Source organism: Clostridium sp. UBA1056, assembly GCA_002316385.1.
GTDB lineage: Bacteria > Bacillota > Clostridia > Clostridiales > Clostridiaceae > Clostridium_J.
Window position 1 is genome coordinate 1 of the sequence record DCDL01000025.1, and the last position, 44,376, is coordinate 44,376.

Sequence of the window (44,376 nt, forward strand, 5' to 3'; positions counted from 1 at the left end):
TTTATTATTTTTATAAAATAAAATAAAAAAAAAAAAAAAAAAAAAATAAACAGGGGGGATTTTTAGCGCGGGTAGTCATCAGATAACACAAAACAGACGAGCATTCTGACTTATTTATTTTTTGAAGATGCCTAAGCTATACTGCTACATACATTTAAAATAATAGCTACTTATTTATACTGTGTATAGCCTCTTTGTTCAAGCCTAAAACTGCTTCATGTAATGCCTCTCCTAGAGTTGGATGACTATGAACTACTTCTTTCAAATCTGAAACTGTCATTTTCTTTTCTACCATTATTGTACCTTCTAATATTAAATCTGAAGCATGAGGGCCAAGAATGTGTACACCTAAAATCACGTTGTTTTCATCACTTATAACTTTTACTAAACCTTCACCCTCACCTAAAGCTAAAGCTTTTCCATTAGCACCAAATAAAAATTTATTCTTTTTATAACTTATTCCTTTATCTTTTGCTTCTTCCTCTGTGAGTCCTACTACTGCTATTTCAGGGAAAGTAAAAATACAGGAAGGAATCACTGCCTTATGACAAGTCTTATTTAATAATATATGTTCTACGGTTTCTACTCCTTGATGGGAAGCTGCGTGAGCAAGAAGTGAAATCCCATTTACATCACCTATAGCATACACGCCCTTCAAAGAAGTTTCATAATTATCATCAACCACTATGCCTTTTTTATATATGTCTATTCCTAATTTTTCTACATCAATGCCTTCATAATTAGGTTTTCTTCCTTTTGCAAGAAGTACTTGTTCTCCTTTTACTTCAAATTCACCTTTTTTACCTTGACATTTTATAATGACTTCTTCTTCACCGCTAAAGCTCATTACTTTAGTTGAAGTAAGAATTTCTATTCCAGTCTTTTTTGCCATAGCGGCATATCTCTTTGAAATATCCTTATCTATATCATACAGTATAGAATTTCTTGCAACTATAACAGTCACTTTACTTCCCATAGCATTAAAGATGCTGGCAAATTCCATTCCAATTACTCCACCACCTATAACTACTAAAGATTTTGGTATATGGTTAAAATCCAAAAGTTCAGTACTTGTTATAATATTTTTATTACTATATACTCCTTCAATAGATGGAATTTCAGACTCAGAACCTGTAGCTATAATTATATTTTTAGCTTCAATAGTCATTTCTTTGCCTTCGGTATATACTATTACAGTATTTTTATCAATTAATGTAGCTTCACCTCTTATAAGCTCTACGTTGTTTCCTTTTAAAATAGATTCTATACCACTTACTAAAGTTTTTATAATATTTCTCTTTCTTTCCTGAATTTTAGCTACATCTATTTCAGGATTATATGCTTTAATACCAAAATCTTCAATATGATTTAAATTACTAAAAAGCTCTGCAGTTCTATATATAGTTTTAGTTGGAATACATCCATAATTTAAGCATGTTCCTCCTAAACTTTCTTTTTCTATAAGACATACTTTTGCTCCTAATTGAGCTGCTCTAATGGCCGCTACGTAACCTCCCGGTCCTCCACCTATTATAATTATATCTTTCATAATTATGCCTCCTAATACATTCTGGATGTTTTATTATAGTAACTATTTAGATATAAACCTAGTTTTAGTTAAAAGTTTAACACATCTGTACCTAAAGGCACTACATATAACTTTTGATCCTATTATATTAATGCCTTTAGGACAGTTAACTTTACTTCTTAATTCTCTATTTACTCCACTTCAAAATTGGTGTTCTAGCTGCTTTAACTTGATCTAATCGTCTTACTAAAGCATTTTTAGGTGCTTCATGCAAAACTTCCGGATTCTCTTTAGCCTCTATAGCTATTGTTTTCATAACTTCAACAAACTCATTGATAGACTCTAAACTTTCGCTTTCAGTTGGTTCTATCATAAGAGCCTCTTCAACTATTAGAGGGAAGTAAACTGTTGGTGGATGTACTCCATAATCAATTAATCTTTTAGCTACATCAAGAGTTGATACATGATTTGGATTGTCTTTTAATCCAGCAAAAATAACTTCATGTTTACATACATTGTCTATAGCTACCTTATAATAATCTTTTAATGCTTCTTTTATATAATTGGCATTTAACACAGCATTCTCTGAAGCAGCTTTTAAGCCTTCTCTTCCCATAGTTAGTATATAGGTATACGCTCTAACTAATACACCGAAATTACCATAAAAACTTCTTACTTTTCCGATAGAATCAGGTCTATTGTAATCAAATACAAACTTTTCTTCTTCCTTTTTTATAGTTGGCACTGGAAGAAACTTAGAAAGTTTTCCGCACACACCTACAGGACCTGCTCCTGGACCACCACCACCATGTGGTGTTGAAAAAGTCTTATGAAGATTTAAATGACACACATCAAATCCCATATCTCCAGGACGTGCTTTTCCCATAATAGCATTTAAATTTGCTCCATCATAATATAAGAGACCACCAGCTTCATGAACTAACTTGCTTATACTCTCTATATTTTTTTCAAATAGACCTAAAGTATTAGGATTAGTAAGCATCAGACCTGCAATTTCATCATTTAAAACTTTTTTAAGCTCTTCTATTGAAACTAAACCTTCATTATCAGATTTAATTTCAACTACTTCAAATCCTGCTACTTTAGCACTTGCTGGATTTGTTCCATGAGCTGAGTCAGGAACTATTATTTTTTTACGCTTAAAATCATTTCTACTTTCATGATATGCTTTCATTAATAAAAGCCCTGTAAATTCTCCGTGAGCTCCTGCAGCAGGTTGCAATGTAAAATCATCCATGCCTGTAATTTCACATAATCTTAATGAAAGGTCATGCATAAGTTCTAAAGCACCTTGCACATTTTCAGCAGATTCTTTAGGGTGAATTTTACTAAAACCAGGAAGTATAGCCATATCTTCATTAATTTTAGGATTATATTTCATAGTACAAGACCCCAGAGGATAGAAACCCTTGTCTACACAATAGTTTTTATTAGAAAGTGCAGTGTAATGTCTAACCACATCAACTTCACTTACTTGTGGAAGAAAAGCTTCTTCTTCTCTTAACATATTTTTAGGTATAACAGAATCTATATTTATATCCTCTACATCTAATTCTGGAAGTTTATATCCTACTTTACCCTCACATGATAGTTCAAAGATAACTTTATTATAACTTTTCATTATATCTCCTCCATCACTTTAACTAATTTATCAATTTCATCTTTTGATCTTTTTTCTGTTACACAAAGTAAAGTAGAATTTTTATACTGAGGGTAATCTTGTTCTAAAATATATCCACCTAAAATACTATTTTCTAATAATTTGTTATTTATTTCATATGGGCAAGCATCTGATTTAATTGCAAACTCTTTGAAAAATGGCTTATTAAATAAAGGCTTATATTTTCCACTTTCTATTAATTTTTTAAAAGCATAGTGAGATTTCTTAATACATTGAATTCCTATTTCTCTTATACCTTCTTTTCCAATAGTCGCCATGTACGTAGCAGCTCCGACAGCCAATAATGTTTGGTCTGAACATATATTAGAGGTAGCTTTTTCTCTTCTTATATGTTGCTCTCTTGCTTGAAGAGTTAATACATAACCTTTATTGCCATGACCATCATCAGTTTCTCCTACTATTCTTCCTGGCATTTTTCTCATAAGCTTTTTAGTAGTATTTAAAAATCCAAGACCTGGTCCACCAAAGTTAATATTAGCACCAAGACTTTGACCATCACCTATAGCTATATCTGCACCTAGTTCTCCTGGGCTTTTTAAAATGCCTAGAGATAATGGGTCTACACTCATAATAAATAAAGATTTATTTAAATGAATAATTTTTTCTAACTCCTCTACTTCTTCTATAATTCCAAAGAAGTTGGGACTTTGTATAATAACACCTGCTATATCTTTGTTTAATGCTGCTTTTACCTTTTCAATATCTGTAACTCCGTCATTTTCATCAATTTCTAGTAAATTGTATCCTTTATATTTTAGATAAGTCTTTAAAACTTGTCTTGTATCTGGATGTACTGTTTTAGAAACCATTATTGTATTTCTTTTTGTATTTTCTATAGCCATTACAGATGCTTCTGTTGCTGCTGTAGCTCCATCATACATAGATGAGTTTGAAACCTCCATACCTGTTAAGTTACAAATCATAGTTTGATATTCAAAAATTGCTTGTAAAGTTCCTTGACTAATTTCTGGTTGATATGGAGTATACGCTGTATAAAATTCTGCTCTTCCAGTTAAATGTTTACATACAGAAGGAATATAATGATCGTATATGCCTGCACCTAAAAAACAAGTTAAATCCTCTGTAGATTTATTCTTATTAGCTAAGGTAGTCATAATTTTCTGAACTTCTAATTCTGATAAACCTGCAGCAATATTTAATTCTCTATTTAATTTTAAACTGTCAGGAATATCTTTAAATAAATCCTCTATTGATTTTGCAGAAATATAATCAAGCATTTGATTTTTTTCTCTTTCTGTAATAGGGATATATGGAAACATATTATTCACCTTCTTCACATAGATCTTTACATAATTCTTGATATTCTTCAGCCTTTAATAGGTCTTTTAATTCATCTTTATTAGATAATTCTACACAAATCATCCAAGCCTCATAAGCATTTTCATTTATTAAAACTGGATTGTCAGTTAAATCTTCATTAATCTCTAAAACGTTTCCACTAGCAGGCATAAAAATCTCTTCAGCAGCTTTAACAGATTCAATTGTTGAAAAAGCTTCACCTTTAGATAGTTCATCATCTTCTGCTGGTAAATCTACGAAAACTATATCTCCTAATAATCTTTGTGCACAATCTGTAACACCTATATAAGCTTTATCCCCTTCTACTCTTATCCATTCATGATTTTTTGTGTACAATAAATTTTCTAATACTAACATACTTAATCCCCCTTATTTTTGTGTTTTCTTACTATAAAACTTTTTGTTAACAACTATTGATTTTAATTCTTTGTTTCTAACTTTTATGAAAATTTCAGTACCTAAAGCTGCATATTTAGCATCAATTAAAGCAAATCCTATAGTTTTCTTTAAAGTAGGAGACATATAACCAGTAGTAACATGCCCTATTTCCTTACCATCCTTAATTACTGTATAACCATGTCTACCTATACCTCTATCTAATAATTCATAACCTACTAGTTTTCTAGTTAAACCATTTTCTTTTTGTTTTATTAAAGCATCCCTACCAATAAAGCTTTCTTTATTAAGTTTAACAAAGAATCCAAAGCCCATTTCTAAAGGAGTTATAGTTGCATCCATTTCATTTCCATACAGTGGAAGAGTAGCTTCAAATCTTAACGTATCTCTAGCACCAAGACCAATCGGCTCAACGCCTTGATTCTCTCCCGCTTTAAGTATCTCTCTCCACAAAAGTACTACATCTTCAGGTTTTGCGTATATTTCAAAACCATCCTCACCTGTATATCCTGTTCTCGAAATTAAAACCTTTTTACTACATATCTCCACATCATCTTTAAATTTGAAAAATCCTACATCTTCTAAATTTAACTGTGTTAATTTTTGTAATATCTCTTGAGCTTTAGGGCCTTGAAGCGCTAATTGAGCTACATTTTCTGAAATATCGTCAATAGTTACTTCAAATTTGCCCTTATTATCTAACATCCATTGAAAATCTTTTTCTTTATTGCTAGCATTCACAACCAAATAGTAATAATGTTCTGAGAATTTATAAGCCAATAAATCGTCCACCACACCACCATTAGGATAGCACATAAAACTATATATAACCTCTCCACTTTTAAGTGCTTTTACATCATTAGTTAAAAGATAACTAACAAAATTTTCGGCATCCTTTCCTTTTATGACTATTTCGCCCATGTGAGAAACATCAAATAAACCTGCTCTTTCCCTTACTGCTTCATGTTCATATAAAATTCCTTTGAATTGAGTCGGTAATTCATATCCAGCAAACTCTACAATCTTTCCACCACATTTTTCATACTCTCCTCTTAAAGGAGTGACCTTTAAATTGTTCAATTAACTCCCCCCTAAATTTAAAAATAATACATACAAGTATATTATAACGCTATTATATTTTTATTCAATATTTTCCTTAAAATACATTGTTTTAAAAATATGTTAATTATATAATCACTTATGATTATATGTATTGAATCAATACCTTCAAATACATTATATAATTTATTTAAAAATTTTATGAAATATAAATAAAAGACCAACTTTTTAATGATAAAATAAAAAGCCATAACCTAATTATGACTTTTGAAATAAATATTTCAGCAATTTTAACATACTCAGTTGAATTATTTAGATATTTTAATACCGGCTAACCAATTTTTCACTTTATCTCTCTTTTCTTTTTCATCATCATTAGAATCTATAAAATCAATTGTTCCAAGTATAATGTTTCCTGTTAAAACACCTTCTAATTTCTTAAAACATTTTTTTGCACCTCCACCACCATGACAAGCAAAAAAGCAGATTTTCTTTTGCTTTATTTCATTGTCAGAAACAAAAGTATTTACTGGTGGTGCATAAGTACTGGCCCAAATAGGCGTACCAATTAGTATAGTATCATATTCTTTCAAGTTAGGAACTTTGTTTTGCAAAGTTGGTTTTTCCTTAAATATTGCACTCTTACCACCCAAAAAGAATTTTCGAAATCCTGTTTTAGGAATTTCTTTTTCCGGTTTTAATTCAAGTAAATCACATTGTAGTTCTTCTGCAATAATGTTAGCAATAAATTTGGTATGACCTTCTAATGAATAAAAAACTATTAGACTCTTCATTCACTCACCCCTTATTAAAATAATTATTTGTAACTTGTATAAACTAGACTATTTTCTATTTATCATTTTAATTTTAGCATAATATTCATTGTATATATTATTCACTATTAGTTTTTTCTCTATATATACTAAACTTAATGTATAAACCTGAATTATTCACAGATATAATAAAGACTTGAGGAGCATGGCATTATAACCTTAGTTGCTTTGATTTTAATTTTCACTTGAAAAGTGAGAAAAGTATAGAAAAAAGTCTCAAATTTGTTATGTTAATTTGCCGAAAACATCTAACAAAGGAGAGACTTCTATAAATGGTTTAAAAGTGATTGGTGAAAAATCAGTATATTTCACTCATCCTGTTATTGCAATTTACAATCTATATTTTATCATAGCATTTTAAAATATCTTCATAGATTTTCTTTATAAAATCTGAATTCACTTCACTTTCAATTGTAAACCTAATAACTTTCTTATCATTTTTTAGCCCATAACTTTTCCTCTTCTCTGGTAATATATAAATATCTACAACTAACTTCTCTTCTATTAAAACTTCTTGGTTTAAATTATATTTTTCTTCTATAATTCCTATAAAAGAAATATCTCCATTTAGGTAGTTTACTCTATTGTTTAAAATATCATTACATCCTTCCAATCCTAAAAAACTTTCTAATGGTATATATTCTAAACCATAGCATGATCCTATAATGCTATTTGTAAATGAAATAGCATTATATCCATACGCTCTAAAGACTCTTAATAAGTTTATTAGAATTCCTAGAAGTCTTTTTTCATCATTGTCATATATAACTACTATAGGTATTTCATCATAATACTCTAGTTCTATCTCGTTATTAAAAAGAGGATTATAATATATCTTTTCATTTTTCTCTTCTAACATATGAATTACACTATAATCACTTTTATCTCTGTTTATTATTACTAATTCATTATGATATTCTTCCAATAATTTCAATAAAGTTCTTGATGGTAATTCATTGATATCTAAAATTATAGTATCTACCTGTGATAAATCTTTTTTGTGAAGATTTAAATATTGTATTATTTCCTCAAAAATATATATAAGAGAGCTATTGTCTAACTCCATAATATTGTAGATATTAAATATAAAGTTATTATTTAAATACCTATTATAATTAGTAGTAAAAATAATAGCCTTCTTTATCCATTCTAAATTTGTAATTACTTCATAAAAAACAATTTCACTATTATAATTTAAAGAGTTTTTCCAAAGAATTTCTTTAATATTTTCTAATTCCAAATTCTCTTTCTTTATTTCGGCTACCTTTGATGTTATTAACGGTGCTGCATAACTATTACACCTTTTAGAAATTATCCTTTCATCATTATAATTTATTAAAGAATGAGTACTGTTGCAAGTTATCTCAACATTGTCTTTAGCATTAATATTATATATAAACTCGTTTTCTTTAAGACTATGGTTGAAATCACATTTTACTCCAATAACCTGATGAAAAACTGCTGGATACGAAACATATCCCTCATTACAGCTTGCTGCTACTACTATTATATTATTTTCATTTGCTTTAATAATAGATTCTTTTAAATTTCTAATATCTTCATCATATCCTATCGTTCCTATACTCATATTTATTACATCTACTTGATTATTAATACACCACTGTATAGCAGTGCAGAGCTTGTCTACGCTTCCTTCCATATTAGTAAGGATCTTTATGCTGCTCAAAACTACATCCTTAGAGTATTTCATTATAATACCTGCACATATAGTTCCATGACTTTTTGTATTTTTGTCATAATCTACTCTATTTATAATTTCTAAATTTTCTTTAACCTCGACATTTTTTAATAGCTCTAGATTAAAGAATCCTTCATTGACTCCATCATCTATTATAGCTACATGTATTTTTTTCATAATACTGTTAACTTATTTCGGTATATATTATTTCTAATATATTGTTAAAGGTTGAGAATCTTCCCTTTACTACCTCTTCTTCTGGAATTATAATATTAAATTTTTTCTCTACATCTTTAAAAAGATATAATAAATCTAGAGTATTTAGCTTAAGTTTTGCTCCTAAAAGATGTGAATCTAAATATTCTCTATATCTTTCTTTAAAATCTAAATTATATCTTTCCTTGAAAAGTGAAATTAACCCATCTTTTACACAATCCCTCTCATGTATAGGTAAAGTTTCCATATGATTTCCTCCTTAATTTTATACAAAGTTATAAAAACCTTAGTCTATCATATATCCTGTAAATTAGCGGTGAAAAATAATCTAGTTAATATTTGATTCCTATATAATCTCTTCTCCATTAGATAAAATATTTGTAATATATTTTGACATGCTTTTTCCATCTTCTATATTTAATATATTAAATATAGGTTTAGAACTTTTGTACTTGTCCTTCTTGAAATCTATAAAATCTGAATCAATTATAGTATATATGGTACTATTATTATTTTCTGACTCTTGATAATCATAAAATATATTAGAAAGATTATAGCAATCAATATTACAGTCAAACTTATATTTTAGCACCCTCTCAACTTCTTCAAAATATTCCTTATCATAATTTTTTGTGTATAATAAACTAAGTATTGTGGTGTCTGGCTTTACAGCATTACATACCAAATATGGTATAATTCCAAAATTATTATTTAATACTTTTCCTATAGGCATTATTCCTTCTGGCACACCTATTATAATAGCATCAGGATTTTCATTCTTTTCTATCTCCTTTACTAATCTGTTAAACATAAGTATTTTTTTACTTTCTCTAATCTGATCATCAAACATGAAGTTTGGAAAATTATGCATTCCAAAAACTTCACCATGGTTTTTGCTTCCAATGATACTAGTTCTATATCCCATTTCTCCCAAATCTCTTTTTAAAGTAAGCTGTATATCAAACTTATTTGTTCTACTTGCTATAGACATTATAAATATTACTGGTACATTTATATCATATAATTCACCCTTTATAATATTAGAATTATAAGTTTCATTATTGTAATATTTAAATATAACTCCAATACTCTCGCATAACTTTTTCAATGCCATTTTACTTTCATTATCTAAAATTTTCGTACATATCAGGTTCTTTTTTTCCTGTAAAATTTCTTTAACTTTAGGAAATATATAGGTATTGAAGTCTAAATCATTATATGAATCTACTAATATTACAGTATCAAAATCCTCATCTACTTCATTAAAGCTTTTGACTACCTCTATCCCACAGTGTTTTTCTTTACACACGCCTAAAACATCATTCCCATGTAATCCCCATCCTGGTGGAGAAACTGCTCCTACAACTTGAAAATCTTTATTAAAATAATCATATCTAAAAAAGTATGCTGATTCTATATCATATGGATAAACTACGCCCCTCAATCTATTCACTTTTACACACCTCCTACTTTAGTAAGTGAAATAGTTTATATCACTTTCTTCAAAGTCACATCCCATCTCATTGAGAAAACAAAATTCCTTTAAATTTTCCTCTGTAGCATGTCTAACTCTACTACAATTCATTATTTTCTTATCTTTAGATAGTATGTCCATATCATCTGCATAGGCACAACATAAATAGCAATATCTATAACTCCAGCAATCTTTACACTCATCTTCGCTAACTTTACCCACATTTAAAATATTTTGTATTTTATCTATATACAATCCATCAGTTATATTTCCAATCTTCATAATATTAGATAATTCACTAACTCTCTCACATGGATAAAAATTCCCTTCAACATTTAAGAATAGTTTTCTTATACCTGGCATACATGGACCACTTGGATGACCTATATCAGGAATTTCATTATTTAATTCTCTTTTATAAAAGGTATCTTTTAGTCTTAAAAATTCCTTATCAAAGAGTTTAGATACATATTTTTCATCTAATCTACCTACCTTATTTAGTAATACTTTAAACCTCTCGTATCCAGTACTTACCATAACATCTTCATTAACCCTTCTCTCTTCTTTAGAGTAATTCTCTGCCATGGAGCTTAAATTTACCTTAAAATCTTTAACATCATCATATTCACTAAAGAACTTCTTAGTACACTCAAAATCTGAAGTACCATCTAGCACTGCATTAAATCTAATATATTTATCTACATAGCCCTCATATACACTTTTAAACTTTGATATATTCTTCATTATGGTTTTAAATGTTCCATTACCATTGCTTGCAAAGGTTCTATTCCTATCGTGAATTTCTTCTGGTCCATCCAAACTAATCAATAAGCTAAATTTATTTTCTGCAAGGAATTTCATAATTTCATCTGTTAAAATTGTACCATTTGTGGTCATATGGAATTGTAATTTTTTCCCTTCAGCATTTACCTCAGCATATTCTACACACTGTTTTATAAAATCAAACCTTAAAAGAGGTTCTCCTCCATAAAAACCTATATCTATTCTATTAGATTCACTTGAATTATTTATTACATAATCAATGCCCTTCTTTGCAATTTCAAAGGACATGCTTTTTTCATTGTGTATTCTATTATCATAAGTACCAGAATAAGCACAATATGCACATCTTAAATTACATTGTTGAGTCACCTGAAGTGTTAAAACATTCATCCTATTCTTTATATAAAAAGGCATTAACTCCGTAGCTGGATGTTCTATTGTCTTCATTCTTTTACTACTTAAAAATCCATTTTCTCTTAATACATTTAACTTTTCTAAAGTATCAACACTGATATCTTTCTCATTAATTTTATCCTTATTTTTTAAACAATTATATACATCCTCTGAAGTGCTTATAATGCTATTGCTATTTACATCATATATATAGTAATTATCTGCAGTTTTAAAGGTATGTATAAAAGCATCCTTAATACTCATTTTCTCAACTCCTATATTTTTTAATATTTAGCATACAGGCTGCCTAAAAGGCAGCTATATAATTTTAAAATCCTAATAAATCTCTAAAGCATTATTTAAATATAAGATAGAAATAACTTTTCTCTTTATCACATAGCATCCGTTATATTATTATATGTCTTAGCATCAGTTCTTTCAGAAGCAAAATCTTCATAATACCTACACTCACAACCACACCCACAGAAGCAAAATGCCGATATCATAATACTATTAGTTTTATGTGTCTTTTTAATTTTTTCATACTTTAAACCCCCTATTATACTTTAATAATGAACTTATATATTTTTATATTAAGATTTATATAGGATTAGATAACAAGACTTGATTGTTCCTTGATTATTTTCATATAGGTTTTACTCCATCTAACCAGTTCCTCATGTGTACCAATAGATTCAATAATTCCTTTATCTAGTACAATTATTTTATTTAGCTCCTTTAGGACATAAGGTCTATGGGTTATAAAAATAATAGTATTTTCCTTAAACTCATTTAAAAATAATTGATTAAGCTGATTTTCAGATTTTAAATCTATGTTTGAAGTGGCCTCATCCAATATAACGATATTACTTTTCTTAAAAAGAGCTCTTGAAATAATTAACTTTTGCTTCTCTCCACCAGAGAAGTTACTGCCATTATTCCCCAACTCAGCTTCAATCCCATCATCCAGTTCGTCTACAAAATCATAAGCTCCACTTAATTTTAATAATTCATTAATTCTCTCATCAGGTGTACTCTTAAATAGAGCAACATTTTCCCTTATAGAACCATTAAATATATAGCTATTTTGATTTATAACAGAAATATTTTTTCTTAAATCTCTAGTATTTATATTTTTTATATCAATTCCATCTATATATACCTCACCATGAGATGGCTCATAAATCTTAAGTAATATATCTAGAAGCGTTGACTTTCCAGAACCGTTAAGTCCTATAATAGCCACCTTCTCTCCTTTACTTATATTAAAGCTTATATCTTTTAAAACTTCATTCCCTTTAGAGTATGAAAAGTGAATATTTCTAAATTCAATGTTCCCTTGTATTTGATCTTTAGAAACTCTAATACACTTTTTATCACTTGAAGATAATTCTTTTGAAGTTACTTTATCTAAAAAATCAAATAATCTTTTAGATGATAATAAAATTTTAGCCATATCGTATTTTATATTGAATAATGAAGCAGTTTGTTGGATTACTCTAAAACTATAGGTTGAAAAAGCAAATAATCCTCCAAGTGTAAAAGTTTTTCTTAGAATAAGAAATCCTCCAAATATATATATAAATGCCGATATGAATTGTAAAAATATAATATCTGTACACATATTTGAGGAATCTATGATTCTTGACTTTATATCTGTTTTTATTATTTTTCTTTGCCATATAGTAAATTGTTTCATTATAGAGTCTTCAATCCCTAAAAGCTGAATTTCTTTAATTCCAGCTAATTTATCACCATACCATTTAGAATACTCTTTATAATAATCCATATATTTTTTGTAATATGTTTTTCTTATTTCAGTAAAATGTTTTGTAATAATATATTTAAGTGGAATTATGAGTAATATGATAATTGAAAGTCTATAATCTATACTTATAAGTGCAATAAATCCTCCTATAATCTTGAAAATATTAAAAATCCTCATAACAAAACTCTCATCAACTATCTTAGTAATGTTTCTTATATCCATATCTATATTATTCATAATTTCTGTAAAGTTTTTATTATTTATATATCCCATATCTATGTTAATTAATTTTCTAACAGCTATGCTGCTAAGTTTATAGTTAAACATATTACCTACATATGTGCTAAGCTTTACTTCTATTAAACCTAGACATTGATCTATAATAACTAATACTAAAATTAATATAGTAACTTTAATCACCATAGATATATCATTTTTTAATAAACCATCATCTATAGCTTTTTTATTAAGTATAGGTAAGATAAAATTTATCCCCGTTGAAACTATCATAATTATCACAATGAAAATGATTTTTTTCTTATAAACTGATATATATTTTAAAATTCTTTTCAATATTTGCTTATCATCTCCAGAAATAAATATCACTTCCTTTACTTAAGGCTTTGCTTTAAAATCCACCTACACAGAACTTTAAAACAAAGCCTAATGTTATTAAACTATGATCATTTTATTAATATGAATTAAACTTTTTATTATACCTTATTGTTATACTCCCTCTGTGGCTATAGTATATTGTTTTGAATCATATCTTTCTGAAGTATTATCCTCATATGGTCTGCAATAACAACCACACATATAACAACTACAATATGGTCTTAAAGTATTTTCTCGTTTCGTAGATCTTTTAACTAGCTTTTTCATACTTAAAATCTCCTTTTTCACTATACATTATTTATTGAGACGTTGTTGTGTGATAAGTATTAGATTGGAATCTTTCTCTATTAGCGTCCTCATATGGTCTGCAGTAACACCCACAACCACAAGCAAATGCTTTTATAGCCATTTGATTTCTATCATTTCTTTTAACTAACTTTTTCATAAAACTCCTCCTTTTCAATAATATTTAGATATTATTATTATCATTTTTACTTTACATATATATTTTAGTATTTACGTTTTATGCAATAATAGGTTATAAAAGTATTAGTAGATATTTTTACACAATTTTCCTCAATCAAACATATGCTTATATATGTTTATTGCCCTAAATCAAAAATACGTTGTGGAATATTCTTACGTAATATTCACTATTACATCCAATAACTATCGAGAAATATTATTATGAATAAAAAAATAAACCACTTATGGTTTATTATGATTATTATAGTTTTAATAGCTAGTTTAATAATTTGCATGGATATGAATAGCTACTAACTAAAATAGATAACTTTTTATATATTTAAAATTTTAACTTTTTAATTCTATTTCATGAAACTAAATTAAACCACTAATACATTTCAAAATGTATTAGTGGTTTAATCATATCTTCTTAAAACACAACATTCTAAGAAAATCTATAATAAGGCATCTGAAAATAAATAATAAGTCAAAGATGGGAAGTATATTTTNNAAATAGGTTCCGCAGATAGTAGCTACTATCTAAGGGTTCTTTTAATGTAGTATAACACAAAATAGACGAGCATTCTGACTTATTTGTTTTTTGAAGATGCCTAAAGTTAAACTTAATGGTAAATTTATATTAAATACTTTTAAGTGCTTCTTTTATGTCTTTTGTATATATGCCTCCATGATAGCATATAATCCTGTCTATATCATAATTTAGAAGCTTTTTCACAGAATTTCTAGCTTCATTTATATCTAAAGTATACTGTGGCAATGCAACTACTAACTCTTCGTTTTCTATAACTAAAGCATCTCCAGCTATTAATGATTTACTCTCTTTATGATAAATTGATATATGTCCTGGCATATGACCTGGTGTAGATATTACTTCTATACCTCCACAAAAATCAAAATAATCTCTATCCTTTAAACATATATCTACATCACAACTTTCTACTGATTCAAGCATTTTCTGAAAATCTTTGGCCTTCTCCTTCTCTACTTCTGATAAAGAATTATATATACTTTCTGCTTGTTGTAATCTTAATGATTTTTTTTTACCACTAATATAAGGCTCATCTTCTTTTGATGATAATATCTCTATAGTAGGATATTTTCTCTTAAATTCTGCTAGCGATCCCATATGATCAAAATCATGATGAGTTATAATTATTTTAGATAATTTTTTTATGTCAACTCCATTATTTATTGCAACCCCTTCGATTAAACATAAAAAATTAGGATACCCACAATCAATTAAAATCATCTCATCCTCATCTTCTAATATAACTGGATAAATAGTATTAATTTCTTCATCAAGATTAAAATTTAATTCTAATATATTTATTTTACTCATATTAATCCTCCTGATAATAATTTAATTACTTAAATAATATCATGCCCATAAAAATATAGTTAGTTCACAAATAATTATGTCTTATCTGTGACCATATATTAAGATTAAAATATAATTTATCAAATATCATTAATACTTTTTATGTAGTACACATTTTATATTTTCTAATAATTCTTCTAATGCTGTTTTCGGTAAGATAATATTGATTAGCAAGTTCTTTTACAGTTATTCCTTTATTGTATTTATTATAAATTTCAATATTTCTTTTCTTCAACTCACTGTTACATCCACTATCTTCTCCCCAACTCTTTTTATTCTCATCTTTTCTAGGTATATATAAATATTTACCATCAATATATTGTTGAAGTAATTGAACAATTTCCTTTGGTAATACATTTTGTGCATTTTCGTATTTCATAATCTTTGCCCCTATTCAATATTTTTATTTTCAAATATCGAAGCAAAGACTGCACAAAGCTATTTTATAGAATCTCTATTTTAAAATGGCTCCAAACAAAATGTGTTTGTATTTTTACAGTCTTTGCTTGGAGCCTAATCCAATAACTAGCTTTTCTGCTTTATTCATAACCATTTTCTCCTTTTAAGTATCATTTTATACTTCTATACTTATAATTATAAATTAAAGCTCTTCATTTAACTAGTTAACTATTAATGCTAAGTGAGGTTTTTTATTGTATTATAACTTTAACATTACTTGTAATCTTATATTTTACATACACTTTATGGTGTAACAAAATTATAAGGTGCTATTCTTTTACAACTCATATTAAATATATATTAGCTCAATTTGTTATTGCAATTTGTCATTATTTCTTTGTTTTAAATAATGATATAATTAATAATCCACGATAATGTTAAGTAAAATTTATCATCGTGGATTCTTCTTTAATTATTTGTTAATACTTTTAATTTGCTGACTTTGCAGCTGCTGTAGTAGCTGCCATAGTTGCTACAATGGCTGCCATTTGCTGGGCAATAATAATATTAGTAATGTTAGTTGATACGGTTCCTTCTAATAGATTATTCTTCATATCACCAACATATTGAAGTGCTACAAAATTTGCAGAAAACATAGCACGTTGCACTTTGTTAATAGAAAATATTCCAAATCCTTTTTTCTCTTTTAAGTATTCAGCACCATTTACTAATTCTTCTGCTATAACTTGCATACTACTAGACGTCATTGCAAGGACTCCAAGAGTTGACATTGTTCCGTTATAACGTAGTTTATAATTTTTCTCCTTCAAATAAGTATAAAGCTCAAGTACTTTTTTACATAATTCCTCCTCATCATTATCAGCAAGAAGCAACACAAGTGCCAGCGCTTGCATAGCATTTCCACCCCCAAGGGTTGGTTTTAATCTCCCTTCTATAGTTACTATACGCTTGATGGCTGAACTTACGTCAATGTCTGTCATTCCTAGCATTGCAACATAAATATAATCATCTTTACTTGTTAAAAATGGATGTACTTTACGCAATCCATCATAGAATTCTCTCATACGTTTAATAACATCATCATATTCAGCTTCGGTCTTAGTCTTAGCAACTTGAATTGCAGCAATAGTAAGATACTCTGAACTATGAAACCCTTGTTGTTTCATTTTCTCATATAAAATCTGAGTTTTTTCAAATAATCTCTCCGGATTTTCATCTAGAGAAAGTATTGTTGCTATTATAGGAAGAGTTGACCCTTTAAAATTAGAGAATATTGATGTATTCTTTTTAATGTAATCTTTCATTTCTCTTATACGATTTACATCTAATAGCCTCTCCTCATTTGTGTATAGCATTGAGCATAACATATGTGACAGCTTATAATCCCATTTCATCACTTTTCCTAATTGCATTGTATAATCTGCAAATGTATCTAATTTACTTTGAACTCTTATATCCATTGATTTTCTCCTTATATAAATTATTTAACATTCCTATACTATTCTATTCCCTATGGCATGTCTTTCTTTGAATGTAAATATGTACTTAAATCCAAGTTCCTTTATTATTTCTAGTGCTTCTTCACAATATTGTCCAACATCTTCTGCTTTATGGCCATCAGAACCAATAGTTATTATTTCACCACCTAATGCTTTATATAGCTTTATAAGTTTTAAAGAATTATCTCTATTGTCTTCTCTTCCTCTAAAGACGGAAGTATTTATTTCTATGCCCTTTCCTCTCTCAATTATAATTTTAAAGATTTCTTCTATTATATCCATATTATCCTTAAAATCATAAGTTCCTATGGTTTTATAGGCATATCTATTTAACAAGTCTATATGAGCAGCTATATCAAAGTCTGCATTTTTAACCATATCGTAAACTTCTTGAAAATAAAGTTCGTAGGCTTCCTTATAATCATAGTTCTTAATTAAATCTCTAAGCCCCATGTTGTTTATATTATGTACTGAACCTAAAATTACATCTACATCTATATTTTCAAGCACATTCTTGTAATCTTCTTTCATAATGTATGGCTCACAAATTTCTATGCCTTTATATATATTAAGTTCTTTAGAAAATTTAGCTTTAGCTTCTTCAATATCTTTATTGAATTTTTGAAAATTCATATATCCATAGGTTTTTCTTATATTATTTAAACAAAAATGTTCTGTAAATGCTATATGCTTAATCCCCTTTTCTATAGCATAAACGCACATATCCTCTAATGACTCTTTAGAATCAAAGGAATTATTAGAATGAGTATGAAAATCATATATCATGCATTTTTCTCCTATCTCTGGCTTCAATTATCAAATCCATTAAGCCACAATTAAATTGTAATATATTACTATTATCATATACTAGTTTACTGTTATTTTAAATCTTGTACTTACTTGATTTATGTAACTTCAATTATATAAAACTTAAAGGACTATCTCAATGTGAATCTTAATATTCTCCACTTGTAATAGACAGTTAAAATAATAAAACTGCTTATTTCAAGGGAACATATCAATCTTGAGATAGTCCTTTTTAATTGTTATCTAAATTATTTAGATTTTATTTCAATCCATCTTTCATCATAAAGCTTAATGTTATCACCAAGATCTGAGAAAGATTCACATTTATCAAGAATAGCTTTATCTGGATATGCTACTGGACTAGATCTAACTTCTTCTGGTAACATTTCAAGAGCTGCTTTGTTTGGTGTAGAATATCCTATATAATTTATGTTTTGAACAGCATTCTCTGGATCTAGCATAAAGTTTATAAACTGTTCTGCGTAATCTTTATTTTCTGCATCAGTTGGTATACATAATCCATCTACCCATTTATTTGTACCTGCTTTAGGAATTGCATAAGCTAAGTTCTTATTTTGATCCATAAGAGTTACTGCATCTCCGGAATAAATTATTCCCATGGCAGCTTCTTCCCCTAAAAGTCTATCCTTACCTTCGTCGTTAACATAAGCACGAACTAAAGGTCTTTGAGTAATTAATTCAGCTTTAGCTTCATCTAATTCTTTTTCATTGATACTGTTTTGAGAATATCCTAGCTTCATTAATGCAATAGCCATAGTATCTCTAACAGAATCAAGCATTAAAATCTCTCCAGAATATTTTTCATTCCATAAAATATCCCAGCTATCCACAGTATCACTTACCATATTTTTATTGTATAAAATTCCAAAAGTCCCCCAAAAATAAGGCACGCTATATTCATTATTCTCATCATAGCTAGGATTTTTAAAGCTTTCATCTATATTTTTATAGTTAGGAATGTTATCATAACTTATCTTTTGAATTAATCCCTCATTCTTCATCTTTTCAACCATATAATCTGATGGAACTATTAAATCATATTTTGATCCACCACTTTTAATCTTCTGGTACATGATTTCATTTGTATCATAAGTTTCATATACTACTTTTATCCCAGTTTCTTCTTCAAATTTTTTTATTAGAGATTCATCTATGTAATCTCCTACGTTATAAATATTTAAAACTTCGCTAGATGACTTTGTACCACAGCCTGTAAGCATAGTTGCCACCATTATCCCTGTACATACTAGAGCTATAATCTTTTTTAATCTTTTCATATTATTACCCCTTCCTTACCACAGATTGCTTTCTGTTAGCTAATAATAATAGTATTAACACTGTTATAAACATTAATGTAGTCAGTGCATTAATCTCTGGTTTAATACCTCTCTTTGCCATAGAATAAACTTCAATTGATAAGTTAGTTACACCATTCCCAGTATTAAAGAAACTTATAATAAAGTCATCTATAGACATTGTAAAGGCAATCAAAAATCCTGAAACTATACCTGGCTTTATCTGTGGAAGTATTACTTTTCTAAGAGTATATATAGGTTTCGCCCCTAAATCCATAGCTGCTTCTTCCACATTATCTGGAAGCTGTCTTAGCTTCGGTAGTACAGATAGAACTACATAAGGTATATTAAAAGTTATGTGTGCAAGTAACATAGTTAAAAATCCTAACTTCATATTAAAAAATATGAAAAGTATCATAAGCCCAACTGCTGTTACTATATCAGGGTTTAATACAGGTAGATAGTTTATATTAAGAAGCATTGCTTTTTTAGGGCCTCTCATCCTATCTATTCCTATAGCACTTATGGTTCCTATAACAGTAGCTATAAGTGAAGCTAATATAGCTACTACTACAGTGGTTATCAAAGCTGAAATTATTCTGTCATTATGAAATAATTGCTGATACCACTTAAAAGTAAAGCCTTCCCATCTCGCCATAGATTTTGAATCATTAAAAGAAAATAGTGTTAGAGCAAAAATAGGAGCATATAGAAATATAAATATTAAAGCCAAATATATATTTGAAAATAAATTTTTTACTTTTACCATAATACTCTCCCCCCTCCTTTTTCATCACCATCTGAAAACTTAGAGGTTAATCCCATAGCCAATAAAATCAATATCATCATAAGAATAGATATTGCAGAGCCAAAGTTCCAATCTCCAACGGAGGTAAATTGCTGCTCTATCAAGTTCCCTATGAGCATGTGCTTTCCACCACCTAAAAGTTGTGATATTACAAAGGTAGACACAGCTGGCATAAATACCATAGTTATTCCTGAGATAACTCCTGGTATACTTAATGGGAAAATAATCTTCACAAAAGCTGTGATCTTTCCTGCTCCTAAATCATAAGCTGCATTAACTAAATCTTGGTCCATCTTTAATAGAGATGTATATATTGGTAGCACCATAAATGGAAGGAAGTTATACACCATTCCAAGAAGTACTGCTCCATTTGTATATAATATATCTACTGAATTTAATCCAATCATATTAAGTAAGTTATTAAATAAACCATTCTTGCCTAGGATTGCAAGCCATGCATAGGTTCTAAGTAGGAAATTCATCCACATTGGAAGAATAAATAACATTATAAGTATTCCTCGTTTATGTTCTGGTTTTCTTGATATCATATAAGCAATAGGATATCCCATTACTAAGCATAAAACTGTTGATTGTAAGGCTAAGCTAATAGATCTTGTAAATACCTTTATGTATAAAGGGTCCATTAGTCTTTTAAAATTATTTATAGAAAATTGGTAGCTTCCGCCTACCTTTTCTGTAAAGCTAAAAAATACAATTAAAAGAAGAGGTACTATTATAAAAAGAGAACTCCACAATACATAAGGATAAGCTAAATATGATTTCTTTTTCATTCTATGCTTCTCCTGATTTTTTCATTATATGAATATCTTCTGGATAGATATCCATTCCTATTTCTGTGCCTATAATAAAGTTCTTAGTATTGTGAAGAATAAAGGTCATGTTTTCTTCCTCTACTTCTAATTCATAGTGAACTCCCTTAAATACAGATGACTTTACTATCCCATTTAGGTTTCCCTCTTCTTTATGTACTATTTTTATATCCTCTGGTCTTATTACTACATCTATCTCTTCATCTTTTTCAAAGCCTTTATCAACACACTCAAATACATGTCCACAGAATTTAACCTTAAAGTCTTCTAGCATTATACCATCTACAATATTACTTTCTCCTATAAACCTAGCTACAAATTTATTCTCAGGCTCATTATATATATCTTCTGGAGTACCCATTTGCTGAATTACTCCCTTATTCATTACTACAACAGTATCAGACATAGTTAATGCTTCTTCTTGGTCATGAGTTACAAATACAAAGGTTATCCCTAATTGCTTCTGTATTCTCTTAAGCTCTATTTGCATTTCTTTTCTAAGTTTTAAATCAAGAGCTCCTAAAGGCTCATCAAGTAGTAATACTTTTGGCTCATTAACAATAGCTCTTGCTATAGCTATTCTTTGCTGTTGACCACCACTTAAAGATTCTATCTTTCTTTTTTCAAATCCCTTAAGATCTACTAATTTTAAAACTTCATTTACTTTTTTATCTATTTCACTCTTAGGTAGTTTTTTTATCTTTAGTCCAAAAGCTATATTTTCATATACATTCATATGTGGAAATAAAGCATATTTCTGGAACACTGTATTAATTTGTCTTTCATATGGAGGTAAGTCATTGATTTTCTTATCTTCGAATATAACTTCACCTTCGTCACAAGTTTCAAATCCTGCTAAAATTTTTAATGTAGTAGTCTTACCACACCCGCTAGGTCCAAGTAAGGTTACAAACTCATTCTTTTTAATTTCTAAAGTTATATTGTCTAAAACCTTATTATCTTCAAAAGCTTTAGATATTCCTTTAATTTCAATTATATTATCAACCAACATAAACACCTCTTTTTTACATAATGTTACTTATACTATCCTAGATATATAAGCATACTCTATCGGGTAATTATCTAATGCTTTCTTCATGTCAGTATTAAATCTGTCTATTTAAAATGACGGTGGAGTACTTACCCAGATTACTGTTGCCTCTGTCTTTCCTGCATTTGAAATATAGTGATTAGACTTTGGTTTAAAGTAAAAGCTTTCTCCTTTACGTATTTTATATAGTTTATCTCCTAAATGTAGATTTACAATGCCATGAAGTACAAATCCAAATTCCTCACCCTCATGAGGAGCTTCTTCTTTGTATTTTCCATTTGGTTCTAATATGAGCATTATTGGCTCCATCTCATTTTTTTGAGCATCTGGTATAAGCCATTTTAGTCTATATTTTAATTCTTCATCCTCTGTCTCGAACATATCATCATCTGTAAACTTAACTCTTTCATTAACCTTCTCACTAAAAAATTCATTTAAATTTGTACCTAGTATCTGTAGAATGTCCATAAGCGTCGCAATAGATGGGGATGTGAGATCATTCTCAATTTGTGAGATGAATCCTTTAGATAATTCACATCTGTTTGCAAGCTCCTCTTGAGTTAATTGTTTTTCCATTCTAAGACTTTTAATCTTCTCTCCAATTTGCACAATTTCACCTCAATCTTGTGTATTATATATAAACCTTAAGTTTACATTTACTAAACAAACAATATTATTCTATATTTTTTTTATGAATAAATCAATAGATTTATAAAACTTTTTTATATTTTAATGATTTTTTTTTCGTGATGAACCTTTGAATATATCTTGCATTGGTAAAAACATGTTTACATTAATATTCTTTATGTTTAGTAATACTAAGTTTCATATACCTCAAATTTATAATATATTTTTTGAAGCTTTTTTCTTAAATCTTTTATTATCCCTCTACAATTGTGAAAATATCTTGTTGTTGTCCACAATTCTCTACCTTTATACTTTAAACTAATATATAATAAAAACTTCCTAGTATTTAGTTATACTAAATTTTAACTAAATACTAGAAAGTTTTTTAACTGTACTATTTTTTAGTACAGTGTATTTCATAGCTTATAAATAAAAATGTAAACTGCCTCTATGGAAATTAATGTAATTATTAACATTTTCCACACTTTTATCCACAATATAATCAACACTAAGTGGATAAGATGTAAGTTATACACTACTTTTCTGAAAATTTACTTTATTTTATCCACAATTATTATTTTTTTATAAACAGAATTCTTTGCTTCAGAGGAGGTTTTTACTCCCACTAAAGCTTAGAAATCGTTATCCAGGGGCGTAGCCGCTCTTTACTCCCACTTTGAAGAAGATGGGAGTATTAGAGCGGGTAGTCATCGGATAAAATAATAAACAACTAAGCTGTTGATTTCTTAGTTGTTTATTTCTTAACTGTTTATAATTTTTATGTTTTTCAGTACCACTATATAAAATTTATTTTAAATATCTATATATTACTATACTAAATATAGTAATAAAAGAATAATCTAAACTTCTTATAACCATTCCAAAAGCCTATCAAATTCTCTTATCTCAACCCAATCATAAAGATTTATGTTTTCTTTTGAATGATATATTCTAAAGTCTTCTAGAGATACTTTTGCCTGATTTTCTTCATCTGTTGTAAACTCTATATATTCTTCATCACAAGAATTTAATTCTTTTATTTCACTAAAAGGATTAGTATCATCCTCATAATAAAATCTAACTCCACTTTCAGTTAAGCTTATATATAAATCTATTATTCTGTCACTAATCTCTTCCATAAGTTTCCCTTCTTTCTAGGTTATAATGTTTAATTAATATTATAACCTATTTTAGATAGAAGTCTTCTTTCTATTCTCTAGAGCATTCATAGCCATAACATATCCATATTCTCCAAAACCGCATATCTGGCCTATGCAGGCTGAAGCTGTCACAGATTTTTGTCTAAATTCTTCTCTACTATAAATTTGTGATAAGTGTACTTCTACAGTATCTATATTTACACTTTTAATAGCATCATAGATTGCATAACTATAGTGGGTGAAGGCACCTGGATTAATTATTATACCATCACATTTTTCATAATATGCTCTCTGGATAAAGTCAATAATCTCACCCTCTATATTACTTTGGCACATCTCTATATCATGTCCTAATGATATAGCTGATTCTCTTATATAAGTTTCAATCTCCTTGAAACTTATAGAGCCATATATACTTTTTTCTCTTATGCCTAAAAAATTTAGATTAGGTCCATTTATAACCATTAACTTCATAGCCATCACCCCTTACAATTAACTAAACTCTCTATTTAAAATTTCATATATATCCTTAATTGTTTGATCATCAATAGAATTCTTTTGCCATATTTCTTGTGATTTTACTCCTTGTCCTATGAGCATACTTAACCCACCTACAATTTCTTTACCTAGTTCTTTACCCTTTGATAAAAACTTTGTCATTGCTGGATTATATACTATATCTACCACTATTTGAAAATTGTTAATAATATTATCATCAACAGGGATATCATCTTCATTAGGAAACATACCAACTGGAGTGGTGTTAATTATCATATCTCCCTTAATTTCTTTTAGCTGTTCATATCCTATTAATTCAACTCTTTCATGATTTATTCCCTTATCTTTTTCTGGAGTCCTACTCACTATATAAATCTTTTTAATCCCATTATCTAATAAATAACACGCAGTAGCCTTTGTAGCTCCTCCATTACCTAAAATTACGGCTACAGAGTCTTGTATCTTAATATTATGTACCTTTAGCATATATCCAAAACCATAGTAATCTGTATTATAACCACATAACTTATTATTATCTTCTAATGCTATTGTATTAACAGCACCTATCCTTCGTGCTTCTGGTGATATTTCATCTAAATATTCCATAATTTCTTCCTTGTAAGGAATAGTTACACTGGCTCCCTTTATTTTTAAAAGCTTAAATGCATCTATAAACTCTCCTAACTTACCCTTTGGTATCTCAAATAATTTGTATGCGCCTTCTACTTCTATAGCCTGAAATATTATTTTATGTATTCTAGGTGATAAGCTATGTCCTAACTTTTCACCTAATATGCCGTAAAATTCCATAACATTACTCCTTTATATATGATTAATTTGAATAATTTTACTTATGCTTTTTTATAATGGTTTCTTGAAGACTTCTACTTAACTCCATAATACTTAAAAAAAATCTTCTTGCTAATAAATCATAGTGCTTATTTTTTAAATTGTCTACATTCTTTTTAATAATCTTTGATTCTCTTTCCTCATCATATATTGGTAAATTATTTTCTTTTTTATAATTAGCTACTCTTACAGCAACATCCATTCTTCTCTCAAACAAAACTAAAAGTTCCCTATCAATTTCATCAATTTCTTTTCTACATTGCTCTAATTCATTCACTTTAATTCACCTCTTCTCTTAATTACCTATAAATATATATTTAATTAAATTTTACTAAATATATAATAGCACTTATTTATACATAATTTCTACTAAAAATAGATAGACTTCATGAGAAATCTACCTACAAACATTTACATCTTTTTATTTTCCATAATTATTAATTTTAAGTAGATAAATTGGTTAAAATTTTATTTACTCAATATTCTATCCTTTATTTTTCTAGTATTTCTTATTAGCCAATTTTCTCTATTTTTTTCTTCGTCTTTCTTTTCCATAGACCACCTTTCTAGTTCCTCTTTATATTGATATCTTGCCATCTCAAATATAGGTTCTAAAAGATTTTTAGTATCATTATAGCCTCTTTGAATTCTCTTATTTTTAGACTCTTCATCTAAATTTAATAGTCCATCTAATACTCTTATTTCTATATCTGATGGAATTATCTCAATAATCTTTGCATTTGGGAAATCTTCTCTTCTTATCTTAGCTTCCTTAGATAAAAGTACAGCTATTATAATATCACAGCCTTCTTCATATACTGGCTTTATAGGTGTATTATCCACTAATCCCCCATCTAAGTATGTCTTTCCTTCAATCTCTTCACTCTCGTATATCATAGGAAGGCAAGCCGTTGCTAGTAATATACTTTTAGCTTTTTCTTCTTCATAGTCATTTACTCTAAAATATTTAGCAGAGAATTCTGGCATCTCAGTACACGATACATAACATATTTTCTGTAATCTTTTTAACTTATCAATATTTATATACTTTTCTATAATATCCTTTGCTCCATCTCTAGGGACATCTCCTTGCTCCATCTGCTTAGACATATATTTTTTTACTAAATTCATATTTTTACTACCAATAGTCAGAGTTATTCCTTTTCTAATTAGACCTCTATTATTTATAGGTAATAATTTTTCTATGGTGACTTCTTTCCACATTTTCTTTGCTTCTTCAAAATCATCTTGAGCAAACAAAGCTGCATTAATAGCACCTATTGAAGTACCTGAAACTACTTTTATGTACTTATCTATATTTAGCTCCTTTATAGCTTCCCATACTCCGATCTCATAGGCACCTTTTCCGCCTCCTCCAGATAGCACTAATCCTACTTTCATTTTTCTTCATCCCCCATTAAATTATTACTTTATATTAATTTTATATCATTTATTAAATATTTTTAATTATTAAATCATCTTTAAAAAACTTTTTACTTCTTTTTCATATTTTTCTTTATTCGTAGCGTAACAAGTGTTGTGTTTAGCATTTGGAATTATACATAATCTTTTAATTCCTTTTTTGATTTCATACATTTCCATGGACATACAGCATGGTATTAATTCATCCTCATCTCCATGAATAAACATAATTGGGATTTCACTCTTTCTTACCATATCCATTGGACATACTTCTCCTAAAGAAAATCCACATATTTTCTTTATTTTATAATTAGTAAGATTATAGAAAGGGAAAAATGGAATTTTATATTCATTTAATTTTCCTTTTACCACATCCATTACATTTGAATACCCAGCTTCTGATATTATAAAATTTATTTTATTTCTTCCTAAAACTGAGTACATAAGTCCAGTGGCAGCTCCCATAGAATGACCATGTACTCCTACAAAGCATGCTTCTCCAATTTTTTTCTTTATATAACTTACCCATAAATCTAAATCTTCGCATTCATATCTTCCATAGGTTGCATAAGTGCCTTCGCTATTACCATGACCTCTTTGATCTACTAAAAGAATATTAAATCCTTCTTTGATAAAAAAGTTTATATACTGGCAAGACCTATAATGTCCAACTAGATAGCCATGTAACAGTATTATTACCTTATTTGAAGATACATTACAGTTTAAATAATATCCCTTTAAATTGTATCCCTCTTTACTTTTTATAACTAATTCTTCTAATTTTAGTTTTTCATACTCATTTAAAGAGCATAACCCCATAGTAGAAAGATTCTCGAAAGTCTCTACCTTATCACGCTTTTTACCAAGGGTGGCATAATTAAATAAACAATTTATAGTACTTATAATTATTATAAAAATCACTATTATTACAATTAATATATTAATTATTATCATAATTTGCTCCTAGCTCACCTTATAATATTTCAAAATAAAAAAACTTGTATTTTAATACAAGTTTTTTATTTAATATATTGTAATAATTCCCTATTTCTTTATGGTTAATACATTTATAATCACTTTTTATAGTTTCAATTTATTTAGATTAGCTTATTTTGTTAAAGCCCCTTATCTCGTGAAAACTAGCTTAGAGGTACTACTTAGTTCTTCATTATAAGCATATCCTTCATCCTTAAAACTTTTCACATCTTCTATGGAGTTTATATTGCTTTTAACAATATAAGTTACCATTAAACCTCTAGCTCTTTTAGCATAAGTTCCTATAATTTTAAATTTTCCTTCTCTATTTTCTTTAAATTCTACATCATAAACCTTAATATCACCTAACTTATTTCTATTTACTACCTTGGAATATTCTAAAGAAGCTAAGTTTAAAATTATGTTATCCGCTCTATAATTTAGCTCATTAATCAAATTCTCAGTAATCTTTTCTGTCCAAAATTTATATAAGTCTTCTTCTGGTAGACATCTTAATTTTGTAGCCATTTCTAGCCTATATTCTTTTATTTTATCTAAAGGTCTTAGAACGCCAAATAAACCTGATAAAATTCTAATATGCTCTTGGGCAAATTCTATGTCCCATTTCTCATATCCAAAAGGATTTATAGCTTTATACACTTCTCCACTAAAGGCCCAGAAAGCTTGTCTAGTGTTTATATTATCTTCATAAAAGCATTGAAATCTATTATAATTTGTCTCTGCTAGTTTACTGCTAACTTTCATCATCTCTGCTATTTCATCAACGGTATACTCTTTAAGTATATTTACTAATTTCCTTGTCTCATCTACAAACATAGGCTCAGTGCTTTCATCTATAAATATTTCTTTTTCAAAATCCAAGGATTTAGTTGAAGATATTATTGTTATCATCCGTTTTCTCCTAACTTTAATTAATCATTATTATATGAATTTAGCATCTTCTACTCCTAAATCCAAGTGATATACCCGTATAATCAGCTTTTTAAAATTTTAACTACATAACATTTTAAAATTTTAACCATATAACATTTAAAATATATAGCATTTTACCTATTTTAAATTTTAACTTTTTAAATGGTTACCTTATCTAGTTATTTTTAAGAGTTCTACTAACACGCTTTTACTCCTTAATAACAATCCCTAAAATTCTTGAAAGGGATAGTGCTTGCATAGGAGTAACTATAATACCATGTAAATCTCTTATGTCTCCAATTAATCCTTCTATATCACTACTAGTAAAATCGATTCCCTTTACCATAGCTTTTGATATATCAACATGTCTCATATTTACAGTGGTAAAATCCACCTTAGAAAATTTACTATTTTCAAAACTTACACTATTAAAAGATGATTCTATAAAATTAACATTTTTAAGGGTGGAGAAAGATATATTACTATAATCACCATTACACTGATTAAAAGTAACATTTTGAAGATTTGCATCTGCCAAATCTAGTCCTATAAGTTTACAATTTATCATCTCTACTCTATGTAATATTCCATTATTTAAATTTGAATTTGATAAATCACAATTTTCAAATCTCACATCTATTAATTCAATATGAGGAAATTTTACATCTCTAAAATTCATATTTTTAAATATAGCTTCTGAAACTTCAACATGAGATGCACCTTCATTACTCATATCAAAATCAAGAACCATTATATTGCTAAAACAATCCTCATCATTTATATTTCTCTCTAAAAAATAAATTTCTTCATTAATCGATGTAATTTTAGGTGATAATACTTTGTTATCTCTTTGATTTTTTTTATCTTTCATATTTATTCTAGCCTTGTAGCATACAATTAATACACTATCTCCTAGCCTTCACCAACTTTCATGCTTTTTAATTTTACATAGTTTTAGATCTTATTACCATATTTAATTATTCCCCAGGTAATTTCAAAAAACTACATGAGTAGGAATAGTATATGACTATTATACTTTTTATTTTTATAATATGTAAGGAAAGTTTTTACAAATAAATCACATTTTTAGTATATATTTTATATATAAATAAAGCTAAGTAAATATATACTTAATTAAAATTTATTACTTAAATATATAATATTTATAAGCACATACCTATATGATCCTAATACACTAATTATATAAATAATAGTGGAGGTATATAATGTCTACATTTAGAATTATTGTCTTTGATGGTGGTGGAATACGTGGTGCTCTATCTACTCGTATCTTAAAACGCATTTATAACAAATATCCTGATATTTTAAAACATACAAATCTATTTGCTGGAACTTCTACAGGAGCTTTAATAGCTCTAGCTCTAGCCCATGGAAAGGATGGAAACTATGTAGATGATCTATATAACTATGAAACCATAAAAGAAATCTTTTCTCCTGCTCACCTAAATTTTTTTAGACCAAAATTTAATAATAAGAATTTAAAAAAGATGATATTATCTGTTTTCCCAGAAGATCTCACTCTAGGCGATCTTGAAAAATATGTATTCATACCATCCTTTAATGTGAAAGGTTTCTCATCAAATAACTGGGAATCTGTATTCTTCAACAACCTTTCTCATGGCTCAACATATTCATCTAAGGTTGTAGATGCAGCATTAGCTAGCTCTGCTGCCCCTACCTACTTTCCTTCTTACAAGAATTTTATAGATGGTGGCGTAATTGTAAATAATCCTACAACAGCCTCTATGATTTCTGTAATGAAGCTTCTTAAGCCCAAACACGCCCTATCAGATTTTCGTATATTATCTATAGGCACAGGTTCAACCCTTAATCAAATCAGATCAAATACTGCTTCTTGGGGCGCTCTCCAGTGGATGCTTAGCCCTATGTGCAATGTTAAAACCCCTCTAGTTTCTATACTACTAGATAATACTCCTCTAGAGGACTTATATTGCAGGGAACTTATAGGTTCTAATTACTTTAGAATAGATCCTATACTAAAATATAAAATTCCTCTTGATGACTATTCCAAAGTTCCATTACTTAAAAATGCTGTAGATAACCTAGACCTTTCTGAAACCTTTAAATTTATAGAAAATCATTTCTTACGTTAATACAATATTTACTTAAAAATAAGTCAAAGCTCAGAATTTATGAATTTTAATTATTCAACAATTATATTAATAAAACTTAAACTATTGCCTTTAATTATCTATATAAAAAAGTTATTCTACAATGCTAATTTTTATTATAGAATAACTTTTTTATTTTTCCTATTTATAAACCTAAAGTTTAACTAATATTGTTTTATTATATATAATTTAAGAATAGTTCTGGTATTTCACAATCTTATTTTTCCCTTCTGCCTTTGCTATATATAAAGCCTTATCTGCAAAATTAATACATTGATCAATACTACTTTCCTTACCTTTGTATATAAATATCCCTATACTAGCAGTTACTTTTAATTTCTTTTCACAATATATATTGGTACTTCCAATAGCTGCTCTTATATCCTCACAGATTGAATAAACTTTTTTTTCATCTATGTCTTGTAAAACCATTAGGAACTCTTCTCCACCATATCTTCCTGCAAAACCATATTTCCCTATTTTTTCATTAATTATGTTACCAATAGCCTTTAATACATAATCTCCAGTACTATGACCGTATTTATCATTAATTACTTTAAAATCATCAATATCTATCATTATAACTGCTAATTCTTTTCCTTTTTCCCTACATTCATTAAAGGCTTTTTCTCCTTCTACAAAAATCTCCATTCTAGATAGTAGACCTGTTAAAAAATCGCGAGAGGAAATGTATTTAGTCTTATTGTATAGATAAGAATTTTCAAGTGCTATAGCTACATAGGAACCTAGTATTTTTAGTTTATTTAAATCATTTTCTGTATATGCATTCTTCTTATAGCTTTGCACATTTAAAAATCCTTTAACCTTGCCCTCTAAAATTAACGGACAATACATGGCTGATTGAGTACTATCAGGACTTATATCAAATTTAAGTTTGGGTACATATTTTGTATAGTCATTATGTAAATCATTAACTAAAATAGTACATCTATTTCTAACACAATAAGCTCCAAAGCTAGCTTCATCTTCTACATGAACATTTTTTAGATGTAATTTATTCCCTCTATCTATAAACAATGCATAATCCAAAATTCCATCAGATTCTTTAATAGTTGAAATTCCTACTACATCTGCATTCATAATCATAGATATTTCTTTATAAGTATTTTCTAGTATCTTCTCAAAACTAAGATCTGAAGTTATTTTTTGACCTATAGTAGATATTACTTTAATGTCATCGTATAATGATTTAAACATAGCTGCTTCATACTTACTCTTCTCGTTCTCCAAATTTACAAAACTAAAATTATTTCTTTTGCAATTAAGTTCATCATTTATATCAATATATTTTTCATAATATTTTAAGGCTTCTTCATAATTATTATTCTTCTTATTTAAAACATAAAGTTGATTATATATATTCCTACTAATTAAAACACATTTATTTTTCTCAGATATTTCCAAAGCCTTTAATAGCTTGCTGATGCCATTATCATACCTCTCTTTTATTAAATCATATTGAGCCCATGAATCTAATATATTGGCTTGAACCTCATAATAATCTCCTTTAATAGCTATTTTCATTGCTTCTGAATAATCTGCCTCCGCATCATTATAATTGCTTGCTTTAAAATTAATTTTTCCTCTTACTCTTAAGGCTTCACATAACATTACATCACAATTACTCTTCTTAGAAATTTCCATAGACTCATTGATAAATTGCATTGCCTTTGATATGCTTCCAATTTCACATTCAATCTCTGCAATAACTTGATACATACTTACCTTTACATCATCTCTGTTACCATATGGTATATACTGTAATGAGTCTATAATTCTTTTCGCCTCTTCATATTTACCTATTTTTAAATAATTTACACACATATTATTTAATATTATTACAAAAAATTTATCATGTTTTATCTCTTTTGCTATTTTTAAAGCAAGCTTTCCCCACTTAGTACTTAGTTCATATAATCCTAATTGAAAGTACGAAATCATAAGTCCATTAGCAACATATAACCTACCCTCTTCATCCTCAATACTTCGAAACAATGTATTTGCCTTTAAAAAGTTATTTACTCCCTTTTCATATATACCTGAATAGCTAAAATAACATCCTAAAATTCCATTACACCAGGCTACTCCTCTTATGTTTCCATTTTCATTACATATCTTTAAGCCTTCATCTAATATACTTTTAGCATGTTCAGAGTTGATTATTACCTCAACTTTTGCATACTCTGCAAATTTGTCTATGTAACTCGGGTCCTCTTTGAGTCTTTTTAGTGCTTCTTCTTTTGGATCTTTGTACATAGATTCTGCAACCCCCTGTTAGTCTTATATTATAAGTTATAATTATACGCCTTCTTCTATAGCAAAATCTCTAGTTACATCCCTTACCCATTTTCCACTACCTACTCTTATTATACTAACTAAAGATTTTATTATTTCATCAGATCTGATTATAAAGAATACAGCTACAATAGGTAAATTGAATAACTTTACTGCTATAAATCCTCCAGGAATAGCTACGCACCACATAAATACAATATCATTTAGTAATACAAATCTAGCATCTCCTCCGCCCCTTAGAACTCCCATCATCATATTACTTCCTAAAGCTTGGAATATAACAATAATAGAGGTTACACTCATTATTTCCATAGCAATTAATTTTGTATTTTCTGGTACATTATAGAAATTTACGATTATAGGTTTAATAAAATAGATTATCCCACTAGCAATTAATCCCATAATTACACTAAAGACACCTATAGTAAAAGCGTATTCTTTTGCCTTATCCTTTTTTCCCTCTCCTATAGTATTACCAATTATAACAGCTGCTGCATTAGATAATCCGAATATAAATACTGTTACGAATTGTTGTGCAACTCCATTTATGCTATTAGCTGCTACTGTACTTGTTCCCATAGTTGCTACAATGACAGAAATCATAGAAGAGCCTGTAGACCAAAGTAATTCATTGAATAATACTGGTGTACATGTTGATGCATAATCCTTCAATATAACCTTATCTACCTTTAATAGGTGTTTAGGTCTTAGTTTTATTTTCTTCTCAAAATAAGCCATAAATATTATAATTATAACGAATTCAGCAATTCTAGCCATAACGGTAGCTATAGCCGCACCTCTTATCCCTAATGCTGGAACTCCAAATTTTCCAAATATAAATACCCAGTTAAAGAAAGCATTTACTATCAATGACACACTGTACACTAACATTGAAATTTTCACTGTTTTCACAGAACGAAGCATCATTACTGTACAGTTTGTTAACCCATAAAATATATATCCTATACAAACTATCCTAAGATAACTAGCTCCCCCCTCAATAACAGCTACATCATTAGAAAATATACGCATAAACTGTGTTGGTAATATCGCTGCTATTGCTATAAATATAACTATTATAACAGTGCAAACTCTATACACAATTGCAAGTATCTTATGAATAGAATTTACATCCTTCTTCCCCCAATATTGAGATATCATGATATTAGACCCACTAGCAAGTCCAAAAATTAATATCATTAAAATAAAAAATAAGTTGTTTGCTAAAGCTACTGAAGATAATTGGACTTCGCCTAATGATCCAACCATTAATGTATCTACCATACTTACAGCGAAAGTAATTAAATTCTGTATAGCTATAGGTATTGATATACTAAAAAGTAGTTTATAAAATTTCTTGTCTCTAGTTATTCTCATATTTACACTTTCTCCATATTAATCCAATTTAATAAAGTTATTATATCATATTTTACTCATAAAAATAACCATACATACTTATATCCCTATGTATGGTTATTTTAGATATATTATCAATAAAATTTACATATTCTTATATTTCATAATTATATTATCGTCAACAATAATTATCCCTTAATAGAAAATCACTTTACTTTTTTATTCTAGATTTTCGTTCATTTATTCTTTCTTTTGCTTTTCTTCGCTTTTCCTCGTTGGCTATTTCTTTTTTTATCTTTTCATAATTAATAAATCGCTCCTGAGATAGCACCCCTTTTTCAATAGCCTCTTTTATAGCACATTTTGGTTCACTTTTATGCTTGCAATCTGAAAAATGACACTTTAAAGCTAGATCTTCTATATCCTTAAATGTAGCCTCTACATCTCCTTGACTTAGCTGCAACTCTCTCATACCCGGAGTATCTATAATAGCTCCTCCTGTTGGTAATACAAATAATTCTCTATGAGTTGTAGTATGTCTTCCCTTATCATACTCTCCAACCTCCTTAGTTATTTGTACTTCTTCTCCTAGTAATCTATTTATAATAGTGGATTTTCCTACTCCAGAAGACCCTATAAATACTACAGTATCATCGCTGTCTATAAGATTTCTTACAATATCCACACCTTCACCTGTTAAAGAACTTACACTTATTTTATCTATTCCTAATGCCACCTCATCCAATTCTATTAGCTTCTCTTCTAAATCCTCACACAAATCTAGTTTAGTTAGTAAGATAATGGGCCTAGCACCACTATCCCAAGCTATATTAATATATCTCTCTAATCTTCTTAAATTAAAATTATTATTCAGCGACATTGTTATAAAAATTTTATCTATATTAGCAGCTAAAATCTGTTCCTCACTTTTAGCTCCTGCTACCTTCCTACAAATAAGAGTTTTTCTGTTTTGGATCTTATGAATTATTCCTTCTTCATGACCTAAATCTTCAAGTTCAACCCAATCTCCTACCACTGGATAATCCTTTTTATTGATTAATTCATATTGTAGCTTTCCTGATACGGTGGCTGATATCTCTCCCTTTTCAGTGACTACCTTGTATAAAGTCCTATACTGAGCACATACTCTTCCTAATAAATACTGATTTATATTATTTTCCTTCAACTATATAATCCTTCTTTCTAACTTTATATTTTAACTTACTATATTTAAATAATGCATTTGAACTTATGCCTTGAGGCTTTTGTTGTAATAATTATATAGCTCCACATACTTTATCTTTATACAAAAAAGCCTTGGAGTCAGCTACTCCAAGGCATAAGTTCAAATTAAATATAATTATAAATTAGGACTATAATTCATTATATTTCTAAGCTTCTAAACTCAATATAATTATTAATATAAACCCAATAAAACTAAGAATTACATTTAAATCTTAAATCCGGAGTGGCTGTATAAAATTTATCTATTATTAATCTTTCTATATTCATCATAATACAACAACTCCTTTCAAATTTGATTTATATTTATATTATATTAATCTCTACAATAATCATACATCAAATATACATATTTGTAAATATTTAATATTATTTTTCTATGCTATCTCTTTAATAAATAATATACTTTTGTTCAAATCGATTATTATAATCCGTTATTTATATAAGTCTGCAGATAAATTATTAAGCATTTCTTCATCAATAACTTCATATCCATACGTACATTTTTTTAATACTCCTTTATTTATTAGATTATTTATAGTACGCAATAGATGTCTATAACTAGTGCCTAGTAATTCCGCAATTTCTGTTAAGGTCTCATCGAATTGAATTTTATTTCCATTCCCTCTTGTTGCCATCATATAACTTGCTAACCTGTTTTCTAAGGGATATAGTAAATTTATTGTTCCATTTCTAGATGAAGTATCCATTTTATTTCCTAAGGAACTACATATGAACCTTAAAAACTTAGCATCATTTAATAACTCATCTCTTACCTGATTAAAAGGTAATCCAATGCAATAGGCATTTTCTATAACTTCCATGTTAGTGGTTGCCTTTGTAAGATTAATTAATTCTAAGTCTCCTAGTACCATAAAAGGATAATAAAAGTTTATTAAAAGAGATTTACCGTTTTTTAGACTAATATATATCTTTGCTTTTCCTTCTACAAAAAAGAATAAATAGTCTATATTCTCATCTTCTTTGCATATATATTCGTTCCTTTTAAAGTGAAATAACTCCATGTGCTCTTTCATACTAGTACTAAAAATATCATCAATATTATATTTATTTATATATTTGTCTACAAGTTCTGGGTTATTTATTTTCTTCATATTATTCTCCTATTTTTATTAATGTTACAAATTACTTAAGTAAAATCATTTAGGCATTTATTATAACTATTCATTATTTTATATGTTTTCTTAATATGACTATGACATATGTCATAGTCATTCTCAACTACTTTATGCTAAATTCAATATATAAATAAAAGGGGGATTAACATGAATATTTTTATTTCTGTATTTATAGGTGCATTAATCTCGGTAATGCTTGTATTTAATGGAACCTTATCTAATGCTGTAGGGAATTATTCTTCTACTGTAATTATTCATATAATAGGTCTAATTACTATTATTATTGTATTATTTGCTACTAAGTCAAAGTTAAAAATTGAAAAAAACATTCCTATTCTATGGTATAGTGCTGGTGCAGTGGGTGTATTTACAGTTCTTTTTAGCAATATAAGCTTTATAGCTCTTGGTGCTTCCTTAAGCATTTCTCTAGGACTACTCGGCCAAACAATTTCTTCAATTATAATAGATAACTATGGCTTACTTGGAATGAAGAAGATTAAATTCAATGGTAAAAAATTCATAGGATTATCAATTATGATTGTAGGTATCATTGTTATGACTATTTTTAAATAATACTAGGAGGTGAACTTTAATAAAGTTATTTAACGATAGCTTTATTAAGGGCAAATAATGATATATATTATAATTTCTATTTTAGCTGGAGTAACTATTGTTATAGGTAGGACTATAAATTCTAATTTAGCTGAAAGAATTGGCATATTTCAAGGAACTTTTTTTAACTATGTGGTTGGATTACTATTCTCAATAATATTTCTTATATTTAGCAAGGAAACCTTTCCTTCATCCTTTAGTAACTTTCAATCAATACCTTTCTTAGCATATCTAGGTGGTCTTTTAGGGGTTATCACTATAGTTATTTCCAACTATATGACTCCTAGAATATCTTCTTTTTATCTAACACTATTTATATTTATCGGTCAACTATTTACGGGTATAATAATTGACTATATCACCTTAGGTACAGTATCTATTGGAAAGATTATTGGAGGTATCTTAGTTCTTATAGGTTTAACTTATAATCTTATAGTGGATAAAAATGATACTACCTGTAGTGAAGAAGAAATTCTCGAAGCATAAGTAATAAAAATCTAAGATTTTTAACCAACATAATAAGGGGCTTTCGTCAAAGAAAGTCCCTTGAATTATTTTATAGATATCTTTATTTTAAATGTTCAATTCTATAGCCAATTTCTTTATTAGCTAAACGATATCCTTCCTCTATTAACTCTTTCTCTATGGGAGCTGTTCCAAGGAGGTTATCTATAGTAATTTGATTTCTATTACTAAAATATTTATCTAATAAGTTTCTTTCTAACTCCTCTTGAGAAGCTATGGAATAATCATCTAATATATGCCTTACTGTAAATCCATTATCTCTTAAGGCTCTTCCAACTAAAATGCTTCTGTGACATCTTATAGGATCTTGCATAGCTCCTAATAATGCTATTCTATATCCCTTTTCACACCCATCCTTTAACCTTTCAATACCTTTTATAAATCCTTCTTCATATACTACCTTCTCAAAGTCTGAATAACCTTCATCATAGTAGGATATCTTATTTTCTCTTTTAGCAGCTAATTCCTTAGCCATATAGATATAAATAAACCCTTCCTGTGTTAATGTTTCTCTTATAGTTTCCTTATCAAATTGAATATTATACTTTGAATAAGGGGTCCCTCTAATATCTACTACACAGTCAATATTATAATATCTTAGCATATGAATTAACTTCTCTACAGTATAATTAGAATGTCCTATTGTAAATATCTCCATAATTTTTTCTTCCCTCATTAGTATAATTTATTTTATTTCTTATATTTAAATTTTGAATTAGTAATGTTTAGTCTTTATACTTACTATATTATTTATCATCAACATATTTTCATACTTCGTGATAATATTTATTATAACTTATAAACACATATAAATATATTATAGATTAGGTAACCTAATAAATTTACAAGCATAATATATTTTATATACTTATTGGAAGTGATGTTATGACAGGTGTTATTTTATATACTCTAGCCCTAATACTGCTACTTCTTTCTTTAATTAAAGATAAGAAGAAGACTATTAAAGCTTTTAAAATTTCCCTTAAGTCCTTTGAAAACATAATGCCTCAATTTTTAGGTATCATTATCACCGTAGGAATACTCCTTGCTATAGTAGATGCTAATACTATATCTAAATTAATTGGATCAAATTCGGGATTCTTAGGTGTTGTTATTTCTTCTCTTGTAGGCTCTATAACTATTATGCCTACCTTTGTAGCTTTTTCTTTAGGAAATACCCTACTTCAAAGTGGGGCTGGGTATCCTCAAGTAGGAGCTTTAATTTCCACCCTTACTATGGTTGGTATTATGACTTACAGCTTAGAAGCAAAATATATAGGTAAAAAAGCCGCCTTCCTCAGAAATTTTATAGCCTTTCTCTTTGCCTTTGTAGTGGCTTTCTTTATCGGAAAGGTGGTAACCTTATTATGAAAAAATTACTTAAAATTCTAAAAAGATATTCTTTTTTTCTTATAAGTTTATTTATTCTTATCTTAATATTTATTTTTAATTATGATTTGGGACTTAAAAGCTTTATTAGTGCAAAATCTAGCTTTATGCAGATGATATCTGTACTTCCACCCATTATGATTCTTCTTGGGCTCATAGATGTATGGGTTTCTCGAGAAGCTTTAATAAAATATATGGGTAAGAATTCTGGATTTACTGGAGTTTTAATTGCCATTCTTATTGGCTCTGTAGCTGCTGGCCCTATGTATGCGGCCTTCCCTTTTACTGCAATGCTTCTAAAAAAAGGAGTTAAGTTTAGTAACATCATTATCTTTATGAATGCTTGGTGCGTTACTAAAGTTTCTACCTTACTTTTTGAAATTTCAGCCATAGGTTATACATTCACATTAGCCAGATTAATAATTGATGTACCTGGAGTAATTATTATGGGATATCTAGTTGAAAGTTTTATGGGAAAAGAAGATTTAAATAACTTATGTTTACGTTATAATACTGAAGAAGTATAGGCGAAAAATTAAGGAGCTACTAAAACACTTTAAGGTTTAAATTTCATTACATTGAAATTTAGCCTAACTCTGCTGTTTTAGTAACTCCTTTAATATTATGCATCTTCAAAAAATAAATAAGGCAGAATGCTCGTCTATTTTGTGTTATTATTTATTTTCAGATGCCTTATTTAATCTATATATGGTACGAATATAATAATATAATAATGAAAAATTATTGATAAAATAATTAAAAGTGATAGTATATTAATATAGACATATAATTCTAAACCTTTTAAATATTTTAAATAAATATTTTCAATATTAAGAAATGTAAAGGTTTAAAGTAATATAAGTAGGAGGTATTATAATGAAAGAGGAAATCAATTGGGGTGAATTAGGTTTTAATTACCTAAAGGCAGATTTTAATTTTATTTCTCATTATAAAGATGGACAATGGGATGAAGGTAATTTAGTTGAGGATGATAAAATAACAATTAGTCAAGGTTCAACTTGCTTACATTATGGACAACAATGTTTTGAAGGATTAAAAGCATATACTCATAAAGATGGAAAAGTATGCTTATTTAGACCTGATCAAAATGCTAAAAGATTAAATGAAAGCTGCAGAAGACTTTTAATGCCAGAAGTGTCAGTAGAGTTCTTCATAGATGCTTGCAGAAGAGTTGTTAAAGCAAATAAAAGATTTATTCCACCATATGGAAGTGGAGCAACACTATATCTTAGACCTTATGTAATTGGAGTAGGTGATAATGTAGGTGTTCGTCCTGCTAGCGAGTATATATTTGGAATATTCGTTACGCCTGTTGGCCCATACTTTAAAGGCGGAATGACTCCAGTTAATTTTGTAACTTCAGGTTATGATAGAGCAGCTCCTATGGGAACTGGTGCTGCTAAAGTTGGCGGTAACTATGCTGGAAGCTTATTACCTCATGCAGAAGCTGTTAAAGCTGGATTCGCTGATTGTATATATTTAGACCCAGCAACTCATACAAAAATTGAAGAAGTAGGTGCTGCAAACTTCTTTGGAATAACTAAAGACGGTGCCTTTGTTACACCTGAATCTCCATCTATACTACCAAGTATAACTAAAAGATCTTTACTATATATAGCTGAGAATAACTTAGGTTTGAGGGTAGAAGAAAGAGATGTATTAATTGATAAATTAGACGAATTTGCAGAGGCTGGAGCTTGTGGTACAGCAGCAGTAATCTCTCCAATAGGCGCAATATGCCACAACGGTGAAAAACACGTTTTCTACAGTGAAACAGAAGTTGGTCCAGTAACTAAAAAACTTTACAATACTTTACTAGGAATTCAAGCTGGAGATGTAGAAGCACCTGAAGGATGGATATTTGAAGTAGAAATCTAATTATTATAATAAAGGCTATTGGAAAAATTTCCAATAGCCTTTTCTTCTATATTCACTACTATTCATACAAATTATTAACTTTTCCTATATTTTCTATAATAGTAATAACTGTTACTTTCCATATTGGGTTGCCTATGACTTATAGGTGTCTTTGCCAAGGCTAAATATTTATCTATACTGCCATGCATATACTGCTATGTATAATTAAGAAATCTTTAAATTCTCTCTTATCTCTTTCCTAATTTCTATAAACTCATTAAACTCATAAAAAAATCTTATTTTTTGTTCTGGGAGACTATTACCTTTTGGCTTATCTTCTAATACAAATAAAGCAAAGGATTCTGCAATGTCTTCTACTGGTGATGTAGAACAGTATCCACTTGCGAAATCATTTAAATGTCTCAAATAGAAATAGTTTTTAGCTTCTTCTGAATCTTCCAATCTCTCAGCCATAAGTAGATCTTCATAGATATCAGCCCAATATCTTATATAAAATTCATTTAAATAAGAATTTTCTTTAGCTGATAAATATCCATCTTCGTAATAATAATTTGGATCTACATTTTCTGTGTATTCTACCTCTTCTCCATTGGTAGTAAGAACATGTCCAAATTCATGTATTACTGTTACATCAAAATCATCTCTTCCACTTTCCACATCTTTATAATCTATACCTAAATCATATTTTGATAAATTATCCTCTACTATATTCACATAAGCCAATGTATCATATTGCCCATCAGAAAATAAAATAAAATCTTCAAAGTACTTCATTTGACTTTTAGGCAGTATTTCATTAACCTTTTTCCATATCTCGTTAGCTTCTTCTATAACTTCATCTGATGGTTTTTCAGGAGTCAGCACTTTAATTGGTTTATAACTTATAGAAAAGTCTTCATTGATTTTAAATACACCCTTTAGTTCTGAAGGCTGGACAATTTGATTTATAATCATATCAGAATCTAAATCAGTGTATTTCTTAAGGATATTCTTCATATCACATTGGAAATCGAAATCCTCCCCATATTCAAATCTTTCTTTCATAGATATTATACTTTCATAGTCATCTTTACTTACATAATTCTTTAAATCATTTATAACCTTTTCTCCATATTGCTCACTTAATGTTCCTTTTTCTTCATAAACATTTTCTAAATCATCAATTTCTAAATCATCAATTTCTTCTACTTCTTCCATGTTATTTTCCATTAAAAGTCTGTCTTTATACTTCTTAGTTAGCTTATTTAACTTTTCATTAAATTCTAACTTTAAACGTTCCTCTCTCACACTCCTGTCACTTATCCCATCTTCTAGTCTTTGTTCCTCAATGATAAATATCTCTTTATAAAGTTCATATAATCTACTTTTCTCTACAGGATTTATATAATTATTTAGCTCACCTACATTATTATAAAACCCCTGAGCATACTCTTTCTCTACATCTACTTGATAAAAGCTCAAAAAAGTACATAAAATAATTGCAATTAACTCCACTGGAATCAATTTTCTCATCATAAGTATTCCCCCATCTCCAACTGTATGGGGTTATTCCCCATCTAGTATAATCATTTAGAATCATTTAGCTATTTATCCGATGACTACCCGCTCTAATANNGACAACGAATTCTAAGTATCAAAAATACTATACTAAGAATTCTGTTAGTAAGCTTCAGTAGGAGAACCCCCCTCTGAAGCAAAGAATTCTGTTTATTCTAAGTGTAAAATATGTACATCAAAATATCAATATTTAAGATATGCTATTTTTACAGCAAGAAACCAGTGATAATAACTAATATTATCACTGGTTATCACTTTTAGAGAGTCAATTTTAATGGTGAAGTGTGGGCCAGTTCTAAGTATAAATCAACAAAATACATCTTATGTTGAGGTTAATCATAGCTTATATCTCATTTTTCAATGCCTTCATTTCTATTTAAATACATCTCATGTTAAGGTTAATCCATATGTTTTTATAATTAGTTCTCCATTAATTCTATTTAAATACATTCCATGTTAAGGTTAATCGTGCGAGCTAAAAACTCCTATTTTTTTATTAAATAATTTAAATACATCTTATGTTAAAGTTAATCAAAAAAAGGTCTAAAAGCTAAACTTCCAATATTAAGATTTAAATACATCTTATGTTAAAGTTAATCTTCCCCTCTTTTATATTGTAATCTATTATTTTAATTATTTAAATACATTTCATGTCAAAGTTAATCTAATATTGAGAACTTATGTCTAATAAACTTTTGTACAGCACTTCTTACTCTAGATAATGTTAGGAAAAACACATTGTTAATAACAGAGGATTTCATCCATCCCCATAACCCCTCTATCAAATTTAGCTCAGGACTATATGGCGGTAGGTACATTAACTCTATTCTATCCTTCATTTTAAGCAAGAAAGGTTGTACTAATTTAGCATGATGGATTCTAGCATTTTATCTTCTTGTTCTTTACTAAGCTTTTTAGGTGGTCCAGGGCTATACTTCATTTCCAAACCAGCTAATCCTTTTAGTTTATAATTTCTTATATAATTGCCTACGGCATGGGGCTCTAAGGCTTCCATTTCAGCTATTCGTTTATTGGTAAAACCTTCGAAATGACGCAACACTACTGAGTACCTTTTATGAAGTCGTATATTCTTAGTTTGCTTTAATGCTATTTTTAGTTCCTTAATCTCTTCATCATGTCCATCTATATCATTTAATATTAAAATTTCCATTTTAAAATCCTCACATAATTTCTTTTCTTATTATTTTGGATTTTTAACTGATTTTATATTAGTGGTATTTTAATACATGCATTTTCTTTGATAAAACTTATATATTATAAATTAAATTTATTATTTTATATAGCAAAAAAGCACTTCATTATGAAGTGCTTCTGGTGGCTCA

General features: G+C 28.4%; 43 protein-coding genes and 1 pseudogene. 6 read left to right on the forward strand and 38 right to left on the reverse strand.

What is annotated here, in order from left to right; translation table 11 throughout:
* Positions 1 to 166 precede the first annotated feature (166 nt).
* From lpdA to B3W71_RS08850, 30 genes are all read right to left on the reverse strand, one after another.
* Positions 167 to 1,549 carry a dihydrolipoyl dehydrogenase gene (gene lpdA / locus B3W71_RS08705; RefSeq protein WP_346888560.1) on the reverse strand — a complete coding sequence of 461 codons (1,383 nt, stop codon included), beginning with the start codon at positions 1,547 to 1,549 and terminating at the stop codon, positions 167 to 169.
* A 166-nt stretch (positions 1,550 to 1,715) separates the two neighbouring features.
* On the reverse strand, positions 1,716 to 3,170 hold the full coding sequence (gene gcvPB, locus B3W71_RS08710) for an aminomethyl-transferring glycine dehydrogenase subunit GcvPB (RefSeq protein ID WP_346888561.1): 1,455 nt from the start codon (positions 3,168 to 3,170) through the stop codon (positions 1,716 to 1,718).
* Positions 3,170 to 4,510, reverse strand: coding sequence for an aminomethyl-transferring glycine dehydrogenase subunit GcvPA (gcvPA, locus tag B3W71_RS08715; protein WP_346888562.1), 1,341 nt, complete (start codon positions 4,508 to 4,510; stop codon positions 3,170 to 3,172). Before gcvPA ends, gcvPB begins: the two co-directional genes overlap by 1 nt.
* Position 4,511: 1 nt before the next feature.
* Complete coding sequence (gcvH, locus tag B3W71_RS08720; protein ID WP_346888563.1) at positions 4,512 to 4,907, reverse strand: glycine cleavage system protein GcvH; 396 nt, start codon at positions 4,905 to 4,907, stop codon at positions 4,512 to 4,514.
* Between the two features lie 12 nt (positions 4,908 to 4,919).
* The gene (gene gcvT, locus B3W71_RS08725) at positions 4,920 to 6,026 is read right to left on the reverse strand and encodes a glycine cleavage system aminomethyltransferase GcvT (RefSeq protein ID WP_346888564.1); all 1,107 of its coding nucleotides are present in this window, start codon (positions 6,024 to 6,026) and stop codon (positions 4,920 to 4,922) included.
* Between the two features lie 287 nt (positions 6,027 to 6,313).
* On the reverse strand, positions 6,314 to 6,799 hold the full coding sequence (locus B3W71_RS08730; protein ID WP_346888565.1) for a flavodoxin family protein: 486 nt from the start codon (positions 6,797 to 6,799) through the stop codon (positions 6,314 to 6,316).
* A 376-nt stretch (positions 6,800 to 7,175) separates the two neighbouring features.
* On the reverse strand, positions 7,176 to 8,714 hold the full coding sequence (locus B3W71_RS08735; RefSeq protein WP_346888566.1) for a S8 family serine peptidase: 1,539 nt from the start codon (positions 8,712 to 8,714) through the stop codon (positions 7,176 to 7,178).
* A 7-nt stretch (positions 8,715 to 8,721) separates the two neighbouring features.
* The gene (locus B3W71_RS08740; RefSeq protein WP_346888567.1) at positions 8,722 to 9,000 is read right to left on the reverse strand and encodes a peptide maturation system acyl carrier-related protein; all 279 of its coding nucleotides are present in this window, start codon (positions 8,998 to 9,000) and stop codon (positions 8,722 to 8,724) included.
* Between the two features lie 99 nt (positions 9,001 to 9,099).
* On the reverse strand, positions 9,100 to 10,206 hold the full coding sequence (locus B3W71_RS08745; RefSeq protein WP_346888568.1) for a TIGR04066 family peptide maturation system protein: 1,107 nt from the start codon (positions 10,204 to 10,206) through the stop codon (positions 9,100 to 9,102).
* 18 nt (positions 10,207 to 10,224) lie between these two features.
* Positions 10,225 to 11,667: a Cys-rich peptide radical SAM maturase CcpM gene (ccpM, locus tag B3W71_RS08750; protein ID WP_346888569.1), complete on the reverse strand. Its 1,443-nt coding sequence runs from the start codon at positions 11,665 to 11,667 to the stop codon at positions 10,225 to 10,227.
* A gap of 346 nt (positions 11,668 to 12,013) precedes the next feature.
* Complete coding sequence (locus B3W71_RS08755; RefSeq protein WP_346888570.1) at positions 12,014 to 13,744, reverse strand: ABC transporter ATP-binding protein; 1,731 nt, start codon at positions 13,742 to 13,744, stop codon at positions 12,014 to 12,016.
* 153 nt (positions 13,745 to 13,897) lie between these two features.
* Positions 13,898 to 14,053, reverse strand: coding sequence for a CLI_3235 family bacteriocin precursor (locus B3W71_RS08760; protein WP_346888571.1), 156 nt, complete (start codon positions 14,051 to 14,053; stop codon positions 13,898 to 13,900).
* Between the two features lie 31 nt (positions 14,054 to 14,084).
* Positions 14,085 to 14,231, reverse strand: coding sequence for a CLI_3235 family bacteriocin precursor (locus tag B3W71_RS08765; protein WP_346888572.1), 147 nt, complete (start codon positions 14,229 to 14,231; stop codon positions 14,085 to 14,087).
* Between the two features lie 660 nt (positions 14,232 to 14,891).
* Positions 14,892 to 15,611 (reverse strand): MBL fold metallo-hydrolase, encoded by a 720-nt coding sequence (locus tag B3W71_RS08770; protein WP_346888573.1) that lies wholly within the window; start codon positions 15,609 to 15,611, stop codon positions 14,892 to 14,894.
* 139 nt (positions 15,612 to 15,750) lie between these two features.
* Entirely contained in the window at positions 15,751 to 16,029 is a 279-nt protein-coding gene (locus B3W71_RS08775) for a CD3324 family protein (protein ID WP_346888574.1), read from the reverse strand.
* Positions 16,030 to 16,537: 508 nt separating this feature from the next.
* Complete coding sequence (locus B3W71_RS08780) at positions 16,538 to 17,530, reverse strand: DUF4003 family protein (RefSeq protein ID WP_346888575.1); 993 nt, start codon at positions 17,528 to 17,530, stop codon at positions 16,538 to 16,540.
* A gap of 33 nt (positions 17,531 to 17,563) precedes the next feature.
* Positions 17,564 to 18,355 (reverse strand): histidinol-phosphatase HisJ family protein, encoded by a 792-nt coding sequence (locus B3W71_RS08785; protein WP_346888576.1) that lies wholly within the window; start codon positions 18,353 to 18,355, stop codon positions 17,564 to 17,566.
* A gap of 269 nt (positions 18,356 to 18,624) precedes the next feature.
* Entirely contained in the window at positions 18,625 to 19,674 is a 1,050-nt protein-coding gene (locus B3W71_RS08790) for a spermidine/putrescine ABC transporter substrate-binding protein (RefSeq protein ID WP_346888577.1), read from the reverse strand.
* A 4-nt stretch (positions 19,675 to 19,678) separates the two neighbouring features.
* The gene (locus tag B3W71_RS08795; RefSeq protein WP_414632008.1) at positions 19,679 to 20,461 is read right to left on the reverse strand and encodes an ABC transporter permease; all 783 of its coding nucleotides are present in this window, start codon (positions 20,459 to 20,461) and stop codon (positions 19,679 to 19,681) included.
* Positions 20,455 to 21,291: an ABC transporter permease gene (locus tag B3W71_RS08800; protein WP_346888578.1), complete on the reverse strand. Its 837-nt coding sequence runs from the start codon at positions 21,289 to 21,291 to the stop codon at positions 20,455 to 20,457. Before B3W71_RS08800 ends, B3W71_RS08795 begins: the two co-directional genes overlap by 7 nt.
* A 1-nt stretch (position 21,292) precedes the next feature.
* Positions 21,293 to 22,342: a spermidine/putrescine ABC transporter ATP-binding protein gene (gene potA / locus B3W71_RS08805; RefSeq protein ID WP_346888579.1), complete on the reverse strand. Its 1,050-nt coding sequence runs from the start codon at positions 22,340 to 22,342 to the stop codon at positions 21,293 to 21,295.
* A 108-nt stretch (positions 22,343 to 22,450) separates the two neighbouring features.
* Complete coding sequence (locus B3W71_RS08810; protein WP_346888580.1) at positions 22,451 to 22,990, reverse strand: XRE family transcriptional regulator; 540 nt, start codon at positions 22,988 to 22,990, stop codon at positions 22,451 to 22,453.
* Positions 22,991 to 23,877: 887 nt separating this feature from the next.
* Positions 23,878 to 24,147 carry a hypothetical protein gene (locus tag B3W71_RS08815; protein ID WP_346888581.1) on the reverse strand — a complete coding sequence of 90 codons (270 nt, stop codon included), beginning with the start codon at positions 24,145 to 24,147 and terminating at the stop codon, positions 23,878 to 23,880.
* A 51-nt stretch (positions 24,148 to 24,198) separates the two neighbouring features.
* Positions 24,199 to 24,642 (reverse strand): type II 3-dehydroquinate dehydratase, encoded by a 444-nt coding sequence (gene aroQ, locus B3W71_RS08820; RefSeq protein WP_346888582.1) that lies wholly within the window; start codon positions 24,640 to 24,642, stop codon positions 24,199 to 24,201.
* 18 nt (positions 24,643 to 24,660) lie between these two features.
* On the reverse strand, positions 24,661 to 25,476 hold the full coding sequence (aroE, locus tag B3W71_RS08825; protein WP_346888583.1) for a shikimate dehydrogenase: 816 nt from the start codon (positions 25,474 to 25,476) through the stop codon (positions 24,661 to 24,663).
* Between the two features lie 37 nt (positions 25,477 to 25,513).
* A complete protein-coding gene (locus B3W71_RS08830; RefSeq protein ID WP_346888584.1) occupies positions 25,514 to 25,792 on the reverse strand; it encodes a chorismate mutase in 279 nt (92 codons plus the stop codon).
* Between the two features lie 191 nt (positions 25,793 to 25,983).
* Entirely contained in the window at positions 25,984 to 26,916 is a 933-nt protein-coding gene (locus B3W71_RS08835) for a patatin-like phospholipase family protein (protein WP_346888585.1), read from the reverse strand.
* Positions 26,917 to 26,985: 69 nt separating this feature from the next.
* A complete protein-coding gene (locus tag B3W71_RS08840; protein WP_346888586.1) occupies positions 26,986 to 27,891 on the reverse strand; it encodes an alpha/beta hydrolase in 906 nt (301 codons plus the stop codon).
* A gap of 171 nt (positions 27,892 to 28,062) precedes the next feature.
* On the reverse strand, positions 28,063 to 28,824 hold the full coding sequence (yaaA, locus tag B3W71_RS08845; RefSeq protein ID WP_346888587.1) for a peroxide stress protein YaaA: 762 nt from the start codon (positions 28,822 to 28,824) through the stop codon (positions 28,063 to 28,065).
* A 229-nt stretch (positions 28,825 to 29,053) separates the two neighbouring features.
* On the reverse strand, positions 29,054 to 29,716 hold the full coding sequence (locus B3W71_RS08850) for a pentapeptide repeat-containing protein (protein WP_346888588.1): 663 nt from the start codon (positions 29,714 to 29,716) through the stop codon (positions 29,054 to 29,056).
* Positions 29,717 to 30,071: 355 nt separating this feature from the next.
* Here B3W71_RS08850 and B3W71_RS08855 point away from each other — a divergent pair, with 355 nt between their 5' ends.
* Entirely contained in the window at positions 30,072 to 30,980 is a 909-nt protein-coding gene (locus B3W71_RS08855; protein ID WP_346888589.1) for a patatin-like phospholipase family protein, read from the forward strand.
* 207 nt (positions 30,981 to 31,187) lie between these two features.
* On the opposite strand, the gene B3W71_RS08860 is transcribed toward B3W71_RS08855, so the two are convergent.
* The 4 genes from B3W71_RS08860 to yeiL form a co-directional block, all read right to left on the reverse strand.
* A complete protein-coding gene (locus B3W71_RS08860; protein WP_346888590.1) occupies positions 31,188 to 33,275 on the reverse strand; it encodes a GGDEF domain-containing protein in 2,088 nt (695 codons plus the stop codon).
* Between the two features lie 42 nt (positions 33,276 to 33,317).
* On the reverse strand, positions 33,318 to 34,691 hold the full coding sequence (locus B3W71_RS08865; protein WP_346888591.1) for an MATE family efflux transporter: 1,374 nt from the start codon (positions 34,689 to 34,691) through the stop codon (positions 33,318 to 33,320).
* A 190-nt stretch (positions 34,692 to 34,881) separates the two neighbouring features.
* The gene (gene rsgA, locus B3W71_RS08870; protein ID WP_346888592.1) at positions 34,882 to 35,856 is read right to left on the reverse strand and encodes a ribosome small subunit-dependent GTPase A; all 975 of its coding nucleotides are present in this window, start codon (positions 35,854 to 35,856) and stop codon (positions 34,882 to 34,884) included.
* A gap of 490 nt (positions 35,857 to 36,346) precedes the next feature.
* The gene (gene yeiL / locus B3W71_RS08875) at positions 36,347 to 37,027 is read right to left on the reverse strand and encodes a transcriptional regulator YeiL (protein WP_346888593.1); all 681 of its coding nucleotides are present in this window, start codon (positions 37,025 to 37,027) and stop codon (positions 36,347 to 36,349) included.
* 171 nt (positions 37,028 to 37,198) lie between these two features.
* Here yeiL and B3W71_RS08880 point away from each other — a divergent pair, with 171 nt between their 5' ends.
* Together B3W71_RS08880 and B3W71_RS08885 are read left to right on the forward strand one after the other, a co-directional pair.
* A complete protein-coding gene (locus B3W71_RS08880) occupies positions 37,199 to 37,624 on the forward strand; it encodes a DMT family transporter (protein WP_346888594.1) in 426 nt (141 codons plus the stop codon).
* 57 nt (positions 37,625 to 37,681) lie between these two features.
* Complete coding sequence (locus tag B3W71_RS08885) at positions 37,682 to 38,149, forward strand: DMT family transporter (RefSeq protein ID WP_346888595.1); 468 nt, start codon at positions 37,682 to 37,684, stop codon at positions 38,147 to 38,149.
* An 82-nt stretch (positions 38,150 to 38,231) separates the two neighbouring features.
* Here B3W71_RS08885 and B3W71_RS08890 read toward each other — a convergent pair whose 3' ends face one another.
* Positions 38,232 to 38,846 carry a DUF488 domain-containing protein gene (locus tag B3W71_RS08890; RefSeq protein WP_346888596.1) on the reverse strand — a complete coding sequence of 205 codons (615 nt, stop codon included), beginning with the start codon at positions 38,844 to 38,846 and terminating at the stop codon, positions 38,232 to 38,234.
* Positions 38,847 to 39,073: 227 nt separating this feature from the next.
* On the opposite strand from B3W71_RS08890, the gene B3W71_RS08895 reads away from it, so the two are divergent.
* The 3 genes from B3W71_RS08895 (at position 39,074) to B3W71_RS08905 (ending at position 41,476) form a co-directional block, all read left to right on the forward strand.
* Entirely contained in the window at positions 39,074 to 39,559 is a 486-nt protein-coding gene (locus B3W71_RS08895) for a permease (protein WP_346888597.1), read from the forward strand.
* A complete protein-coding gene (locus B3W71_RS08900; RefSeq protein ID WP_346888598.1) occupies positions 39,556 to 40,104 on the forward strand; it encodes a permease in 549 nt (182 codons plus the stop codon). Before B3W71_RS08895 ends, B3W71_RS08900 begins: the two co-directional genes overlap by 4 nt.
* Positions 40,105 to 40,453: 349 nt before the next feature.
* Positions 40,454 to 41,476 (forward strand): branched-chain amino acid aminotransferase, encoded by a 1,023-nt coding sequence (locus tag B3W71_RS08905; protein WP_346888599.1) that lies wholly within the window; start codon positions 40,454 to 40,456, stop codon positions 41,474 to 41,476.
* A gap of 204 nt (positions 41,477 to 41,680) precedes the next feature.
* On the opposite strand, the gene B3W71_RS08910 is transcribed toward B3W71_RS08905, so the two are convergent.
* From B3W71_RS08910 to B3W71_RS19285, 3 genes and pseudogenes are all read right to left on the reverse strand, one after another.
* Entirely contained in the window at positions 41,681 to 42,991 is a 1,311-nt protein-coding gene (locus B3W71_RS08910; RefSeq protein WP_346888600.1) for a hypothetical protein, read from the reverse strand.
* A 701-nt stretch (positions 42,992 to 43,692) separates the two neighbouring features.
* A pseudogene (locus B3W71_RS19280) lies at positions 43,693 to 43,920 on the reverse strand (transposase); the annotation flags it as partial.
* Positions 43,893 to 44,204 carry a helix-turn-helix domain-containing protein gene (locus B3W71_RS19285; RefSeq protein WP_414632009.1) on the reverse strand — a complete coding sequence of 104 codons (312 nt, stop codon included), beginning with the start codon at positions 44,202 to 44,204 and terminating at the stop codon, positions 43,893 to 43,895. The gene B3W71_RS19285 and the pseudogene B3W71_RS19280, both read right to left, overlap by 28 nt.
* Positions 44,205 to 44,376 lie beyond the last annotated feature (172 nt).

What these genes read in the sequence shown, in the direction of transcription:
- B3W71_RS08730 (WP_346888565.1), bottom strand. Translation starts at nt 6,799, where the DNA reads ATGAAGAGTCTAATAGTTTTTTATTCATTAGAAGGTCATACCAAATTT.
- gcvH (WP_346888563.1), bottom strand. Translation starts at nt 4,907, where the DNA reads ATGTTAGTATTAGAAAATTTATTGTACACAAAAAATCATGAATGGATA.
- B3W71_RS08895 (WP_346888597.1), top strand. Translation starts at nt 39,074, where the DNA reads ATGACAGGTGTTATTTTATATACTCTAGCCCTAATACTGCTACTTCTT.
- B3W71_RS08905 (WP_346888599.1), top strand. Translation starts at nt 40,454, where the DNA reads ATGAAAGAGGAAATCAATTGGGGTGAATTAGGTTTTAATTACCTAAAG.
- B3W71_RS08840 (WP_346888586.1), bottom strand. Translation starts at nt 27,891, where the DNA reads ATGATAATAATTAATATATTAATTGTAATAATAGTGATTTTTATAATA.
- B3W71_RS08860 (WP_346888590.1), bottom strand. Translation starts at nt 33,275, where the DNA reads ATGTACAAAGATCCAAAAGAAGAAGCACTAAAAAGACTCAAAGAGGAC.
- yaaA (WP_346888587.1), bottom strand. Translation starts at nt 28,824, where the DNA reads ATGATAACAATAATATCTTCAACTAAATCCTTGGATTTTGAAAAAGAA.
- B3W71_RS08815 (WP_346888581.1), bottom strand. Translation starts at nt 24,147, where the DNA reads ATGGAAGAGATTAGTGACAGAATAATAGATTTATATATAAGCTTAACT.
- B3W71_RS08855 (WP_346888589.1), top strand. Translation starts at nt 30,072, where the DNA reads ATGTCTACATTTAGAATTATTGTCTTTGATGGTGGTGGAATACGTGGT.
- B3W71_RS08740 (WP_346888567.1), bottom strand. Translation starts at nt 9,000, where the DNA reads ATGGAAACTTTACCTATACATGAGAGGGATTGTGTAAAAGATGGGTTA.
- B3W71_RS08795 (WP_414632008.1), bottom strand. Translation starts at nt 20,461, where the DNA reads ATGGTAAAAGTAAAAAATTTATTTTCAAATATATATTTGGCTTTAATA.
- B3W71_RS19285 (WP_414632009.1), bottom strand. Translation starts at nt 44,204, where the DNA reads ATGGAAATTTTAATATTAAATGATATAGATGGACATGATGAAGAGATT.
- yeiL (WP_346888593.1), bottom strand. Translation starts at nt 37,027, where the DNA reads ATGAAGAAAATAAATAACCCAGAACTTGTAGACAAATATATAAATAAA.
- B3W71_RS08765 (WP_346888572.1), bottom strand. Translation starts at nt 14,231, where the DNA reads ATGAAAAAGTTAGTTAAAAGAAATGATAGAAATCAAATGGCTATAAAA.
- B3W71_RS08780 (WP_346888575.1), bottom strand. Translation starts at nt 17,530, where the DNA reads ATGGATATAAGAGTTCAAAGTAAATTAGATACATTTGCAGATTATACA.
- aroQ (WP_346888582.1), bottom strand. Translation starts at nt 24,642, where the DNA reads ATGAAGTTAATGGTTATAAATGGACCTAATCTAAATTTTTTAGGCATA.
- B3W71_RS08770 (WP_346888573.1), bottom strand. Translation starts at nt 15,611, where the DNA reads ATGAGTAAAATAAATATATTAGAATTAAATTTTAATCTTGATGAAGAA.
- B3W71_RS08900 (WP_346888598.1), top strand. Translation starts at nt 39,556, where the DNA reads ATGAAAAAATTACTTAAAATTCTAAAAAGATATTCTTTTTTTCTTATA.
- B3W71_RS08775 (WP_346888574.1), bottom strand. Translation starts at nt 16,029, where the DNA reads ATGAAATACGAAAATGCACAAAATGTATTACCAAAGGAAATTGTTCAA.
- B3W71_RS08865 (WP_346888591.1), bottom strand. Translation starts at nt 34,691, where the DNA reads ATGAGAATAACTAGAGACAAGAAATTTTATAAACTACTTTTTAGTATA.
- B3W71_RS08785 (WP_346888576.1), bottom strand. Translation starts at nt 18,355, where the DNA reads ATGATATATGATTTTCATACTCATTCTAATAATTCCTTTGATTCTAAA.
- B3W71_RS08760 (WP_346888571.1), bottom strand. Translation starts at nt 14,053, where the DNA reads ATGAAAAAGCTAGTTAAAAGATCTACGAAACGAGAAAATACTTTAAGA.
- B3W71_RS08850 (WP_346888588.1), bottom strand. Translation starts at nt 29,716, where the DNA reads ATGAAAGATAAAAAAAATCAAAGAGATAACAAAGTATTATCACCTAAA.
- B3W71_RS08735 (WP_346888566.1), bottom strand. Translation starts at nt 8,714, where the DNA reads ATGAAAAAAATACATGTAGCTATAATAGATGATGGAGTCAATGAAGGA.
- ccpM (WP_346888569.1), bottom strand. Translation starts at nt 11,667, where the DNA reads ATGAGTATTAAGGATGCTTTTATACATACCTTTAAAACTGCAGATAAT.
- B3W71_RS08910 (WP_346888600.1), bottom strand. Translation starts at nt 42,991, where the DNA reads ATGATGAGAAAATTGATTCCAGTGGAGTTAATTGCAATTATTTTATGT.
- B3W71_RS08880 (WP_346888594.1), top strand. Translation starts at nt 37,199, where the DNA reads ATGAATATTTTTATTTCTGTATTTATAGGTGCATTAATCTCGGTAATG.
- gcvPA (WP_346888562.1), bottom strand. Translation starts at nt 4,510, where the DNA reads ATGTTTCCATATATCCCTATTACAGAAAGAGAAAAAAATCAAATGCTT.
- lpdA (WP_346888560.1), bottom strand. Translation starts at nt 1,549, where the DNA reads ATGAAAGATATAATTATAATAGGTGGAGGACCGGGAGGTTACGTAGCG.
- B3W71_RS08890 (WP_346888596.1), bottom strand. Translation starts at nt 38,846, where the DNA reads ATGGAGATATTTACAATAGGACATTCTAATTATACTGTAGAGAAGTTA.
- B3W71_RS08800 (WP_346888578.1), bottom strand. Translation starts at nt 21,291, where the DNA reads ATGAAAAAGAAATCATATTTAGCTTATCCTTATGTATTGTGGAGTTCT.
- B3W71_RS08790 (WP_346888577.1), bottom strand. Translation starts at nt 19,674, where the DNA reads ATGAAAAGATTAAAAAAGATTATAGCTCTAGTATGTACAGGGATAATG.
- B3W71_RS08835 (WP_346888585.1), bottom strand. Translation starts at nt 26,916, where the DNA reads ATGAAAGTAGGATTAGTGCTATCTGGAGGAGGCGGAAAAGGTGCCTAT.
- gcvPB (WP_346888561.1), bottom strand. Translation starts at nt 3,170, where the DNA reads ATGAAAAGTTATAATAAAGTTATCTTTGAACTATCATGTGAGGGTAAA.
- potA (WP_346888579.1), bottom strand. Translation starts at nt 22,342, where the DNA reads ATGTTGGTTGATAATATAATTGAAATTAAAGGAATATCTAAAGCTTTT.
- aroE (WP_346888583.1), bottom strand. Translation starts at nt 25,476, where the DNA reads ATGGAATTTTACGGCATATTAGGTGAAAAGTTAGGACATAGCTTATCA.
- B3W71_RS08885 (WP_346888595.1), top strand. Translation starts at nt 37,682, where the DNA reads ATGATATATATTATAATTTCTATTTTAGCTGGAGTAACTATTGTTATA.